This window comes from Actibacterium sp. 188UL27-1 (assembly GCF_016901225.1).
In the GTDB taxonomy this organism is placed as follows: domain Bacteria; phylum Pseudomonadota; class Alphaproteobacteria; order Rhodobacterales; family Rhodobacteraceae; genus 188UL27-1.
The window spans coordinates 285,194-342,288 of the sequence record NZ_JAFEUL010000002.1 but is presented as its reverse complement, the minus strand read 5'-3'; the positions used below and the strand labels follow the sequence as shown (position 1 = coordinate 342,288).

Here is a 57,095-nt window from a genome sequence, read left to right as displayed (position 1 = left end):
CCATCAATATTGTCAGTGACGGTGGTATAGCAGGCATGCGGAATTTCCGCCGCGGCTTCCTGGCTGGGGTTTTCCTCAACAGCAGCGCGCCCCCGGTTAACGGTGAACAACCGTCGCGCCTGAACTACACGACCGGCGTGATCACCAACCAGGATGCCAGCTTCACGCCAGGTGTGAACCAGACCTTCTTCATCGGGGACGGTGTGAACAACGATGGTACGACGCAAGACTTCTTTGTTCCCGATGGCGCCGACACCCTGGTCTTCGGCTTTCTGGACGGGGCAAACTTTGTCGGTATCCCGCAGAACTTCTTCGACAATCGCGGCAGCTTGACCGCAGAGTTCTCGATCACGTCGCCCGCCGTAGTGCCCCTGCCCGCCTCCCTGCCGCTTATGCTGGCTGGTGGTCTGGGCCTCGTCGCCTTGCGCCGCAAACGCCGATCCTAAATGATGGGGCGGTGCGGCCATGGTCGCACCGCGTCACTGGGGTGAGAAATGCCCCACATCCGGTTCAGCGCTGGTCAATCGCACATATCCCAAAACCCTGTTGTCGCGCTTTGGGTCCAATACCAGAATTTCGCCCTCGAACACTGTGAAATTCGTCAGCTCCTCGATATTGGTGAAATGGCTGATCATCAGCAGCGGCCCAGATCCGTCGCCGCCATCCCAGTTCGTGATCCGCTCTCGCATGCCCACCACATCAGGCGCCCCCTGCAGGGACAATAGCAGGTTCAGATCCGCATCCGTCTCAACCGGCAGCGCCGCCGTGCGCGCATTATCCGCCCGGGCAAAGCCCGCCTTCAGGTTCTCCACCGTCTGCTGGTTCCGGCACCATTCGCTGACGACGATCTGGCCCGGCCACACCCCGTTGCTGCCCAAAAGCAGGCCCAGGTTTTCCATCGCCGCCGCCCCCTCGGGGCCCATCACCCGCTGGTTGTCGCAATCGGTCGAGGCCACACCTTTGTCATCCAGCTTCGACCAATCCGTGGGCCCGTGCCGCATCAGGTAAACCACGTCCGAGCGGGTGAACATCTCGTCGATCATCTGCCACGGCTCAAACCGCACCGTCTCCAGAAATCCCCCGGCCGAGGCACTCTCGTCAGAGATCTCGGCATACATCTCCCCCATATGGGTTGACAGCTGCCGCATCTGCATGCCGTCCGGCACGCTCACCTCTTGCGCCATCGCGGCTCCGGTACCCAGCACCAAGGCCAAAACAAATCCGTATCTCATGGGGCGTCCTCGCATTCGATCCGGGCGCACAGCCCAACATAACTCCCAAGTAACCTGACCGGCCGAAACACCAATACCGCAAGCCGGTCCCGCCCCACACATCCCATCAAACCCCCGTGTCCGGCTCATCCACGGGGTCAGGATACTGCGCCGCCATCAACTCACGCTCCGCCAAATCGAGGCCAAACTCCCGACAAAACCGCTCCGCCTCCGCCCGCTTCCCCGCATCCCGCCGCCCCAAAACCAGCAGCGCCATCAACAGTCCCTTGACAGTGGCCAATATCACCGGGTGCAGGCCAGTTTCGACATAGACGGCTCGCCTGATCGCCAAGCTCTCCTCGAACAATCGTGCAGCCGACCTTGTCTCCCCTAAGTGCAAAGCTGCCCCAGCCGTATTACTCAGGCTGAAACCAATTCGAAAGTCGCCATCGGTCAACGGCAGTGGTCTGATGCATCTCAACGCCCCGACGTCCACTGGAACGTAACAGCGATCGGTCTTCTAATTCCTTGATTGCAACCAAGACTCTGGATTTTGACGCCGCAAGAATTTGATAAGGCTCAGGAATTTCAGGGATGTTTTCGCACCAACGGTCGCCATTTGGCGGGCCAATGATAAGGTCGGCAGTTAGTGCCTCGGGAGCCCACCAGGCGAATAGGTCGGCCACCAGTTTGGCGTCGTCTGAGAGCTTTTCATAACTCAACTGCACCGCGCCAAAGACCGTGTCAGGGTAGCTGCCATCCCTTGGCTTTCGCGTCACAACTCGTTGAATATCCACAGCGATCTCCGCCCAACTCTCCCCACTCCCCTTCGCAATCGCCCCGGCCACAACCAGAGCTAACGGCAAACCACCTAACGCTCTGCCGGGACATCTTCGTCAAACTCGGAGTGGGGGTATGCAGCGCATCGACCAACTCCCCTTGCGTCTCCGCATTTGCCCACAAGATAGCGTGGTAACAGTTCCCGCAGCGGTGGGGCATAGTACAGCGCCAGGGTGGTCTTTCCGACGCCGCCCTGGCCCGTCAACACCCGGCCTGGGCGGCCTACAATCGCCGCCTCACCCCATTCCAAACGTTGCCATGGAGGTTGCGCACCATGATGCCACGCCCCACCACATTGCTCCTTGGCTGAGGTAGAAAGTTCGGCAGCCGTGTCTTGTATTCATGGGGTGGCAGCTCGACCGGCTCGGGTGTGATTTGCGGTTTCTTCTACCGCCCCCGGATCCGGTCATAAAAGCTCAGAGCGAAGGACCCAACGCTCGACAATTGGTCACCGATCCCAAGCCATCCCAGCATGCAACGTCCTCACGCAAGTCAATTCGTTAACGACCAAAGGGGTCTGTTAACCCAATCGTAAGAATACCTCCCAGATAGAAAATCACGTGGTGCGGGTGTTCACAAAGGAAAACGGCGCCTTAAGGTACCGTTCGGATCGTATGCATGGTGTGTGCATAGGATGTGCATGGGTTGTGTATCGCCCATGCGCCGGGTTTTGGGTCAGGCTGAAAGCTGCTCCATCACCTCGTCCGAGACCTCGAAATTGGCCGTCACACGCTGCACGTCATCATCGTCTTCCAGCACGTCGATCAGCTTCATCAGCTTCGTGACACCGTCCAGATCCAGCTCTGTCGTGGTCTGGGGTTTCCAGATCAGCTTGGCCGTTTCGCTCTCTCCCAGTTCGGCTTCCAGCGCGTTCGAGACCTCGTTCAGATCGGTATCGGCGCAATAGATCGTGTGGCCTTCATCAGAATGCTCCACATCCTCTGCTCCGGCCTCAATCGCGGCCATCATGACCGTATCCTCGTCACCGGCATCGGGCTTGTAGATGATCTCGCCCTTACGCTCGAACATGAAACTGACCGAACCGGTTTCGCCTAAGTTCCCGCCATGTTTGCCAAAAGTCGACCGCACGGTGCTGGCCGTGCGGTTGCGATTATCCGTCATCGCCTCCACGATCACGGCCACGCCGCCGGGGCCGTACCCTTCATACCGGATCTCTTCGTAATCGTCGCCTTCGCCGCCCATGGACTTTTTAATGGCCCGGTCGATCACGTCTTTGGGCACAGACTGGCTTTTGGCTTCCTTCACCGCCAGGCGCAGACGCGGGTTCTTGTCAGGGTCAGGGTCGCCCATCTTGGCAGCCACGGTGATCTCCTTGGCCAGCTTGGAAAACAGTTTCGAGCGGGCCGCATCCTGCCGTCCCTTGCGGTGCTGGATGTTTGCCCATTTGGAATGGCCTGCCATGGGACCTCCTGCCATTGAAATACCGGCGGGTTATACGCCAACCCCGGCCCGCCCTGCAAGTCGGCCAGCAGATTTCGAATCGTTTCCACAGCAGCGTTTGATCACGTCCACCGACTGGACAATGGGGGCCAATCTGCCCAATTCCGCCGCTTTGCAGGACCAGTTCGGCAAGTTTTCGCCATATTTGGGGTGGCATCTTACCCGACCGTTTCGAACCCGGGACACTCTCACGTTTTGAGCAGTTTCCCCTCCGCAAGACGGCTAAACCAGCCTCACACCTACTTAGGAGTTACAACGATGCTACGTCTTTTGCTCGCTGTGACGGCGGCCCTCACGATATCTACCGGGGCGTCGCGCGCAGCAACAATGTTCGCAGATGATGGTACGAGTGCAAGTTTTTCGCTTGCCGGTTTGATGATGATCCAGCCACCGGTTCAGGCCGGTAGCCAGCTGTCCTTGGTCGGCGCGCCGATCCTGGCCGGCGGTACACAAGAGTTTGCGGCGCTTCAGCCGGGAACTGTTGGGGTCGACCCAAGCGGCGACGGTATGATCGACCTACTGATTGCCGGTGGTGACAGCAATGCCGGTCAAACCTTCACGATTGCCTATGACCGTACCGGTCTGGGCGGTAGCGAGACCGGCACACTGGAATTCGCCTTGGGTGAAACCGTAGCGGCCGAGGTCACAGCTCTGCCCCAGGGCGGGTTTGACCTGGTTTCGGTCAACGGTCTGCTTGATGTGAGCGATTCAAGCGGCTTCTACGACGACGCGACTGTCAGCTTTTCGTTCAGCGCTGTGACAGCACCGGGCGCGACAATCGGTACCTACACCTTTGCCGTGTCGACCATTGTCGAAGATGGCAATAGCGGTATTTCTCCTATCCCGCTGCCGGCTGGCCTGCCCCTCTTGGGCGCGGCTTTGATCGGTCTGGGCATGTTGGAGCGTCGTCGCAAGACCAGCGTCTGACCACGTAAAACAGGTTTGAGCGCGCCCATGGCGTGACCTGGACTGACACACAGATTAAGAAGGGCCATGACACAAGATCAGGCCCTTCTTTTTTTGTTATTCGGTATCGTCTTCGGTTTGTTGATTTGGGGCCGGTTTCGATACGATCTGGTGGCGTTTTCGGCGCTTTTGTCGGCGGTTGTGCTGGGATTGGTTCCAGCAAGCGACGCCTTTGCCGGTTTTGGACATCCGGCCACCTTGGTCGTCGCACTGGTCTTGATCGTCTCAGCCGGATTGGTGCGATCCGGTGCTGTGTTCCTGATCACCCGAACACTTGTTGACAGTTCCCGAACGCTTGGCCTGCATATTGCGCTCATGGGGGGCATCGGTGGCGTTCTGTCGGCCTTTATGAACAACGTGGCCGCCCTTGCCCTGTTGATGCCCGTGGACATCCAAACCGCGGCCAAGGCGGGGCGCAACCCCGGCCTCAGTCTGATGCCCCTGTCCTTTGCGACCATCCTCGGCGGCATGGCCACACTGATCGGGACACCCCCCAACATCATCATCGCGACCTTCCGGGAAGAGGCATTGGGCACCCCCTTCACCATGTTCGACTTTGCACCCGTGGGCGGGGTAACGGCCCTGGCTGGGCTCGCCTTTGTCGCCTTGATCGGATGGCGGTTGATCCCCGCCCCTGGCGATGCGGCGGGACAGGCCAAATCGACGGTACAGAACAATTACATCGCTGAACTGGCCGTCCCCGCTGACAGCAAGCAGATCGGTCAGACCATGGCACAACTGGATGAACTGGCAGAGAAAAGCGATGTCGCCTTACTGGGCCTGATCCGGGGCGACACCCGCCTGCCCGGCCCGCAACGCGCCACGGCGCTGCAGGTCGATGATGTTGTGGTGCTTGAGGCCCCACCAGACGCGCTGGACGAATTTCGCAGCGCCGCCAGCCTGCAATTTGCCGATGAACAGCGCCAGGAATTGCTGTCGGAAAATACCGAAGGTCTGGCCCTGATCGAGGTTGTGGTGCGGGATACCAGCCGCATCGCGGGCAAGACGGCGCAATCCATTGGCCTGTCATGGCGGCGGCGCACTGTGTTGATGGGTATCGCCCGGCAGGGTCGTCAGATCCGCAAGCAGGTGCGCAAGGCCGTGATCCAACCCGGGGACATTCTGCTGCTCCTCGCACCCGCTGACCAGGTGACAGAGGTCACAGATTGGCTGGGCTGCCTGCCCCTGGCCGATCGGGGGCTCAGCGTGACCAATGACAGCAAGACCTGGCTGGCCATCGGACTGTTCGGCGCGGCGGTCCTGGCGTCGGCCCTGGGGTTGCTCTACCTGCCCATCGCGCTGGGGCTGGTGGTTGTGGCCTATGTGCTGGGGCGGATCCTGCCCATTGCCGAGATCTATGACCATATCGAATGGCCCGTTGTGGTGCTGCTGGGCTCGATGATCCCGCTGGGCGCCGCCTTAGAAAGCTCTGGCGGGACAGAGTTGATTGCCGGGGGTCTGGTCAGCCTTACGGACGGTCTACCGGCCTGGGCCATCCTGACGGTACTGATGGTGGTAACAATGACCCTGTCGGACGTACTGAACAACACGGCCACCACCATCGTGGCAGCCCCCGTGGGGTTGCAGATGGCCAACAGCCTGAACGTCAATCCCGACCCGTTCCTGATGGCGGTTGCCATCGCCGCCTCTGCCGCCTTTCTCACCCCCATCGGGCACAAGAACAACACCCTGATCCTGGGCCCCGGTGGCTACAAATTCGGGGATTACTGGCGGATGGGCCTGCCCTTGGAATTGCTGGTCGTCGCGGTCTCGATCCCGGCCATTCTGGTTGTCTGGCCGCTTTGACCCGATGACCCAATTCTATCCATAGGCTAGACAACCTGCTTTTACCCCATCTCCGCGATAAAAATGTGGCAATCAAATAATTAACAAATGGTTAAAACTGCCAATACCCCAGTTAAGGTAATTCAAGGGGCCAAATGAATGGAATAAGAACGGCGGCTAGTAAACCGACGGAAATATTCAATGGCACGCCGACTTTCAAAAAGTCGGTAAATCGATACCCGCCCGGCCCATAAACCAGCATATTTGTTTGATACCCGATGGGCGTGGCAAAACTGGCCGAAGCTGCAACCATCACCGCCACCACGAACGGGCGCGGATCATACCCCAAAGCGGTGGCCAGCCCGATGGCGATGGGGGTAACCACGACGGCCACGGCGTTGTTGGACACAAGCTCTGTCAGCACGCTAGTCAGCAGGTAGACGGCCCAGATCGCCAGGAAAGGCGGCAGCATCCCCAATCCGGGCGCCACGGCCTGCACGATGATCGCCACCGCGCCCGAGGCATCCAGCGCCGCCCCGATGGCAAGCATCGAAAAGATCAACGCCAGCAGGCGACCATCGATAAAGCCGAACGCTTCTTCCGCGTCGATGCAGCGGGTGAGCAGCACCAGCGCCACGGCCAGGATCGCCAGCAAAAAGATCGGGGCGACGCCCAGCGCGGCCAAACCCACGATCCCGGCCAGTGCCGCCAGGGCCAAAGGGGCCTTGCGGCGCCGATAGGCGCGGGCCGATGGTTTGGCGATATCGACCAGCCCCATATCCGCCGCCAGTCGCTGAATATCCTCGGGCGCGCCTTCCAGCAGCAGCGTATCACCGACCCGCACGACCAGATCATCCAGCTGTCGCCCGATATTCTGGTTCCGCCGGTGCACGGCCAACGGGTATACGCCATACCGCCGCCTGAGCCGTAGCTCACCAAGGCTGCGCCCAACCATACGCGCCCCAGGGGAAATCAGGACCTCCACCGTCTCGGTCGCGACCGAGCTGAGCTTTTCGACCATGCGCACCTGCTTGTTTTCCTGCAGGCTCAGCAGTTCGGCAATCTCGGTCCGCAGCACCACGCGGTCGCCTTCCTGCAAGGTCACGGCCCGGAGGTCACGCCGGAGGGAGGCATCGCCGCGCAGCACGTCGATCAACCGCACGCCGTCCCGCTTGAAAAGATCGACCTCCAGCACATCCTGACCGGCCAGTTCGCTGCCTTCGGGCACCGCCACCTCGGTGAAAAACTTCATGCGGGATTTGTCCGACAGCAGCGTCGCCAAGCTGTCGCGCGCGGGCAGCAGATGCGGCGCAATATAGCGCAGATAGACCATGCCCCAGGCGACCAAGACGATGGCCAGTGGCGTGACCTCGAAAATGGTGAACGGTCGCAGCCCACCTTCGCGCGCCACACCATCGACCAACAGGTTGGTCGATGTCCCGATCAAGGTCAGCGTGCCGCCAAGGATCGCCGCGTAACTCAGCGGGATCAGCAGTTTTGAGGCCGGACACTCCAGCGACCGGCTCAACTGCACAAAGACCGGGATCATCACCACCACAACCGGCGTGTTCGACACAAAGGCAGAGGCGACAACGACAAACGCCATCAATGCCCCAACGGCAACACCGGGCCGCGTGGCCACCTGCCGCTCCGCGCTTTGGGTGAACCAGTCCAACGCGCCCGTGCGGACCAACGCCCCCATCACGATGAACATCGCAGCAATCGTCCAGGGCGCGGGATTCGACAATACGCCCAAGGCCGCGTCATAGGGCAACACGCCCGAGATCAGCAGGACGGCCACCCCACCAATGGCGACAACCTCGGTCGGAAAGACCTCGCGCAGGAACATCACGAACATGGCCAACACGACGCACATGGCCAGGATCGCGTCGGCGGGTGGGCTCAGGGCAAAGGGGTCCATCACGTTTCCCGTCCACGGCACCGGTCAGGCGCCAGATCAGCCCGCATCATGGCGCGTGCGGCCAGGCGGGACAAGCGCATTGGCCACGCGGCGGGGTTGCACCAGGAACAACCCGCCCAACATCAGGACCAGCGCCAACCAAAAGCCCGAGGCAAACCGCTCCCCCAGCAGAAGCATCGACCAGCCGATCCCAAAGATCGTGACAAAGTAGCTGACCTGCACGGCAAAGACCGATCCCGCCCGTCCGACCGGCCAGATATAGCCCGCATAGGCGATGACGCTGACGCAGGCCATGATCAGGATTGCACCCTCCGCCACGCCCCAGGGGACAGCGGTGACACCCAACTGCCTGTCGCCACGGCAAGCGGCACAGTCAGACAAGCACTGATGATAAAGGTGCCACACAGAGCCTGCACCAGATCCAGACCCGCCGTGCCGAACTTGGCCACATAATTGCCTTCAATTCCGTAACGGACCGAGGCCAAGGTGGCGATCGTCACCCAATATGCTGTGTGCCAGATGTCATGAGCCGCCGCTGGCCCGGTCGCGGCGGCATCGGGCCAGATCAACAATAAGATACCTGTCAGACCCGCACCCAGCCCGACCAACCGCAAGGCGGCGAACCGCTCCAACCGCAAGGCCAGCGCAATGGCAAAGGCAAACATCGGCACCAGCACAGACATCACGCCCGCCGGCAAATGCCGCGCCGCCTCGAAATAGGACAGGTTGGGGAGGATCGCGCCGATCAACGAGATCACGACATAGACCCGGATATCGGGCCATCCCAGGGGCAGGCCCACGCCCCGCATGACCAAAATCGCGCCCAGCAAGGCTGCACCGATTACCGCCTGCCAGACCATGATGCCGAAATGCCCGTAACCCGCCTCGACCGCGATCTTGGCCAGGGGCATGGTCAATCCCCAGGCAAGTCCCAGGACCAATAGCACAGCCATCAACCCAAACCGCCCGGGCGTCATCAATAAACCCGCGGCATCGAACGGTATTTTTCCCTCGGCGAAGGACCAATCACAACCCCGCGGCCTGCAACCGCCCCCCCTGCCGCACCATCTCGACCCGAATGGCCTTGCCGGTCTGGGGATCGGTCTCCACGTAAAGGCCTGACAGGGTGGCGGGCCCCGCTGCCGGGCTGAACCGCCCCTTGGCCATGCCAGTGACAAAGCGACGCAGAGGCTCGGCCGGGTCCATTCCGATGACCGAATTATAGTCGCCGCACATCCCCGCATCGGTCTGGAACGCCGTGCCCCCGGGCAGGATCTGCGCATCACCCGTAGGCACATGGGTATGTGTGCCCACCACCACGCTGACCTTGCCATCGCAGAAATGCCCCATCCCCATCTTCTCCGACGTCGCCTCGCAATGCATGTCAACCAATGCGGCTTGAACCGACCCACCCAGCGTCGTCGTCCGCATCACCGCCTCTATGGCGGAAAACGGGTCATCAAAGGGCCGCTTCATAAAGACCTGGCCCAGCACCTGCGCCACCAGGATCCGCGCGCCGCCAGGCACCTCGAACACCCGCGCCCCACGGCCCGGCGCGCCTTTGGCAAAGTTCAGCGGCCGCAGGATGCGCGGCTCGGTCTCGATGAATTGCAACATGTCCTTTTGGTCAAACGCGTGGTCACCCAGGGTGATGCAATCGGCCCCGGCCTCCAGCAGCGCCTTGGCATGGGCGCCCGACAGCCCCGCCCCGCTGGTTGCGTTCTCCCCATTGATCACAACGAAATCAAGGCCCCAATCGGCCTTGAGCCGTGGCAAATGCTCAGCCAGGGCAGACCGCCCGGCCCGGCCCATGACATCACCAAGAAAGAGAAGTTTCATGGCCAACAGCCCTAGGACGCCCCCGCGCGCGGAGCAAGGGAGCGGCGGGAGTTATTTCGTCGCGTATCCATCCGTCCCCCGCCCGATCAGGTGCCCGTCGGTCCCAAAGGGCGTCTCCCTCCCCCCACACTGGGGGAGGGATCAAGGGAGGGGGTCAGGCCGGTGCCACCCCTTGCGTCGCAGTGTAAACAGCGTAGAGCGATTGACTGGCCGCCATGAACAACCGGTTGCGCTTGGGCCCGCCAAAACACAGGTTGCCGCAGATCTCCGGCAGACGGATCCGGCCCAGCAACGCGCCCTCGGGCGACCAGCAGGTCACCCCGCTGTAACCAACATTGCGGCCCGCATTGCTGGACGACCAGACATTGCCGTAGACATCAATCGCCAACCCGTCCGGCCCACATTTCACGTCATCCACCATGCAATCGGTAAAGATGCGGCGGTTCGACAGCGTTCCATCCTCGGCCACGTCAAAGGCGATGATCTCGGCCTGTCCCCCCGGCCCGGTATCGCCGGGCCCCTTGCCGGTGCTGGCCACATAAAGCACCGACTGATCGGGCGAAAAGGCCAGCCCGTTCGGATCCGGCGCATCCGCTTCACTGGCCACGCGCGTCACCACGCCATCGGGGCCAAGGCGATAGGTGGCCGTCTCCATCTCCCGCTGGGCATCGCCAATCTCCGGTGGCTGGCCCAGTCGGTTGTTCACCAAACCATCGGGATTGGTCGGCCCACCCGCCGCATCCGGCGCCCCTTCATACAGCTGGCCGCCATAGGGCGGATCGGTAAACCAGTAGCTGCCATCGGGATGGGCCACGACGTCATTGGGGGAGTTGAACCGCTTCCCCTCAAAATTATCCGCCAGAATAGTGGTCGAGCCATCCAGCTCATACCGGACCACCCGTCGGGTCAGGTGCTCACATGAAAGCTGCCGTCCCTGATAATCAAAACTGTTGCCGTTCGAATTGTTCGATGGTGCCCGGAATGTGCTGACATGGCCATCCTCGCTCAAGTAACGAAGCTGGCGGTTATTGGGAATATCGCTCCAGATCAGATACTTGCCCACATTGTTCCAGGCTGGTCCCTCCGCCCACAGCGCCCCGGTCCAAAGCCGCTGGATCGGCGCATTGGGCTGCGCCAACCCATTAAAGGACGGATCCACCGCAATCACATCCGGGTCCCAGAAATACACGTTTGGGGCGGCATCGGGCGCAAAATTGCGCGGCGGCTGTGTCACCGTACTGGGCGGCGCAACCGGGCCCAGATCGTCCTGCGCGCGCGCAGTGCCCGCAACGGCCAGCCCGGCTGTGCCCGCACCAATGACCCGCAACGCCCTACGGCGCGACAGGCCCGGCGCCGCAAGGGGCCCAGAGTTTTTCTGTGACATGGTTCTCCTCCCAGAGCTTATGAATAAAGCTGACGCTAGGTCATCTCTGGGAGCTTGTCACGCATCCGGCGGTTGCAGGATACCGGCATCCGTCGCGATCGCATCCAGGGGTTGATCCGTGGGCTCCAACGGCAATGTCTCGACCAGCTGTGCGGCATAGGCAAAACCATAAGCCCGCACCGTATCCCGGGCACGCAAACCTTCAAGCGTCCGGTCATAGAAGCCTCCGCCATAGCCCAACCGGTAACAGCGCGCCTCGAACGCGACCAGCGGGACGATCAGCAGATCGGGCACCAACGGCCGGCCATCTTGCGGGATCTGCGCACCAAACGGACCCGCAATCATCTCGGCCCCCGGCATCCATTCGTGAAACACAAGCGCCTGGCCTGCCCCCTGGATCACCGGCACGGCAATCCTGTTTGTCAGCGACAGGGCCGCCATGGCAGGCAGCGGATCAATCTCTGTCCGGATGGGCATATAACCCGCGATCACCTTGCCCTGGACCGCACCGATCAGTTCCCGCAAATGCCCCGTGTGATCACCAAGCCGGTGCGCCGCCTTGCGCCTGATGAAGGCCGCCTTGCGGGCCGCGGACTTTTGCTCTGCCGTGGTCACAAAAGCAGCATCGCAGCCAGACCCAAAAAGGCGAAAAACCCGACGATATCTGTGACTGTCGTCACAAAAGCGCCAGAGGCCAGCGCGGGGTCGATCCCCAACTTGTCCAAGGCCACCGGGACGAGCAGCCCGGCCAATCCGGCCACCACAAGGTTCACGACCATGGCAGCGGCAATAATGACCCCCAACATCGGTGAGCTAAACCAGATCACGCCCACAACCCCCATCACGACGGCAAAGATCACACCATTAACCAGGCCCACCGCCAGTTCCCGCCACATCACGCGAAACAGGTTGGATCCGGTCAGGTCTTTGGTGGCCAGGGCGCGCACAGCCACAGTCAGGGTCTGCGTGCCAGCATTGCCACCCATCGAAGCCACGATGGGCATCAGCACAGCCAGTGCCACGACCTGCGCGATCACCGCCTCAAACTGCGCAATCACGAGGGAGGCGAGGATCGACGTGATCAGGTTGACCGCCAGCCAAGGGAACCTGCGGCGGGTCGTGTCGATGATCCTGTCACTGGGCCGCCCTTCACTGACACCGGCAAGGCGCAGGATGTCCTCCTCATGCTCTTCGTCCAGCACAGCCATCGCATCATCGATGGTGACAACACCGACCAGCCGGTCATCCTCATCAACCACTGGGACCGAAATCAGGTGATACTGGTTAAAAGCATAAGCCACCTCGCCCTCATCCTGGGTTACGGGGATGGTTCGAAAACTGTCCTCCGTGATGGATTTCAGTGGAGCATCGCGGGCGGTCGACAGCATCTTGCCCAGGGTCACATATCCAGTCGGATGCATGCCCGGATCAACCAGAACAACATGGTAGAATTGCTCGGGCAGATCATCGCCGTTGCGCCGCAGAAAATCGATGGTCTCGCCCACGGTCGCATGGTCAGGCATCCGCACCACTTCGCGCTGCATCAGGCGTCCGGCCGAGAATTCCGGATAAGACAGTGCCTGCTCAACTGCCGCCCGGTCAGCCGCAGGCAGGGCCTCAAGTATCAATTCCTGCTGCGGTTCTTCCAGATCTTCCAGCAAATCGACGACGTCGTCACTTTCCAGATCGCGAATAGCGTCTGATAGAACCTCTGCCGGAAGCGCGGTAATGACCTCTTCGCGCAACCCTTCATCCAGTTCCGACAGCACATCGCCATCGATCTCACACCCCCAAAGAAGGACAAGATCGCGCCGGGGTCGCTCGCCAAGCTGTTCCATCACATCGGCGATATCGGCGGGATGAAGGGGGTCTAGCAGAGCCGCCAAAGCCGCGCGATCCTCAGCTTCAATCGCGGCGCGGACCGAATGCATCAGGCTGTTTTCCAACGAATATCCGGGATCGTCGCTTAGGTCGCCATCTGCCATGCCCTAACCCCCAAATCTGCGGTCAATCTTGGCGCAACATAGGCCCAAAGACCCGCAACGCAACGCGATTGTCTGCCCGTAGCGCTCCCGCCCCTTTGGCCCGGCAAAGCCGGTCAAAAGCGTTGGGGGTAGCGCGCACGCCAGGTCACGCCGGTTGGACCCGTCCACTTGCGCGCGCCGTCAACCGGATCTCCCCCCAGCGACCGTCTACCCGAAGACAGAGTATTGACGCCAAGCGCATGAGCGCAGCGCAATCCCGTTCCATTATGTGTTCAAAAATATCCCCGCCGGAGGCACACAAACCTCAATACAACACAGCCCTTTACCGGGTTTTCTCCTCCCAAAACACGTCGTAAAATGTCCTGATGCAAACCGAAACACTCCTGCTGGGTCAAACCCTCCGGTTCACCCAAGATCCCTTCATTGACACTCCAACCAACGCCATTCGGCATGAGGCACAGGGGGCTGTCCTAATCCGCGGGGATACCATTGCCGAGGTTGGGAAAGCCTGCGACCTCATCCCCCGCGCGCGCCATGCCAACATGATCCGATACCCGGACGGTCTGATCCTACCGGGCTTTGTTGACGCCCATGCCCACTATCCCCAGACCGCCATCATCGCGAGTTGGGGCAAACGCCTCATCGACTGGCTGAATGACTACACCTTTCCGGAAGAAACACGTTTCAATGACCCCGCCTATGCCGGAACAATCGCCGATCGCTACCTCGACCTTGTCACAGCCCACGGCACCACCTCGGTTGCCAGTTTCTGCACCAGCCACCCCGCCAGTGTCGAAGCTCTCTTTCAGGCCGCTGCCAGCCGCGATATGGCCCTCGTCGCAGGCAAAACCTGCATGGATCGCAACGCCCCGTATGCCCTGCTTGATACCGCCCAATCCGCCTATGACGACAGCAAATCCCTCCTGACCCGCTGGCACGGAAACGGCCGCGCCCGTTACGCCATCACGCCCCGCTTCTCACCCACATCAACGCCAGATCAACTCCAGGCCCTCGGCGCGCTTTGGGGCGAACACCCAGACTGTCTGATGCAAACCCATATCAGCGAACAACAAGAGGAATGCGCCTGGATCGCCGACCTGTTCCCCAAGGCCCGCGACTACCTCGACACATACGAGGCTGCAGGTCTCATCGGTCCCAACGCGCTCTGGGGTCACGCGATCTGGCTGACCGACCGCGAACGCGCCCGCATCCGGGAAACCGGCGGCACCCTGGTCCATTGCCCCACCTCCAACACCTTCATCGGCTCGGGCCTTTTCAACGTGGCGGCCCGCCGTGCCGAAGGCCTGCCGCTTGCCCTTGCCACCGATACCGGCGGCGGCTCTAGCTTCTCCATGCTGCGCACCATGGCGGCGGCCTATGAGATCGGACAACTCACCGGCACCGCCCTCCACCCCGCGCAGCTCCTCTGGCTCGCGACCGAGGCTGGCGCCCACGCTCTCAATCTCCATCCCGAAATCGGCACACTCGAACCGGGGACCAAGGCGGACCTCACCATCCTCGACCTCGCCTCGACCCCCGTCATCGCCCAGCGCGCGAACCAGGCAGAGGATATCTGGCAAGCCCTCTTTCCCACCATCATGATGGGCGATGACCGCGCCATCGCAGCCACCTGGATCGCAGGCCAACAACAGCCCTGACCGCCGGGGACGGTGGGCGGGGCGCCTTGGCGCAGCCAACAGCGCCGCGCCCGTCCCGTGAAAACTCCGCAAAACACGGTTCCTGGCTCGGCAAAAGCCGCAAGGCCCATCAGAACACATCATGTAGCAGAAGAGTGACGCCGATGACCGACAAAGACTTCCCCCATATCGAAGACGGCCAGGTCCAAACCATCAGCGGCGCCACTGCAGCGATTGTCACCTTCATCGCAGCGGGCACCGCCTGGACCTCTGCCTACGTGATTTTCATCTCTGGCCCGGGCCGCGCCTGGATCTACGACCTGCTCCGCCGCCCCTGGGGTGCCCGCATCTATCGCCGCTATGCCTAGGCCGCCCATTGCTGGCTCTGGACCCGCCACTGTGACCCAATCGGCCAAACCACCAAGCCAGGCCCAACCTTTCGGGCCGCCCTCACCTGGCGCCTCTATGATCGCGCCATCGCCGTCTCCTACCCTCTGCTGCTGATCCTGGGCGGGTGGCTCCTTTTCAGCATCGGTCAGGCCGACCCCCTAACTGTGGTCACCCAGGCGCCTTTTTGGCCCGACGGCGTAATCGTGCTGACAGCCCTACTGTGCATGACCTTAAGCTTGCAGTCGCAGGCGCAGTCATATTCGGGATGATTTGGTTAGACAAACCCGGTCGCCGCAGACTGACACGGTGGATCGTGACGCTGTATGTCGGCATCACCGCATCAGTCCTCGCGAGATATATTGACTGGGATGCAATACCCGATGCTAAGAAGGGCTACTTCATCTTCCTCGGCGTCCTTCCACTGATCAACGCGCTCTTCAACACAGTCTCCTTTGCCGCGACCCTCACCTTTCTCCGCCTTGGTCTGCGCCAAGGGAACGCCATAGCCTGGGCCCTGGCCGATCTCGCAACAGCCCTGGCCCTGCACGTCGCGCTTTGCATCACCTTGGTGGTCGCCGTGGCAGGGCTGGATACGCTCAGTGGTCACCATTTGTTTGACCTGACCGGGATGTTCGCTGGGCTCCGCGACCCTGCGCCTGAACCCGGCCAAAACACCTGGCTCTACCTCATGCTCTTTTCAACGCTGCTGCCCACGGGCCTCCACCTGCTCCTCAGCCTGGCCGCCCTGCAAAACTGGGCCCCTCCGTCCCTGGCGCCACGCCCTGGCCGACTACCTGCAAAACGCCCACGCCAATCCCGCCCACCGGATCTGCGCGCCCGCCCTTCGGACAGCCCCTGCCCTGCTGCTCCCGATCCTGCTAACGGGTGGCCTCTGGTTCGGCAGCGACGCCGCACTCTGGATCGGCGCCCGCTACCTCGACGAGGTCGAGGCCGTCGCCAGATGGTCCGGTCTCCTCACGCCATAGCTCAAATGACGCCGCATCGCCCCCTTTCGTACTGGTTCAAATATCCCCGCCCGAAATTTAAAATTTTAAATCGCGAAACGGAACGACCATGCACCACGCCAGACTTGCGGCGGTTTCCACCCACCGCGCCTGCAATCCACATCATCGTATGCATGCTTTGTGCATAAGATGTGCATGGTTTGTGTATCGCGATTTGGCAGCTGTATCAGAAGCTTGAGGGGCTATTCCGCCGCCGGGGCCTCGGCGGTGTTGCGCGGATCACGGTCCGCGCGTTCGGCGGATTGGTAATGCCACAGATCGGCGTAACGTCCGCCTTGGGCCAGCAGGTCGGCGTGAGCCCCCTCCTCCACGACCGCGCCTGCCTCCAGCACGATGATCCGGTCGGCATCGGCAATGGTCGACAGGCGATGCGCGATGGTGATCACCGTGCGCCCCTGCCCCATCCGCGCCAGGGCGGCCTGAATATCGCGTTCGGTCTCCGTATCCAGGGCACTTGTCGCCTCGTCCAGCAGCAGGATCGGTGGGTCCTTCAGCATGGTGCGCGCAATGCCCACGCGCTGCTTCTCTCCACCCGAAAGTTTCAGTCCGCGTTCGCCCACTTGCGTGTCGTAACCCTTTGGCAAGCTCCCAATAAAATCGTGGATTTCGGCATCCCTGGCGGCCTGTTCCACCGCCTCGCGCGTGGCATCGGGCCGCCCATAGGCGATGTTGTAATAGATGCTGTCATTGAACAGAACCGTGTCCTGCGGCACGACGCCAATCGCGTGATGCAGGCTTTCTTGCGTCACCTCCCGGACATCCTGCCCATCGATCTTCAGGGCGCCACCGGCCACATCATAAAACCGAAACAGCAGCCGCCCGATGGTCGATTTGCCCGATCCCGTGGGGCCGACAATGGCTAGGGTCTCTCCCGCCGCCACATGCAGGCTCACACCCTTCAGGATCGGCCGGTCGGGATCATAGGCAAAGCGAACATCCTGAAACGTTACCTCTCCGCGTGACACAGCCAAGGGCGCAGCTCCTGATTTATCAACAACTTCAGAGGGTTGCTCAAGCAGTTGAAACATCTCACCCATATCGACCAGGGCCTGCCGGATCTCCCGATAGACGGTGCCCAGGAAGTTCAGCGGCAAGATGATCTGGATCATGTAGGCGTTGACCATGACGAAATCGCCGACCGTCAGATCACCCGACATCACGCCACGGGCCGCCATAACCATCACCACGACAAGGCCGCCATTGATGATCGTCGCTTGCCCCAGATTGATGAGGCCAAGCGAATATGCCGTCTTCAACGCGGCCACTTCATAGCCCGCCATGGCGGTGTCATACCGACCCGCCTCGCGCCGTTCCGCGCCGAAATACTTGACGGTTTCAAAGTTCAGCAGGCTGTCGATGGCGCGTTGGTTGGCCTCGTTATCCTGCTCGTTCATCTCGCGCCGGATCCGCACCCGCCATTCGGTGATCGCGAACGTGAACCAGATGTAAACGGCCATCGTCACCACCAGGACGGCCAGGTAACGCCAATCGAACAGGGTCACCAGCACGACACCGATCAGCACAAGTTCCAGCAGTAAAGGCCCGATAGAAAACAACAAAAACCGCAAAAGGAAGGCGACGCCCTTGACTCCACGCTCCATGATCCGGCTCAGCGCACCTGTCTTTCGGCTGATATGGTAACGCAGCGACAGGGCGTGAATATGCCGGAACGTGCGCAACGCCATCTGCCGCAAAGCGGTCTGGCCAACCTTGGCAAAGATCACATCGCGCAATTGCTGGAACAGAATGTTCAACAAGCGCACGCCGCCATAGGCGATGGTCAAACCGATGGCGCCCAAGGCCAAAAGACCGGCCCCCTCGCCGAACTCGCCCGCCAGATCGTCAACCGCCCCTTTGTAAAAAAACGGGGTCGCGACCGCCACAAGTTTGGCCAGAACCAAGGCGACCAACGCCGCAACGACACGCACCCTTAACCCGAACTGGCCCTCCGGCCATAGATACGGCACCACTTCGCGCAGAACGCGCCGTCCGCGCGCCCGCTCCTCCACCGTGATCTGGTCTTGCGCCATCATCTGCCTTAACTGTTCATCGACGCGCAAACTAGGCGGGCGCCCGGGGAAAGGCCACCCGAGCCGCACATTCAGGCGCCGATCACCTTCTTAAACCGGGGGCCGGGCGGGTTGGCTGTGTCAAAGCCCATGGCCGTGTAAGCCGCCTGAGCATCGGTATTACCAGGATCAGTGCCGACCGTCATGTAATGGCCACCCTGCCGCGCGCTTTCGGCCAAGGCAGCATCGACCAGGGCTCGTCCGATCCCCAGCCCACGATGCGGTTGCGCGACATAGAGGTGATGCAAATCCATGCCGCGTTGGCCAAAATGCAGCTTGACCAGGGGGCAGAGGGCCGCAAACCCCACTGGACTTTCCGCCAATGTAGCGACCAGAACGGTGATCCACGGATTGCTGCCGCCGGTCAGATCCGACAGTTGCTCAAGCGTCAGCGTCGCCGTGTCATCGTGATGGGCCGCCAAGGCATGGACCATGCCGTAGACGGCAACCCGGTCATCCAGGCGCATCTTTCGCACCACAGGTGCTTGTTTTATCACGGTTTCTATCATTTTCGATCTCCGGGATCAGGGCCACAGAGCCGAAACAAAAAGACCGCCTCTGCGGCGGTCAGATGTCAGAATAACTCCAGACCGCACCTATGAAGGAACGGTAAAATACCAAGGGCAGGTCAGGATCGGGCATGTCATAGATGTGGTGTGCCAAGGCCACGGCCCAAGGTCAAGCCGGACGATGCCCGCTCTCTCAATCAGGCAGATCGAAGACTTGCCCCGGATAGATCAGATCGGGGTTGCGGATCTGGTTTTTATTGGCCTCGAACACCTTCAGGTACGAAAAGCCGTCGCCGTAGCGCTGGGATGCGATGCTCCACAGCGTCACGCCGGGCTGCACCGTCACGACCGTGGCTGCCAACCGCTCCGGTCCTTCCAGCGCTTCGATCGTATCGGTGAACCGCGCGAGCGTTTCGGGATCTTCCCGCTTGAACGGTGTCTCAAACCGGGAGGTCACCTGCCCATCGCTGTCCAACCGATCCAAGCGAAGAGTGTAGACGCCAATCTCAACATCCGGCAATTCGATCTTGAAACTGCCATCATCGCCCACCGGGGCATCCAAAATCTGACGATTGTTGAGATAGATGCGCAAGATCTCTTCGGCGTCACCCTCTTGGGGACCCCGCCCCGTCAGCAAAACAGCCCCACTGTCGCTATAGGCGATGCTGTCCAAAACGACAGAGGCCACGCTAGGCGGGATCTCCGTCGGGTCACCTGCAGGCTGCAGAACACGGACACCATCATTGCCCGCCAGCAGAATTGCCGGGGCCTGTTCCGGGCGTTCAACCTGTGCGGGTGGCTGTATATCACCGTCTGATCTCGCAGTTTGCAGCGGCTGATCCGCTGTATCGTTCGCCAGATCCCCCTGGCTGTCTGCTACTATATCGGCAGGTAGGTCGCCCGTGATTTCCGAGGGCCCATCCCTGGGAGCATCGCGCGGCGCATCAGCCCCTGCTTCCTCTGCCGTTTCTGCCGGAACATCATCGGCATTCGAGCTATTATCGGGCGGGCTAGTCGGAATTTGCGGCGCGTCTGCCGACGGCGAAACCACAGCCACATCCTGATTCGGGATAGGTTCTACCGCTGTGGATGGCGTGTCGGGATCGGTCACTACGCTGGCATCCGGCAGTACAGGGACCGGGGCCGAATCCGGCATATCGGTCGCCAAATTACCGGCACCCGCGACGCCGGCGGGCTCCAATTGCGGAGCGAGGATCACACTGTCATCTGATCGAACCTCCTGACCCGGCGCACCATAGGCCACCAGAACCACGACCTGCGCCACATCCCGCGGGGCCACGTCAAACACCGCAGCAAAGGATCCATTACCGTCGGAAGAGGTCCGCGTCACCTCTGCCCCGTCGATTTCAATCGCAACGTCAAAGCGTGGCGGGGCGGTGCCAGCAATCAGCGCGCTGCCCCCCGCATCCACCCGGACGACATCAAATGTCGGCGCTGGCAGGTCCGGTTCAGCCTCAATCACATCCGGTGTTCCGGTATCGTCAACAACGGCGGGGTCCGCAGGTATCTCCGCCCGATCCGCGACCGCCGCAAGATCCTGCGTATCGTCCTTTATGGTCACGGCGGCCTCAAACAGATCGGGGCGCATGTTATACAGCACACCCCCACCCGCAGCAGCAAACACGGCCACCAAGGACACAGCTGGGACCAGCCATTTCCGATCTGTCTTCTTCTCTGCCATCACGTCTCCAACACCCCAGCATGCCTGATTGGGCGGCCTAGGCGGGTTGAGCGACAGTATCAACCCCGCTATCACCGGTCAAAGCGCGATCAGGTGAAAGCATAGTCATGTCGCATCAAAGGTTCAGCCTCTGTGTCTATTGCGGCTCGCGTGACGGTCTGAACCCGGCTTATCGTGCGGCTGCGGCCAATCTGGGCCAGGCGATTGCCAAGAATGACTGGCGGCTGGTTTTCGGCGCAGGTGATGTGGGTCTGATGGGAGCGGTTGCAACCGCAGCACAGGCCGGTGGCGCTGAAACACTCGGCGTGATCCCCACTCACCTGATGAGCCGCGAGATCAAGCAGACCGCACGGACCACCAGCATCATCACCGAAACCATGCATGAGCGTAAGAAGGTGATGTTCATGAATGCCGATGCGGTCGTTGTTCTACCGGGCGGCGCGGGCAGTCTGGACGAATTCTTTGAGGTACTGACCTGGCGCCAGCTTGGTCTGCATGCAAAGCCGCTGTTTTTATTGGATATCGCCGGATACTGGGCGCCATTGATCCATCTTTTGGACCATGTCGTGGCGCAGGGCTTTGCCGAGGCCACGATCCTCGACTATGCGCGGGTCGTCCCCACGGTCGCTGCATTGGAGGAAGCCTTGCGCCCCGACCAGATCGCCTGTCCCGAATAGATCGCCAGAGCGATCCAGATCATGGCAAAGGCCAGCGCATGCCACCGCGTAAACGGTTCCTGAAATACGACAACCGCACAGCCAAATTGCAGGGTCGGATTGAGGTATTGCACCAATCCGATCGTGGCCATTTGTACCCGCCGCGTCGCATAGGAAAACAGGATCAGGGGCCCCGCCGTCAACACGCCCGATAGCATCAAGACTCCGGTATCCTGGACCGAACGCCCGAATACCCCGCCGCCTTGACCGTGCAACACCGCCAGCCAAGCCATTGCTAACGGCAACAGCACTGCCACTTCGGCTGTAACCGATACGACCGGACCTGCCGATAACCGTTTCTTCAGTAGCCCGTAGATACCAAAGGTGATGGCCAGCGCGAGGGAGATCACGGGCACGACGGCGAGGCCCAGGATCAAAGTCAGAACGGCCGCGGCTGCCAGCCCAACCGCGATCCATTGCACGCGGCCCAATCGCTCCCCAAAGGCGCCGGCCCCCAGCACCACGGCAACCAACGGAAAGATATAGTAGCCCAAGCTGGCCTCGATCGTGCGTCCGACCTGAACAGACCAGATAAAGAGGAACCAGTTCACCGAGATCATGACCGCCGCCAGCACGATCAACCCCGCACCGTGGCGCAGCAGATTGGGAACCTCGCGCAACCGGCGCTGGATCAGCAGCACCGCGGCAAAGAATACCCCAGACCACAGGGTACGATGGGCCAGAACCTCGGTCGCGGGAACATGGTCGAGCAATTTGTAGTAAAGTGGGGATAAACCCCAGATCAGGCAGGCCCCAACCATGGCCAGCAAACCCTGCACGGCGGGGCGTGTCATCGGTATGGTCTACCGGTTTGGCATGTCAGGGCTGGTCTCATCCAGCCGACCAAACATCAGTCGGCGTCAGTCCGCAAGCACCGCCTCAAACTCGCGCCACTCTCCCTTGGACATGCCACTGGTTTCCTGGGTGACGGCTTCGCCTTTTAGCATCCGGCGCAGGCATTCTACCCCTTTGGCCGACAGGACTGCGCCGCCCAGCCGGTAATCCTCGAACGCGCTGTAGGCGGCGGGCACCCAGTTGGCGACCAGATTGCAAATAGTTTCGGCATAGACCCGGATCTCGTATTGCGCATGGGCATCGGCGCGCAGTCGCAGGAAGTGGAACAGATTATGCAGATCCACCTTCCAGTACCACTGTGTGTAGACATTGGCGGGCAGGTTCATGCGCGCCAATTCGCGTGCCAGGCCCTGTTGCCCTTCGGTGTTCAGCATCGCCTCGTAATGATCATAGGATCGGGTCGCATCGCCTTTCAGCATGTCCAGCACGCGCGCCGCTTCATCTCCGGTTAAGACCTCACCCCGGCCCTGATTGTTGACCGTCGATTGGGCCGCCAGTTGATCCGGCGCGGGAATGTAGAATTCCCGGTCCAGGATCGAATACCGCGCTGAATATTCATTCACATTGGCCGTCCGGTGCCGGATCCACTGCCGGGCGACAAAGACCGGCAACTTCACATGCAACTTGACCTCGCACATCTCGAACGGTGTCGAATGCCAATGACGCATTAGATACCGGATCAGACCCTGGTCGTTGCTCACATGTTTGGTGCCAGCGCCGTAGCTGACACGCGCGGCCTGAACGATGGCACTGTCATCGCCCATATAGTCGACGACGCGGACAAAACCGTGATCCAACACGGGATGCGCGGTGTACAGATGCGCCTCCATCCCCGGGCTGACGGCACGCAGGGTCGGCTGCGGCGCGGCGCGGGCGGTCTCTATCTCAGCAAACTGATCTGGGGATAGTGGCATCGGCGCTCCTTCCTGTGTCAAATGGCGAGTCGCCCACGCAATATATGGCTAATTGCAGGTCATTTTCCACTACATAACGGAGGTTCGTGGCAATTTTCATGGGGAACAGGGCTTTTGTTACGATCTCACCGGTTTCGCGGCGATGCCTGCTGCTGGAGAGGTGTCGGTGGGCGACGACGAACCCAAACGACACCCGGCGAAACCACAGACCATCGGCTTTTCATCTGCAGGGCGTTACGGCACAGTACCGCCATATCGCGCGCCGCGTCACCGCAAAAGGAGATGACCAGATGAAACTGAAATACCTGCACACGATGGTTCGGGTGAAGGACCTTGAGGCCTCCATCGCCTTTTACAAACTGCTTGGCATGGAAGAAACGCGGCGGATGGACAGCGAACAAGGCCGCTTCAGCCTTGTCTTCATGGCACCGCCCGGACAGTCGGACTGCCCGGTTGAACTGACCTATAACTGGGACGGGGATGAAGGGCTGCCATCGGATAGCCGCCATTTCGGTCACCTCGCCTACGGGGTCGAGAATATCTATGACATGTGCGCGCATCTGCAGGAGAACGGCGTGACCATAAACCGGCCGCCGCGGGATGGGCATATGGCCTTTGTCCGGTCGCCCGACAATATCTCGGTCGAGTTGTTGCAGATCGGTGACCGGCTGGATCCGGCTGAACCCTGGGCGAGCATGGAAAATACCGGGCATTGGTAAGCCCCACCCTGCCCCGACACGGCACCTTGCGCAGCTACATGTCACGGCATGGCAGCGCAGGGCCAGTTCGCAGGGCGACATGTCGGCGGCGGGTTTTCGGGGCACTGTGGATTGGCGTATTTCTGTCAGGAAGCATGGCACAAGCCGGGTGTCGTCAGGCGCTCGCCCTGGCGCTGGATGTCTCGTTCCGTCGATGGGCATGAATACCGGTTGCAACTTGATGGCGTTGCCAGGGCTTTACAGGCCGGCGCCGTGCAAGGCGCGCTCCTCACCTTTCCCGACCGTCCCGTTTCCATCGCCGTTTATGAATGGAGCGGTATCGACCACCAAGTCATCATTCAGGATTGGTGGGTGATCCGCAATTCGGTCGATATCGCGGCCATCGCTAGGCGCCTTCGATCTCATCGTCGGCAAACCGCGCCTGCAGAAACGGCGTTAGGGGCGGCACTGCTGTTCGGCCAAGCCCTCGTTGACACCGCACCGGGTTGCGCCCGCCGCACAATAGACATTTCCGGGGATGGCCAGAATAACATTGGCTTGCCACCCCAAAGCGATGCGGTGCACACTGCACTGGACGACCGTCAATGCTCTGGTCATCGGCAGCGACCATGCCGGGCAAGAAGATCTGCGCCAGGTCGATATCGCCGAGCTGACAGCTTATTTTCGTACCACGGTCATTCGTGGCCCCGGTACATTTCTGCAGGTGGCCATCGGGTACACGGACTATGAGGGAGCCATGGCTCGCAAGCCTTTGCGAGAGGTCGGGCTGGTTATTGTGGGACAGATCCAGCCTGTTGCGCGCGCCCTAACCCGATCAATTCCGCTGGCATCACCAGGTATTTCGGCTGTGCAAGGGGCAAGCACCGCACGTTGGACAGACCCTGGATGAACTGATGCTATTGGCCATCAGGGGTCAAAAGACACCAGCAATAGGATACCAATGGGAAGGCCGCTTGACGCGACCTCCTTTTGAATCAATAGATATAGCGGATTTGATCGCTCCAGTATCTTTCTACCCGACGCAACGAGATGGTGATATCCTCCAGACCGGCATGGCTCAGAATATCTTTGTCCTGAAGACCCTGGGCATGCCTCTCGAACAGTTCCGAGACGATGGTCCGGATGTTGCGACCCTTTTCAGTCAGGCGAACACGCACCGAGCGGCGGTCGATCTCGCAGCGCTGGTGATGCATGTAACCCAGTTCAACCAGCTTCTTCAGGTTATAGGACACGTTCGACCCCTGATAATATCCACGGGATTTCAACTCGCCCGCAGTTACTTCGTTGTCGCCAATATTGAACAACAACAAAGCCTGAACGGCATTGATCTCCAGGATGCCTACGCGCTCAAACTCGTCTTTGATGACATCAAGCAACAGCCGGTGAAGTCGTTCCACCAGTGCCAGACTCTCAAGATACGAGGTCACATAGGCGCCGCCGCCTGTAGGGATATTTTGATCATGAACACTCATTGTCGGCCTCCGCCCTAACTGCTCGCCAACAGCTTTAGGCAAAAACTCCGAACAAGAGGTTAAACCGTGAACAAAAGTAGTTTCTTATTTTAATTACAGAGCATTAGCATGATGCGCGATTAATGAGACCATATGTGCGAATCGATCAGGCGGCGTCTCTTGACCGGTCACCCAAGCGTAAAGCTCCTGGTCATTCTCGCTCAACAACGCGTCATACAAGATAATCTCGGTATCCGACAGGTCAGCCAATTGACGGTCCGCGAAACTACCAAGGATCAGGTCCATCTCCTTTATGCCCCGCCGCCAAGATCGCATACGCAACCGCCGCAACCGGTTTTCCGGGGTTTCGCTCATCCCTCGATCTCCGCCAGGACCCCGCGCAACCGCTTCTCAGTCCGGGCAAGTTTGTCTGTGGCGCGGTCCATCTCGGCCCGAATCTCGCGCAGTTCTCCCAACAAGGATTTCACATCAGCCCCTAACACCGCCTGGGTATCGGGCGCGTCCACGCCCTCCCCTTCACCGTTCAAAAGCCACATCAGCGACACGCCCAGCAAACCCGATAACATCTGCAGCTTGTTGGCACGCGGCTCGCTCAGGTCATCCTCCCAGCCGCGCACCGTCTTGACCTTGACGCCCAACTTGCGCGCAAGTTCGGTCTGGGTCAGGCCAACAGCTTCGCGCGCTCCGGCCACCCGGTCTCCAAAGGTCGCACGTTCTTCGCTGTACCAATCGGCGTGATCTTCCATGGGCTGCTCCTTGCGGCTGTCGCGGATCTGCCCTTGTCCTACCGTGCTTGGTGCCGGATCAACAACCCCGCCCCTGGGTGCCGCGCTCGGTTCCGCTTGAACCACAGCGAACCGCGCCATAGACAAGGTTAAATCCACAGCCTTGGAGGCCCCCATGTCCTTCCTTTCCGCCACGCTCGACCGTGTGAAGCCATCGCCAACGATTGCCGTCACGAACATGGCGCGCGAGTTGAAGGCGCAGGGCAAGGATGTCATCGGCCTCGGCGCAGGTGAGCCCGATTTCGACACGCCCCAGAACATCAAGGATGCGGCTGCGCAGGCCATCGCCGACGGTAAGACCAAATACACCGCCCCCGACGGCATTGCAGAATTGAAAGAGGCGATCTGCGCCAAGTTCAAACGCGATAACGGGTTGGACTATTCATCGGCCCAGGTTTCCGTCGGGACGGGCGGCAAGCAGATCCTGTATAATGCTCTGATGGCCACGCTGAACCCCGGTGATGAGGTCGTGATCCCGGCACCCTACTGGGTCAGTTACCCTGATATGGTGTTGCTGGCCGGCGGAGAGCCGGTGATTGCCGAAGCCTCCAGCCAGACTGGCTATAAACTGACACCCGACCAGCTTGAAGCTGCGATCACGCCCAAAACCAAGTGGTTCATCTTTAACTCTCCCTCCAACCCGACCGGCGCGGGCTACACGGCAGAGGAATTGAAGACGCTGACCGATGTTCTGATGCAACATCCCCATGTCTGGGTGATGACGGACGATATGTATGAACATCTGACCTATGGCGATTTCGAATTTGCCACCCCGGCCCAGGTTGAACCCGCACTCTATGATCGCACGCTCACCTGCAATGGCGTCAGCAAGGCCTATGCCATGACCGGCTGGCGCATCGGATACGCGGCAGGTCCGGAGAAACTGATTGCAGCCATGCGCAAGATCCAGAGCCAAAGCACGTCAAACCCCTGCTCCATCTCCCAATGGGCCGCGGTTGAGGCGCTGAACGGCCCGCAGGACTATATCGCCACCAACAATGCCACCTTCAAACGCCGTCGCGACCTGGTGGTCGAAATGCTAAATGCGGCCGAGGGTATCACCTGCCCCACGCCTGAAGGCGCCTTTTACGTCTACCCCCACATCGGCGGCTGCTTGGGCAAGACCAGCGCAAGCGGAACGCAGATTGCGGATGACGAGACATTCTCCAAGGCGCTGCTGGAAGAGAAAGGCGTCGCCGTCGTCTTTGGCGCAGCCTTTGGTCTATCACCATGTTTCCGGGTCAGCTACGCCACCTCCGATGAGGCGCTGAAAGAGGCATGCACCCGCATACAGGATTTCTGTGCCGAGTTGACCTGATCCGCCTCACTATAGGGTCGCGGTGGCTGCGGACGAGAATCTTCGCATTTGCCAACGATTTTGCGAATGGCACCGGTTAAATGAGACCCCAGGCGAGGTTAAATTGGCCGGTGTCACGCTTCGATCAAACGATATGTCGCATACCTGCCACCCAGGTCTGTTCCGGAATGTGTGCCTAACTGTTCCAGAAAGGTCAGGACATTGCCGAGCTTCATCTGTTTAAGTTCCGCAAATGGCAGTTCCCACCAAAGCGAAGCCAGCAGCGATTGCACGATGTGATCCGCAAACCTCGTCCGAACCTCCCGCGCAGGGCTTCCTACCACAATTGTATAGGGCGCAACGTCCCGCGTAACGACCGTATTGGCGCCGATCACCGCGCCATTCCCGATCCGCACCCCCGGCAAAACGATAGCCCCGTCGCCGATCCAGACGTCAGAGCCGATCTCCACCTGCACCGGCACCTCTGACATGTTGTGAAACGCCATCTCTGCCAATTGATCCGGTGTGTAGGCTTCCATCGCGATGCCACCGAATAGGCTGGGACTGGTCGAGACCCCCGTCAGGCTGTGATGTTCGGCACCGATGGTCACGCGCCGTCCGATGCTGACATATCGCCCGACAAAGACCCGACCTTTCACATAGCCACCGCCGTTCATGTAGCTGCGCGCGCCCCAGAATACGTCCCGCTGATTGGGAATCGTTGGGCAGTTCACATTCACCCGCTCCTCAAACAGCAGCCCCGGGAGATGCTTTCCGGAAGGGATGCCGATTGCCTCCAACTCCGCCCCTTTCACGTCTTCATCGGCGCTCAGCGTGCCGACCAAGAACGCCTGGCGCTTATCCTCCAGCAGCATCGGCCTCTCTCCTCGCTAATTTCGGCGGGAATAGGACCTTTATAAGCTTAACCGGCGGTTACCGGGCACTGATCGCTGAAAACTCCGCTCCTGAGATGACGGTCGCGCCCAAAACTGTCGTGTCAGCGGCCGAACACACCGAAAAATTGCCGTAGGGCTAAGGCACCCTAAGCAATATCACGCCAATTGACGACAGGAGGAACTGAGCCCAATCGAGGCTCGGCCAATCTCTGCCAATGTATACTTTTTGCAGACAACCTTGGCCCAGAGTTCTACGAAATCGTTTCAAATCAATTGGTTGATGTGAACCCCCAACTATTCATACCTGCACGCGCCCTGCGCGTGTGATGTGGATCAGCGACACAACCAGACCGGGTTGGTCGAATTCCGCCGAGTCTTCTTTACCCGCTATTAACTCACCCTGATTTTAGTGCGATGTAATTGAGGCTGAATAACTAACCAGAGGCGCTGACGTGGAGCTAGCCAACAAATTCAAAAATTGGGTTAGCAACACCCCGTCCGGTGATGCAAACGCGACGTCAAGCAAGAAAAGTATAGACCGAACGCGAAACAATTGTATTAACCCATATTTACCACAGTTTTTATTCAGGTTTTAACGATCAATTCATTAGTCAAGCGAATAATAACGGTAGTCGCTCTTGGTCTAGTATTGGCGTGTTCTGCCAACCCACTCATGACGCACACTCACGGATCACTTGGTGATCAGGAAGATACGACGATGAACAAAAACCTGGGGACTTCTTCTACCAAAGTGTTTGCTCCGTATTTGGAGTGGTCACTGGAAAACAAAAGCATCAGCGGCAATCCATATGATTTGGATGCCAGTGTTACATTCACCCACAAACAGACTGGTCAAACCATTGAAACCGGTATGTTTTACGATGGGTCAGATTATAATTTCCGCTTTACTGGAACCAAGTCTGGGCAGTGGACCTTCAAAACTAAGTCGAAAGATGGCGATCTGAACGGCTTTACCGGAACGGTCAATGTTGGGGCAGATTCCGATAATCGTGGCTTTGTTGTGGCGAAAAATGGAAAATTCGCACAGCAAATCAGTGATGGATCATTGGAAGCCATATTGCCGAATATGGCAATGATGAGCACCGATATCGAAGACTATTACAACAACCCTCGCGCAATTAAATCATTTGTCGACAACTTCATCGGCAAACATGGATTTACCGGGGTTCACATTCCCAACCTGGCGGCGCAGCTGTTTAATATAAATAGCAAGTCCGACACATACGGAACGGAAATAGATGGGCGCCAGGGCAACAATCCCGACCCACGTGCTTTTAAGGCGCTGGAGGATATTATCACAGCCGTCCACAAGGCCGGCGGTGTTGTTCATATCTGGCCGTGGGGGGATAGCGCCCGAGGTCAAACGCCCGATCAGTTGCCCGGCGGTGAAAATGGCGCAGTCCATGATCGCATCATCGAATACATGGCTGACCGCCTGGGCCCCTTGCCCGGTTGGACGCTGGGCTATGGCTTTGACAACTTTGAATGGACCACACCGCAACAGGCAGCCCAGGCTGCGCGCTATTTCGACCAGCAATCGGGCTATGAGCACCTGAGCGGTATCCGCGGCGGTGCATCTGTCCGGCGCGACACGGATCACTCCAAGGAAACCAAGTGGCACAAGGCCGGTCAGGACTTTGCCGATTACGAGCACCACGAGCCCGGCTATCAGGCCTATGTAAAGGCATTCCAGGCTTCAAACGGCCTGCCCGTCCAAAGCGGTGACCGGTTCCGGATCCGGGGCGAGGACGGCCCCGGCAAGGATTTCACCGCCGAGCAAACGATCGATACGCTCTGGATCTCAACGATGGCCGGGGGTGCTTCTGGCATCTACGGCAACCTCACCCGCTCCAACGGGAAGGAAATCAACAGCAATGAAGGCAGTCTGAGCTATTCGTCTGCCATTCAAGCACAGATCAAGACCTGGAATAAGTTCTTTATCGAGAATGATCGCTTCGAGCTGGATTCGACCCGTGCCAACCATCTCACAGGTGGCCCATCCAAGAAACAATATGCGCTTGAGTCGAAATCCAAGGACCATGTGGTCGTCTATGCCGAAGACACGAATGTCGTGACTTTGAACCTGGGCAAACTATCCGGTGACAAAGATTGGAAAGGCGGCGCCAAGGTTATCGCCGTCAATACCGAGGCAGGGTATCGAGAGATTGACCTGGGCAATGTCTCGCTCACGAACCAGACCGTGAAACTACCCAAGAAAGGCGATTGGGCTGTGTTCGTCGAAGCGCGCGATGGCGGTGGAAACAGCAGTGGCGGCAATGGCGGTGGTAACAATGGTGGAAACAACGGTGGCGGCCAGCAAGGCAACCGCGCGCCCGATGCCAACTACGATCGTGTCAACACGTTCGAGGGCAAGCGCTTCAAGATCGATGTGCTCAAGAATGACACGGATCCCGATGGAAATGTGCTCAAGGTCATATCAGTCGGGTCTCCGTCAAAGGGCAATGTCTGGATCAATGATACAGGCGATGTCGTCTATCGCGCTCCGAACGATTTCACAGGTCGCGATACCTTCACCTACACCATCAGCGATGGCAAAGGTGGCCGGGATACGGCTCGCGTCGATGTTCAGGTCAAGGAAAGCAGCAATTCCGGCGGCGGTGGCACCGGTGGCGGCAGCCAGCCCGGCAATCGCGCACCCGATGCGAGATATGACCGTGTCAGCATCGAGGAAGGCAAACGCTTCAAGGTTGATGTGCTCAAGAACGATCGTGACGCGGATGGCAACCCGCTGAAGATCACCGCGGTCAGTTCCGCAGCCGAAGGCAACGTCTACATCAACAACACCGGTGATATTGTCTATCGCGCACCGACCAAGTTCACCGGGCGTGACAGTTTCACCTACACCATCAGCGATGGCAAAGGCGGCAAGGATACCGCCCGTGTCGATGTCGACGTCAACAAGGCCAAAGGTGGCAGCAATAGCGGTGGCAACAACAACGGCGGCGGCTCCAACACCCCGCCCGCTCAATCGGAAGGGCCGGTTTATACCATGTCCCGCGCCTCCTTCGATGGCAAAAGCCGTGACATCAAGGACATCACCCTGTCAGACGATTTCACGATCATGGGCAGCGTCTGGTTCAAGAATGGCAAGCCGATCAACCAGCGCGATGCGCTGGCAGGTGATGGCTCCTACCGGGATGGCAATGACCTGAACTTCTATAACGGTAAGTTCCGGCTCTATTCCTCCGATGCGTCGCCCCGCGATGTTGTGGTGGCCGAAACCAAAGCGCGACCGGGGCAGGAAGCGCATTATGCCATCACCCGCAAGGACGGCATTACCAAGCTTTACGTGAATGGAGAGCTTGAAGATGTCTCGAACAAGAAGTGGACTGGTGATTTCGTCGTTGGCGAAATTGGCGGTGGCGTGCAGAGCACGGGCCTTGGCGGCAGAATCAGCGATTTCGCTGTCTATGAGCGCGCGCTGAGCTCCAAAGACGTATCCAAGGCGGCGGCCTTTTCCACCTCCACCTCCAAGGAAATCAAGGGCACCTCTTCCAACGCCCAGGCCAAGATCGCAGAGCCACAAGAGCAGCCCGCGAAGGAGGACAAAGTCGATAACGCACCAGCGCCATCAAAGGCTGGTGCGATCAATGCTGATGCGGCTTACACCCTGTCGGGTGAGACCGAGGTTAGTGTAAAATCTTCGGTCGTGTCCGTTGCGCCGAATGCGGATCTGACGCTGGATGAAGCCACGATCTCCCTCTTCTTTGAGGCGGACACGGTGTCTGGCGTTCGCGGGATCCTGTCAAAGGATGCCAATGGTCTTGACGGCGGCGATCACCTGCGCGCCCGGATCGAGAATGGCGATCTCGTCGTTCGCTTCCAGAACGAACAAGGAGACGATGTCGACCTGGTCGTCGATGATATCGAAGCCGACCAACTCTACCATCTCGCGTTGAGCTTTGGGGATGACGGGGCGCAGGTCTACCTTGATGGTGAACTGGTTGCATCCGATGCCGGGATGGACATGGATTGGATCGACAACGCCCAATACCTGCATCTGGGCGGCGATGGTTCGGCGCAGTCCTCTGGCAGCAAAGCAGTCAGCAATGTCTTTGACGGAACACTTTCGGATATCGCGATTTATGACCAGCAATTGAACGCCAATCAGATCGCGCAGATCATGGAAGGCGCCTGATCCGCAAAACCGACCCGTGCTCCAGCCGCACCGCGCTGTGGCCGGACCAACAGGCTGACAAAGACTTGACGAAAGGCGGGATAGTTCCTGCCTTTCGTCATTGATCGGTTCTGTCACGGATCCGTCAATTCACATCAGTTGCAGCGAAGAAGCATGTTTCGTCGGCTTCGTGCTAACAACCTTTTAGCCCGCTCGATATCGTTCTATGTGGGGTTACTTCTCGCCGTGCCGTTCGGCGAAACCCAATTCTTGCCAGGCCCGAAACAGCCGTTCGGATGGGCTGACGCTGAAGTCACGCAACTCCCGCAAGACGCCCGAATATTTCGGCTGCAGTTCGAACCGTGCCCCATAGCGCAGATCCAGCTTGACGAAATCCCAGACCTGCGCCTGCGTCGCACAACCATAATGCTCGGCCCGGTCGACGGCATCAACGATGCGGGCGTCATTCTCATCGCGCGGGCCAGACATCTCGGCCGAGAATTCCAAACAGGCGCGTCGCCGCATCGCCGCACCATAGGCCGCCGACAGACGCCCATATTGTGGACGCGACAACCGCAACCGACCAAAGGGAACCGGGGCATCCGGCTTGGGATTGGCGGCATGCATGATCTGATCATGGCTTGGCGGTTCCGCCACCACGGCCAAGGCGCCACCAAAGAAGCGTGCGCGCTGCACGGGGGCAAGGATCTGCAACAAGGCTGCCACCACCTCTGCATCGGCATGGCGGAACAGAACGGGCTCGGACCCGCCGATCCCCTGGCCATCGGTTTGGCGGGCAGAGACACCGGCCACCTCTGTATTCACGTCCCACGGCACGTCGATCAGGTTCAACCGACGCAAATGGCGGTAGATCCGCGCCTCGGAATCGGCCCCGGTATCTGGCCAGGCCCACCAAACCACAGTTGGCGCACCGGCCGCGACATCGCGCACCTGCTCCACCGACCAGCCACTGCGACATACGACCAGGTGCGGCCCGGAGGACAGCTGCGGCGCATCAATCTCGTCGACGTAAAGCGGGAAATACTCCAGACCCACGGCACGCAGGCGGCCAGGCAGATCATCGAACTGCGCCCCGTCCATCACCGCAAACAAGCGGCCGGGCAAACGGCGAAGGATATGTCCAAGTTCGTCTTGAGGACCGGGTAGGGTCATCGGTACTTTTATCTCTTTTGGGGCGCATGGCGACACACCACGCCTAATATCGGGGACCTTATCACCGGTTTTTAGGCTTTGTCAGGGCAAAAGCGGACAAGTCAGGAATTCCGTCTGTTCAGGCCGGTGCCACCCGTGACCAGGACGGTCGCATCCAGAAGCGCCACATCAACAGTGCAGCCGCCAGGGCCAACCCGATGACCAGGCCCAACCAGACCCCGACCCCGCCCCAACCCAAGGTGAACCCCAGATAATAGCTGGCGGGCATGCCACAGCCCCAATAGCTGACCCCGGCCATGATCATGGGCGCGCGCGTGTCTTGCACCCCGCGCAACAGGCCCAACGCCAAGACCTGCAAACCGTCAGCCAGTTGAAACAGGGCCGCCATGGCCAAAAGCGAAACACCGATGGCAAGAAGCTGGGGGCGCGCCTCGGCATCTGGGCTCAAAAACAGGCCAATCCACAATTCCGGCCAGGTCAGGAACGCAAATATCGTGAGGGCGGAAAACACCATCGACATCGCGATCACCACCACCCCACCGCGGCGTAGGTGGTCGGGGTCCATCCGGCCATGGGCCCGCCCCGCCCGCACGGTTGCGGCATTGGCCAATCCAAGGTGGATCATGAACGTGAGCGACGCGATCTGCAGGGCAATGCCATGGGCCGCCAGGGGCAGCGTGCCCAGCCAACCCATCATGATTGCCGTCGCGATGAACAACCCGCTTTCGGCAAGACTGGTCAGCCCGATAGGCCATCCCAGTTGAAACACCGATCTGAACGCCTCCCAATCCGGGCGCCACAACCGCACAAACAGCGCGTGTTCAGGAAACACCGCCCGGGCATAGACGATTATCACGATAACCGACAGGCCATGCATGGCGAGCGAGGCAATGGCGGCCCCGCGCACACCAAGTTCCGGCGCGCCGAAATTGCCAAAGATCAGCACGTAGTTCAGCGCCGCATTCAGAATGGCCGCCGCGAGGGTCATCCACAGCACAATCCGGGTTCGCTCCAATGCGGCAAGGTAGCTTTTCAAGACCATCACGCCGATTGCCGGGATCATCCCCCAGCCCAGGATCGACAGGTAGGATTGCGCGTCAGCCGCCAAGGCTGGCTCCTGACCCAGAAACACCAAAACGGGGCCGGAAAAAAGCATCAGCGGAATGGCCGCCATCGCAAACAGAAGCGACAGCCACAAACCCATGCGTGTTATGCGGCGGATTTGCACCGTGTCATCAGCCTCAGCTGCCGCGGCGACCATGGGCATGACTGCCCACGCAAAACCCGCGCCGACGATGAACAGGATGAAGAAATAGGAACTGGCCAGCACGACAGCCGCCAAAGCCTCAACCCCATACCATCCCAGCATCACGGTGTCGGTGATCTGGATAGCGACCTGGCCCAGATGACCCCCGATCAACGGCAGACCAAGTGTCAAAACCGCCTTGCCATGGGCAGCATATGTCATGTGTTGGGCCATGGAATGCCCTTACGGCAGGGATGCCAACGCGACAAGACTTGACCTCGCCCTATCCTCTATTTGCAACAAACAACGAGGTGCTGAATGTCTGACACGTTCGATCAGTTGGTCCCCGATGCGACCGCGTTCTTCACCGATCTGAAGGCAAACAACAGCCGCGACTGGTTTCAGGAAAACAAGGCACGCTATGACGGTCTGATCAAGAAACCAGCCACCTTGCTGACAGAAGTCATCGGATCCGATCTGGCCAAGATCACTGGTGTGCCGATGTCTTCCAAGCTCTTTCGGGTCAATCGAGATGTGCGGTTCTCCAAGGATAAGAGCCCCTACAACAACCATCTGCATATGATCTGGGTGCCCGAGGGTCACAAGCAGGGCGAGGTCAGTGGCTACTTCCTTGGCATCGCCCCGGATTATGTCATCACCGGTGCCGGGCGGATGGGCTTTGAAAAAGCGGCGCTCGACACCTACCGCACGGCTGTTGCCGGTCCAGATGGTGCCGGACTGGCAAGCGCTTTGGCAAAGGTCACGGCACAGGGCGCGCGCCTGGATGATCCACACCTCAAGCGCGTGCCAGCCGCGTTCGACAAGGATCACCCGCGCGGTGACTTGCTGCGTCGCAGGGGGCTGGTGATCTGGTTTGATGCCGCGGCAGAGGCCCGTACCACCGGCCTCGTCACCGCGGCGCTCAACAGTTTCGAGATTGCACAGCCTGTGGCCCGCTGGCTTGATTCGATTTAACGACCCCTCGGGCCTGCTGCCCCCGCCCCGGGATCACACCGGTGCAGAGATCGCCGCAAGACCAACCACCAATAGCATCGACACGGCCATGGCGATATTGATGGCACGCTGCGCGCCCGACGTCAGGTTCAAACGGCGCAAGCTGATCCCAGCCCAAAGCCAAAGCAGATGGATCGGCACCCAAATCGCATTCACGATCAGTAGCTTCACAAACATTTCAATCCCCGGCGCTTCGGGCAGGAAGGCAAAGCCGGAAAATAGGGTTGCATTCACGACATAGGCCTTTGGATTGATCGGTTGCAGGGCCACCCCACCGATCACCCCGGGCGATGTGTCCCGCCCGATAAAGGCGAGCTTCGTACCGGCAAATGCGATGCGGGCCGCCAAATACAACAGATAGGTGACCGATGCGCCATACAAAACCAGTCGGATCCGAGGGTCGGCCAGGACCAAGGCCGCCATGCCTGTGACGACGGCAACGATCACCAGGTTATTCCCAAGAAACAGCCCCAACACATATCGCGCACCGTCCCGCCCTCCAAAGGCCGCGCCGACGCCTGCGGTCGATAATACGCCAGGGCCTGGCGTGATGATCAGGAAAAAGACGGCCAAGGCAAAAACAACCATGGTTCGGGCCTAGGCCAAGTCATCGATACCCGCAATCCCGCCGGCAGGTTTCGCCAAGGTCGCAAACCTGATCTGATACCACCGGGAGGATCAGCCATGAAAACCGAAACACGCATGCTGAACGGGCAGAAATTTTTCATCCGGTCTTGGGGGGATCCCGGTTTGCCATCGCTTTTGATGCTCCACGGATTTCCTGAATATGGTGGCGCCTGGGCGGATCTTGCGCCGCTCTTGGCGCAAGACTTCCACTGCATCGCCCCCGATCAGCGCGGCTATGGTCAAAGCTGGTCGCCGCCCGAGGTTGGTGATTATGCAGCCTCTGCACTTGTTGACGATATGGCTGCGCTCATCGGCCAGATCGGTGGGCCGTTGACGGTGCTTGGCCATGATTGGGGCGCATCCATTGCATATGGTCTTGCGATCTTCCGGCCTGACCTCGTGACCCGCCTAATCATCATGAACGGCGTCCATCCCATCCCCTTCCAACGGGAGATTGCAGCGGGCGGCGCCCAGTCCGAAGCATCACAATACATCCATGCCTTGCGGACCGAAGGATCCGAAGATCGACTTGCGGCGAACAATTTCACCGGTCTCCTGGCGGCCTTCTCCGCCAAAATGGACATGTCCTGGCTGACCGCGGACAAACAGGCGGAATACCTCGCCGAATGGGCCCGGCCGGGACGGCTCAAATCCATGATCCATTGGTATCGGGCCTCGCCTTTGCAAGTCGCCACCCCCGGGAAACCACTGACCAACCCACCCACATTCCCGCTTGAACAAATGCAGGTCCGATGTCCCCATCTGCTGATCTGGGGCAACGGTGATACGGCACTCCTCCCGGCCTCGACCAAGAACCTCGAAGATGTCGCGCCCGACCTCACCCGCATCACAATCGCCGATGCCGATCACTGGCTCCACCACCAAAAACCTGCACAGGTCGCCCAGGCCATCCTCAATTGGCAGCCCTGATGACGCTTGTCACCCGGCAAGAACATCCCAGAGCGCACGGACGCGCCTGGCATCCTGCGTGGTAACGCAAAAGCTTCAAATGCGCCGCAGGCGCTCCGTGTCACAGACCCCAAAACCTTGTCCCATCCCGATCACGCTGCCATAACAGGTCAAACAACGAAAAGAGCAGCGCCATGGCCGACGACCTCCTGTCCGGAGATGATCCAGCTCCGTCAACCTATAATGCCGCCTCCATTCAGATGTTGGAGGATGTGGAACATGTGCGTCTCCGCCCCGGCATGTATATCGGCGGCACCGATGACCGTGCGCTCCACCACATGGTGGCTGAGATCATCGACAATGCCATGGATGAAGCCGTCGCGGGCCATGCCAACTGGATCGAAGTTGAACTCCACGAGACAGGACATGTCACGATCCGCGATAATGGCCGCGGTATCCCCGTCGATCCTCACCCAAAGGACCCATCAAAATCCGCCTTGGAGATCATTTTCTGTACCCTCAATGCGGGCGGCAAATTTTCTGGCGACAGTTACGAGACATCTGGCGGCCTCCACGGCGTCGGTTCCTCGGTCGTCAATTTTCTCTCCGACCACCTGCGCGTAGAGGTCGCCCGAAACCGGGAACTTTACGCCATGGAGTTTGCCCAGGGCTTGCCCCAGGGTACACTGGCCAAGATCGGAGCGGCCCCCAATCGGCGTGGCACTGCTGTTACCTTCCACCCCGATCCCGAAATCTTTGGTGCCCTCAAGTTCAAACCCGCCCGCCTTTTTCGGATGGCCCGCTCCAAGGCGTACCTGTTCTCGGGCGTCGAGATACGCTGGAAATCCGCGCTCCCGGATGGGGACATGCCGCTTGAGGCAACGTTCAAATTCCCTGGTGGCCTGGCCGATTACCTTAGTGAAACGCTCGAAGGTGCCACCACCTACGCAGACAAACCCTTTGCCGGTAAGGTCAGCTTCGCCGACAAGTTCCAGGTTCCCGGCTCCGTGGAATGGGCCATCAACTGGACCCCCAGTCGCGATGGATTTATCCAGTCCTATTGCAACACCGTTCCAACCACCGAAGGCGGCACGCATGAAACCGGCTTCTGGGCCGCCATCCTCAAGGGCATCCGCGCCTATGGGGAACGGGTCAGCAACCGCAAGGCTGCCCAGATCACGCGTGAAGATCTCACCACTGGCGGCGCGGCCCTTGTCAGTTGTTTCATCCGAGAGCCCAAATTCGTCGGCCAGACCAAGGACCGCCTGGCCACTGAAGAAGCCGCGCGTATGGTCGAAAACTCCGTCCGCGATCATTTCGATACCTGGCTCGCAGGCGATACGAAATCGGCTGGCGCAATCCTTGATTTCCTGATCCTGCGCGCCGAGGAGCGCTTGCGCCGCAAACAGGAAAAGGAGACCGCCCGCAAGACCGCCACCAAGAAGCTGCGCCTGCCCGGCAAGCTGACCGACTGCACCCGCCAAAGCCGCGACGGGACCGAGATTTTCATCGTCGAAGGCGACAGCGCCGGCGGCTCGGGCAAAGGCGCAAGGGACCGCGAAACCCAAGCGCTCCTCCCGCTCAAGGGTAAGATCCTGAACGTGCTGGGGGCCGCCTCCTCCAAGCTGACGACGAATGCGGAGATCAGCGATCTATGTCAGGCGCTCGGCACCGGCATGGGCACGCGATTCAACCTCGACGACCTGCGCTATGACAAGGTCATCATCATGACCGACGCCGATGTCGACGGCGCCCATATCGCCGCGCTCCTGATGACATTTTTCTTCGCCCAGATGCGGCCCATGATCGATGCAGGCCATTTGTACCTCGCCTGCCCGCCGCTCTACCGCCTGACCCAGGGCGCGCGCCGCAAATACGTGGCCAGCGACGCCGAGAAAGAGGACTGGCTCGCCCGAGGCCTCGGCGGCAACGGCAAAATCGACGTCCAACGCTTCAAAGGCCTGGGCGAAATGGATGCCAAGGACCTGAAAGAAACGACCATGAACCCGGCCACCAGAACGCTCATCCGCGTCAGCATCGACGAAGATCAACCCGGCGAAACCGGAGACCTCGTCGAGCGCCTCATGGGCAAAAAACCCGAACTCCGCTTCCAATACATCCAAGAAAACGCGCGCTTCGTGGAGGAGTTGGATGTGTGATCAAGAAAATCGATAAATTGTGGCTCGCAAACCCTTGAACACTGGATATGGCGTCACCAATTATAGGATACCCGAATAAGTTCGGGAGAAATGCAGCCTTACTTTGAAGGCTGTTTTCTTTCTCCCTGACTTGAAGCGATAGGATCGCAGTCTTATCGAAGCGCCCATCGGGTTTACGGGTAAGGAGTAAAAGATGCCTCTGAGCTGCGACTTGGAAGTCCAGAATAGGTGTAGTTGCCCTGAGGGATCTGGCTCAAACCCAGAAAACTTGGAGTGGCGACTTGGATTCACCTTCCCTTGGATAAGCTCTGAGGCGTCTCGTCTGGGCGTTTGTGGTTGTTAAAGTGCATCAGGAGATGCACGAGTGATGGGTCCGGCAGTGCCGGGCAGCCCTGATCGCTTCCACCGGAAAGAGATGAGACGCCAGGCCCACTAGAGTTTGCTATGCGCCGGTGGATTATAGTACTTTAAACAATAAAACGAACTTCCCGAATAATGCGAGCGGCGCTTACGATTCCTGTCGCGTTCGAGCGGCGCGACCCGCATCAAGGCCGACGAGAAACGACTGAGCGATTGCGCCTTGTATCTCCGATTGCGAGGTGCTGCTCGGTTCCGGTTTCGATTTGGTTTGCAATGACGCACATCCCAAAAGGACCAGGCCAAGACCTAGATAAGCTGCCGCGATAATCAGAGCCACTTGGTAGACCAGCAATACAGCGCTCAAACCAAACCAGGCCGCGACCGTTAAAAAGGCCGCCCCGACAGTCAAGCACACCAAGGCGCCCGTGGATAAGACGACGGCACGAGCGGTGCGCCGTGCCGTCTGTTTGGCCGATTGAAACATATCAGCGGCGGCTCGATAAAAGACCGATCAGAAAGCCGACCCCCGCGGCAATTCCCACAGCCATCGCCGGTTTTTGGCGAATGACGTCATTGGTCTGGGCAGCAAGGCGTTCGGCTTCATTCGCCACCATCTCGGCCGTGTCCTTCCCGCGGCGGGCCATCGCATCAATCTCGGCTGAGGCACGCCCCTTCGCCGCCTCACCCTGGGTTTGGATCAGGTTGCTCAAGGCCGCAGTCAGGCTGGCCATATCGTCCTTCAGGGCAGAAATTTGCTTGGCCACATCATCCGTAGATCCCGTGCGCGATGTCATGTCTTTCACAGTTGCCATTATGATCTCCTTTTCCAGATCACTAACGTGATGCAGCCACAGTTGTTCCGAGGATTGCCGAGAATTTATTTGACCCACTTTTGGAACCGCTCGGCACCCTGCCCCGTTGGTTCGATGTAACAACGCAGGAGGACTACCATGCTTGGTTGGGCATTGACCTTTCTTATTGTCGCGCTGATCGCGGGCGCTTTGGGTTTTGGCGGCATCGCTGGCGCCTCTGCCGGGATCGCACAGATCCTGTTCGTGCTGTTCCTCGTTCTGTTCGTCGTCGCGATGATTGCACGGGCAGTGCGCGGGCGCGCGCCGTACTGATCATCACATCACTCAGGGGGCGGTCATCAGACCGCCTCTTGTGATCATGGCTTTATAATCCGCATCGATTTGAACCGCCGGCCCCACGTGATGGCCGGCTTTTTCATATGATTTTCCGGCATGCCCGGTACCGGGCATCGCGGATAGATTTACATCGCCACCATACCCGCGACGATCCCCCAAAGGATCATCAAGGATACGAAACCGGCAACAGTCGGTAGAATAACTTGGGCCATGTCAGGCGCTCCTTTCCTGGCGCCCGATCCGGGGCGCGGTGTATGCCGCGGAAGATCCGCGACTGACCCTAAGGTAAGGATGGAGCGGGAATGCCGTGAGACATGGGGCAGTCACATTCCGTCACACTTGCAATCAAAAGCCGTGAATCGGCGTTATTCCTGGATGCTTTCGAGCCAGACCAGCAGATCCGCCAAGGGTTGGCTGACCATCATGGGCTGACCTGTGGGAACCTTTATCGGAACGTCGGTGCCTTCGAAAAAACTACCGAATATTGGCATCGGCAACCCATGGGATGGGATCAGGTCGCGCCCATCGATCCGGCGGGCCACCCACAGAACCGGAAATTCGCCATCGTGCATCGCCGCAAGCTGCGTCAGGTCGGGCGGATTAATGACCATCATTTCCGCAGTGGGGCCGTCCCCCCGGGCTTGGTTGCCATGGCAGGTGGCACAGTAGGTTTGAAACAGGGCCTGGCCCTCGGCAACGTCCCCCGACTGCGCGGTGGCTGGACCGGCGAAGAAAAGCGCCAGTGACAGCAAAACCAATTGGATCGAATGGTGCATGAATCCTCCAATATCGATGTCATCTGGATGTGCCACGGACCGCTGCAGGACGCTTTGATATCGATCAAGGGGATGCCGCCGTTCCCCTCTGGACAGCGCCTTTCATCCTGTGTCAACGTCGATCGGCATAAGTCCTTTGTCAAAACAGGACATGCACCAACATTTGTCTGGGAGGACACCATGCCCACCACATTCCTGCGCGCGCTTTCCGCGGGCGTCCTGTTGACCGCCACGGCCAATGCCAGCTTTGCCGCCGAATGCATTGCCCCCGCCAATCCGGGTGGCGGATGGGATTTCACCTGCCGTCAGATCGGCAAAATAATGTACGATATCGGCGCGGTCGAAAAACCTGTGCAAGTCACAAACATGGCCGGCGGCGGTGGCGGTTTGGCCTATGCCCATGTTGTCAATGAACGCAGCAGCGATGAAGAACTGATCATCGCCGCGTCCTCTGCAACCTCGACCCGTCTGGCACAGAATGCCTATGCCGGGCTGACGGCGGATCAGGTTCGGTTTGTGGGTGCCATCGGTGCCGATCCCGGTGTGATCGTGGTTGGTAAGGACAGCCCGTTCCAATCCCTGGGAGATATGGTTGAGGCGATTAAAGCCGATCCCGGCTCGGTCGCATTTGCCGGTGGGTCGGCCACGGGCGGTTTCGACCATCTGAAAGTGCTGATGATCCTGCAGCGGGCCGGTTTCACCGATATCACTAAGGTTAAGTATATCGGCGTTGATGGCGGGGCGGATGCCATCACCCAGACCGTTGGCGGGTTTACCCAAGGGATGACCGGCGACATGTCGGAGGTCGTGGGCTTTGTAAAAGCCGGTGATGTCCGCATCCTGGCCACGCTAACCGAAGAACGGGTGCCGGGATTTGACGACATCCCAACCGCCAAGGAGCAAGGTTTTGACGTCGTCGCGGTAAACTGGCGTGGGCTTTACGTGCCCAAGGATGTCAGCGACGACACCTTCAACCTGTGGGCTGATAAACTGCAGCAAGTCGCCGATTCCGACGAATGGAAAGCCGCGATGGAGGCCAATGGCCTGGCGCCTTTCACCAAGGTTGGTGGTGATTTCCAGTCATATGTCGATGGTGTCGTGGCTGAAATCCGCGACCTGTCCAAGGAGATCGGGGTCATCCAGTGACCCGAATAAGCGACCGGATCTTTGGTCTGGTCGTCCTGATCTCGGCGCTCGCGTATGTTGCGAGCGCCACCCAGATCCAATCTAGCTTTCTGTCAGATCCGGTCGGCCCTCGCGCCTTTCCCATGGGTATCGGTGTGGTTGCGGCCATCTGCGGCGCGGTGATGATGTGGAAGCCCGACGCAGACCCGACATGGCCGACCCTTGGCACGTTGGGCGCGCTGGCGTTTAGCGTGGTGGTGTTGGTCGTCTATGCGCTTACCTTGAAACCGCTCGGCTTCCTGTTGCCCACCGCACTTGCCGCAGGTGTGCTGAGTTATCAGATCTCGCCCCGCCCCATCTTTGCGGTGGTGACCGGCATTGGCCTATCTATCGGCCTGTTCCTCATCTTCAAATACGCGCTGGATCTGGGCCTTGTTCCCTTTCCCAAAGGATTGCTTGGCTGACATGGAACTTCTTTCCAACCTCGCCATCGGATTTTCCGTCGCCTTATCGCCGTTCACTCTGATGCTCGCCGTGATCGGCTGTTTTCTGGGGACGATCATTGGCGCATTGCCGGGTCTTGGTCCGTCGAATGGCGTGGCGATCCTGATCCCACTGACCTTTTCAATCGGATTGGACGCAACCTCGGCCCTGGTTCTGATGACGTCCGTTTACTATGGCGCGATGTATGGCGGACGGATCAGTTCGATCCTGCTGAACATCCCCGGCGATGAGCCTGCGTTGATGACCACGCTCGACGGTTATCCGATGGCCAAGGCAGGCCGCGCCGGCGACGCATTGGTTCTGTCCGGCGTCGCCTCCTTCATCGGCGCGTTCCTCGCCACCATAGGCCTGATGTTGCTCGCCCCATGGTTGACGCAAGTCGCCTATCTTTTTGGCCCCGCCGAGTATTTCGCGCTCTACCTTCTGGCCTTCTGCACCCTCGGTGGCATCGCGTCGAACAATCAGGCCAAGGCAGCGGTGGCCTCTTGCATCGGCCTCGCCATCGCCATGATCGGTGTCGACAACACATCCGGCATGCCGCGCTTGACAGGGGGCAACCTGCACCTGGCCGATGGGGTGGATTTCCTTGTGGCCATCGTCGGCCTGTTCGCTGTGGCCGAGGTGTTTTTCTTCATCGAAAGCCACGGCAAGAACACTTCAATCGGGGTGAAGCTGGAAAAGGTCACGATCCCGGTCAAAGATATCGTCAATACCACCGGAACCGCGTTGCGCAGTTCTGTCATCGGGTTTTTCGCAGGTGTCCTGCCCGGCGCGGGCGCATCCTTGGGCAGTTTCATGGCCTACATGGCAGAGAAATCCTATGCCGGTGAAAAAGGTGGATTGGGCACCGGTGTCGCCCGGGGTGTCGTGGCCCCGGAGGCTGGCAACAACGCCGCGGCAGGTGGTGCTCTGGTCCCGATGCTGACCCTAGGTGTGCCCGGATCCGGCACCACGGCCGTTTTGCTGGCCCTGCTGATGACGCTCAACATCACGCCTGGCCCAACGCTGTTCACCGACCGGCCAGAGGTCGTCTGGGGCCTCATCGCGTCGCTCCTGATTGCCAATATCGTTTTGCTGTTGATGAACGTGCCCATGGTCAAAGTCTTTGTGCGCATCCTGCAAGTGCCGCCGCAGATCCTGTTGCCGGGGGTCACAATGATCTCATTCGTCGGCATATTCTCGTTGTCGGGCAGCTATTTCGACCTGCTCTTGATGATCGGCTTCGGCGTGCTGGGCTATGTGCTGCGCAAACTTGATGTGCCAACAGTGCCAATCATACTCGGTATCCTGCTGGGCGGTCACATGGAGGATGCTTTGCGCCGCGCCATGGTCCTGTCGTCCGGTGACTGGACGTTCCTTTTCTCCTCCGGCATCGCCAGCGGTCTGTGGATCGCTGCCATCGGCGGGTTCATCGCGCCGATGTTCCTGCGCAAGGCTTTGACCAAACCGCAACGCGTGTCTGACTGATGGTTCGGGTGCTGGTTCCCTCTGGCGCCCTGGGTCTGGACTATGACAAGGGCGCCTTGGCCCGCGGCGTTACCATGCAGCCAGACCTGATCGCCATCGACGGCGGCTCTACCGATAGCGGACCATCCTATCTGGGACGCGGGGTGTCAAAGTATTCGCGCGCCTCGACCAAGATCGAATGGCAGGGCTTGATCGCGGCGCGCGCCACTGCCGGATGCCCCCTGGTTATCGGGACCGCTGGCACTTGCGGGGCGGACCAAGCGGTCGATTGGCTGGTGGACCTCACGAAAGAGATCTTGGCGGAACTCGGCCAAACCGCCAAAATCGCCATTCTGAAAAGCGGCCAACCGCCAGAGGGTATCGTACAGGCCCTCTCAAACGGACGGGTGACCCCACTCGCTGGCGCGCCTGTCGTGGACGCTGAAACCATTGCCGCCTGCACCAATATCGTGGCCCTGGCCGGAGCGGAGCAGATCCAAGCCGCATTGAACACCGGCGCCGATATCATCATTGCCGGGCGCTGTACCGATACCGCCTTGATCGCAGCACTGCCCTTGATGCGTGGCTGCCATCCCGGCGCCGCCTGGCATGGTGCCAAAATTGGCGAATGCGGTGCGCTTTGTGCAACCAGGCCCCAGACCGGCGTCATCCTACTGGATTTCGATGATACCGGCTTCACCGTCCAACCCCTGGCAGAGGGCGCCAAAGCCACGCCGCACACCGTATCTGCCCATATGCTCTATGAAAACAGCGACCCGTTCATCCTTCACGAACCCGGCGGTCATCTTGACGTGCATGGCGCAGAATACGTCCAACTCCGCGATGGCGCGGTTCGCGTGACAGGGGCCAGATGGGTCCCCAGTCAAACCTATACCGTCAAGCTAGAAGGCGCGCGTCTGTCGGGCTACCAAACCGTCGCACTTACCCTCATTCGCGATGCGCAATACGTGACCCAAGCCGATCAATGGTGCGCCGATATCATTGCCCGCTGCACCGCCAAGGCGCTGGACCGGCTCGATATCGCAGCGGATGATTTTACAATTGAGCTGCGCCAAATTGGTCGCAACGCCACCCTGGGCCCACTGGAACATCGCGACCACCTCCCGATCGAACTGGGGGTCCTTGCCATGGTCACGGCGCCAACAGCCGCCTTGGCAGAGGAGATCGCCAAAATGCTCAACCCCTATCTGCTACACCACCCGCTAACCGAAGAGGAAGAAGTGCCCACCTTCGCCTTCCCCTTCTCCCCGGCCGAGATCTCGCGCGGCGCCGTCTACGAATTCTGCCTGCACCACGTAATGACACTGGATGACCCTATGTCCGCCTTCCGGTTGAACGTTCTGGAGATGGCCGATGCCGAAGCTGGGTGAGGTCGCCGAAAAGGTCCGCTCAAAGAATGCGGGCCCCTTTTGGGTGACCATCGATATCTTCTGCGGCACATCAGAAGCGTACGATCAGGTGACCACGCAACTGACCGATGCCCATGTCGCCCAGATCTTGCAGACCGAACGCCAACTCTTGAAACGCTTCGAGATCCCGAGCCTGAATGTCGTCAAATTCAGTCTCCCCCGGCCACAGATCCAGGGCCATATTGCTGACAGAGATATGCACGGTGCTGCCCTCGGGGCGCTCATGGCCGAGATCGCGCTTTCTTAGATTAGTGCCTCCGGCGGGGATATTTTCAAACACATAAATGAGGGGCGATTTACCCGTCTCGTCTCATCATGTGTCTTCGACCATCCCCGCCGGAGGCCGGAAGATCCTGTCGAAACTGGCCCGCCAGATCACGCCGCTTGAGCTATCAGCGCCCCGTCTTCACAGGTGAACTTCATCGTCGCACCGGTTTTGGGATGTGGTGCCCAATAGCTTTCGATCAGATCGAACCAGGGGTTCAACTCAGCTCCGCTGGAAGATGTGATGAACGGCACCCAAACCCGCGGATCATAAAACCGGAACAGAGCCACCTGACTATCGGGCAGACGGGCCTGCATGTTCTTGCGCAACTCCCTGCGAACATTCACCATCTTGGCCGGCGCATAGCAGGTGATCCCCCAATGGTTCACCCAGCCATATTCTTCGAGCGCGCGCCGAAACGGGGAGGCCGGATCGAGCCGCAGAATGTAAGGCACAACATCCTGCATATGCGGGTCGATCCGCCCGCCGAACAGGCTCTGAACCTGCTTTTCGCCCTGCAGCATCGGATAGATCTTAGGATCGCGGGCGGCATCGATCAGCGCAAAGTGGGGCATCGCCTCAATCGTCCGAGGCCTGGTCAGCCTCGGCAAGCGCTTCTTCCCATGCGGCATCGGCAGCCGCCATCGCAGCCGCCGCCTGGGCACAGGCCTCGCAATAGGGTGTGCCGTCCTTGGCCGCGTTGATCAAGGCGTCGCGCTGCGCCTGGGCTTCGGGTGCAGTGGCTTCGCCTGTGGAAATCGCGCCTGAATGGTTTTTCATCGGTCCGCCCGGTTCGCCACGTGTATCCGACAGCTTCGTCGCGCCATCCGCCGACCCGCTCCCGCCAACGCCCATCCCCGCCCGAACTGAGCCTGGTCCACCGCCTGCACCGCCGCCACCTGCCCCGAACATGCCAATCAGTACCGTCGGCAAACCAGTCGTAATCGTGCCGCCATGGGCCGTCATATCGCCAATCCGCGCAGCAGGCATGCCGCAAACCAAGACCGTTGGCGATCCCATCACGATGACATCGGGCACGGGAGACGCACATACACATGTATCGGTCACGCGGGCCTGCGGTATCATACCGGTCAACACGGTCGGCGCACCGGTCACAACTGGCCCACCCACATGCGGTGTCGGAATAGGCGATGGCGGGATCGGTAGAACCAGCGGGCAGATGTGCATATCCGTAATACGGGCCGCAGGCATCGACATGACAAACCTTTCTATGCGCATAATGAGACGCATCCAAAATCAATGCCCGGATCGTAGCCGTCCTGCGTCGATCCGGCAAGCGCGGCCGTTCAGATAAACTGGCTGACCACGTTCTCCAACTTCTCTTGCCGGCCTGATCGGGGCTGCGGATTGATATCGTCACGCAGCACACATTCGGCGATGGTCTCCAACGTTCCTTCCTGCAACAGCGCTGGAGCATCACCCCTAGACCACCCGACATATCGCGCAGCCCGCGCCTGTTCCAACGCTCCGTCCTCCCACATTGCAGCGGCAGCCTTGAACCCCCGCGCGCAGACATCCATCGCGCCGATATGGGCCGCGACCAGGTCCTCGGCATCCAGGCTCTGGCGGCGCAGTTTGGCATCGAAGTTGGTGCCGCCGGTCGTGAACCCACCCGCCCGGATCACCTCATAATATGCCAGCGCCACCTCCCGCGGATTGTCGGGAAACTGATCCGTATCCCAACCCGATTGGTAGTCATTGCGGTTCATATCGATCGAACCAAAAATCGCCATGGATGCCGCCATCGCCAATTCATGCTCAAAACTATGCCCGGCCAAAATAGCATGGCCTTGTTCAATATTGACCTTGACCTCGCCCTCCAGCCCAAACTCCTTGAGGAACCCGTAAACCGTGGCAACATCATAGTCATATTGATGCTTAGAGGGTTCCTGTGGTTTGGGCTCAATCAGGATCGTGCCGTTAAACCCGATCTTCTTGGCATAGTCCACGACCATGGTCAGGAACCGCCCAGCCTGCTGCCGCTCCTTGCCCAGATCGGTGTTCAAAAGGGTCTCATAGCCCTCGCGCCCACCCCATAGCACGTAGTTCTCGCCACCCAGTTTCAGCGTCGCATCCAAGCAGGTCTTCACCGTTGCCGCGGCAAAGGCAAAGACATCCGGGTCGGGGTTCGTCGCCGCCCCCGACATGTAACGGCGGTGGGAAAACAGGTTGGCCGTGCCCCAAAGCAGCTTTGGCCCGCCCGTCTCCATCTTGGCCGCGATATAGTCGACGATCTCTTCCAGATTGCGGGTATTCTCAGCGAAATTCGCCCCTTCAGGCCGGATATCGGCATCATGGAAGCAGAAATAGGGCTGGCCCAGGATGGCGAACAGATCGAATGCCGCATCCGCTTTGGCCCGCGCCAGATCCATCGTGTCACCAAACCAGGGCCGTTCAAATGTCTGCCCCCCGAACGGATCGGTGCCGGGCCAGGCAAAACTGTGCCACCAGGCCACGGCGAAGCGCAGATGCTCTTCCATGGTTTTGCCCATCACAACCTCCGCCGGGTCATAATGGCGATAGGCCAGCGGGTCGGTGCTGTCCGGCCCTTGGAATGTGGCGGGGGCGATGCCGTCGAAATAGCTCATGAAAGATCCTTTAAGGCTGTATATGCAGAATCGTAGCGGGCATGGGCATCGGCAAAAGCGGCCCCCAGATTAGGGTCAGGGTCAAAACTGCGGGCAATCTCAGGGGCGGTCGCGATCTCGGCCCCCGCACCAGTGGCAGCCATCTGACCCAGCCGGGCAGCGCCGAACGCGGCTCCGAAATCGCCTCCGACGGGGCGGTCGATTGGCAAATCCAAGGTCGTGGCCAAGGCGCCCAACCAGTAATCCGACATGCTGCCACCGCCGACCGCCAATAGTCGCGGCACCTCCGTCCCGGTCGCCGTCAATGCATCAAGGCTGTCCTTCAAGGCAAAGCATACCCCTTCCAAGACCGCCCGTGTCCCTGCCAACCGGTCAGTCGCATGGTCCAACCCGATCATGGCCGCCCGGACCCTCGCATCATTATGCGGTGTCCGCTCTCCCCCTAGATACGGCAGCACCATGGCCCGCCCCGGTGCTCTCGCCCGGTCGCCCAGTTCCGCTGTCAGATCCGTTGCCTTGGCACCCACCAACCCGGCATACCAGTTCAGCATGTCCGTGGCTGACAGGATCACCCCCATTTGGTGCCAGACACCCGGCAAGGCATGGCAAAAGCTGTGCACTGCTGTGGCCGGAGCCGGGCGAAATGCCTCGGTCGCCGCAAAAACCACTCCGGACGTTCCCAGGGAGACAAAGCCTTGCCCCAGTGACACGGCTCCAACACCGATGGCGGATGCCGCGTTGTCGCCGGCCCCGCCTGCCACAGCCACAGGCCCCATGCCCCACCGGCCCGCCAAATCACGGCGCAAATCACCAGATCGCGCCGATCCCTCCACCAGCCCGGGCATCACGTCCCGCGACAAACCGGTCGCAGCCAACAGATCCTCTGACCAATCGCGCATGCTGACATCCAGCCAACTGGTGCCCGCCGCGTCTGACATCTCTGACACAGCCTCACCGGTCAACCAGAGCCGCAGGTAATCCTTCGGCAACAAAACCCGCGCCAACCGGTCAAAGAGATCCGCTTCGTGGGCCTTCATCCAAGCCAGCTTTGGCGCGGTAAAGCCCGGGAACACGATATTGCCCGAAACCTTACGCCAGATCGGATCGGAATCCATGGCCGCTGCTTCCGCATGGGCCCGGGTGTCATTCCACAGGATTGCCGGCCGCAACACGGCATCTGCGGCATCCAACACCACCGCCCCATGCATCTGACCCGAAAGGCCAATCCCGGCAACGCCGCTCAGATCCGCCTGCGCTGCCAAACCATCGAACACAGCTTCGGTCGCGGCAATCCAATCCGCTGGATCCTGCTCCGACCAACCAGGCTTGGGCCGCGCCATGTCCAACGGCGCCACAACCCCCGCCACCACATGTTGAGCGTCATCCACCAACAGCGCTTTGACCCCGGTCGTGCCAAGGTCGATCCCAATATACATTGCTGTCCTCCCGGAAATACACAGTACCAACCAACTCCCGGCGCACAAGTCCTGCAACCGCCGCAACCATATCCTTTCTTATTGGCAAAAATATCTCCGGGGGAGCAGCCAAAGGCTGTGGGGGCAGCGCCCCCCAAAGCATGTCGTGCCGGGCCATGCGCCCCGGGGCCGCTGGATCACCGCCAAAGCACCTGTGGTTGAGCCGCCCGCAACCTTCCCCTACACCCGAACGCAACAAACCAAGGGAGGCAACCCATGCCAGACGATCAGCATTCCGGCCCCAGCTACGGCTTTGACACGCTCCAGATCCATGCCGGCGCCCGGCCGGATCCGGCCACGGGGGCGCGCCAAACTCCGATCTACCAGACAACGGCCTATGTCTTTCGCGATGCGGACCATGCCGCCGCCCTCTTCAACCTGCAGGAAGTGGGTTACATCTATTCGCGCTTGACCAACCCCACCGTTGCCGTCCTGCAGGAACGCGTCGCCACACTCGAAGGCGGCGTGGGGGCTGTCTGCTGCTCTTCAGGCCATGCCGCGCAAATCATGGCGCTCTTCCCGCTGATGGAGCCTGGGCGCAACATCGTCGTCTCCACCCGTCTTTACGGCGGTACGGTCACCCAATTCAGCCAAACAATTAAACGCTTCGGCTGGTCCGCAACATTCGTGGATTTTGATGATCTGGATGCCGTCAAGGCCGCGATTAATGACGATACAAGGGCGGTCTTCTGCGAGGCCATCGCCAATCCCGGTGGCTATATCACCGATCTCGATGCCATCGCAGCCATTGCCGACGCCGCCCAGCTGCCGCTCATCGTCGACAATACCTCGGCCACACCCTATTTGTGCCGCCCAATCGAACATGGCGCCACGCTCGTCGTCCATTCCACCACAAAATACCTGACAGGTAACGGCACGGTCACCGGCGGCGTCGTTGTCGACAGCGGCGCGTTCGACTGGTCGGCCAGCGGAAAATTCCCATCGCTCAGCGAACCGGAACAGGCCTATCACGGCCTGAAATTCCACGAGACCTTTGGGCCCCTGGCCTTCACCTTCCACGGCATCGCCATCGGCTTGCGCGACCTCGGCATGACCATGAACCCCCAAGCGGCGCATTACACGCTCATGGGGATTGAGACGCTCAGCCTCCGGATGGAGCGCCATGTCCACAACGCCAAGCGGCTCGCCGAATGGCTGGAAAAGGATCCCCGCATCGACGCCGTCACCTATGCCGGCCTGCCCTCCTCGCCCTACTATGAGCGTGTTGAAAAGATCTGCCCGCGCGGCGCTGGCGCCCTTTTCACGGTCGCAGTCAAAGGCGGCTACGAGGCTTGCGTGAAACTGGTCGATAGCCTTGAGATCTTCAGCCATGTCGCCAATCTAGGCGACGCCCGATCACTGATCATCCACTCCGCCTCCACCACCCACCGCCAGCTCTCTGCCGAACAGCAGGAAGCCGCGGGTGCGGGCCCCGGCGTCGTGCGCCTTTCTATCGGGATCGAAGATGCCGACGACCTGATCGCCGATCTGGACCAGGGCCTGTCCAAGTCCGCGCATTAACGCACGGAGCCAAACCTAACCGTCGCTTTCGACCGAAGGCGGCGGCAATGGCTGACCCGTCTCAAAGATAATCCGCGCCTGCCTGCGCCATTCTGCACGCTGGGCGATCATCGGATCGATGGTAGCCTCCGCCAAATCGGAGGCAGCCTGCGCTCCATCGGCTTTCAGCTCTTGCCCCGGAACGAGGGAGGTCAAAGCCGCCGATGCCAACGCCGCCAATGATGGCGTCGACGCCTGCTCCACCGGCTCACCGCGCGCCGCGGCGATGCTGATCTCATAGGGCGTCAGGGTGCGATCATAATCGGCGGTGGCATTCAACTGCGCCGCAGTTTCATCCCGCTCCGCCTTGATCTGCGCCGCCGAATTGCGCGCGGTTTGCCGGGCCGACACGGGCTGTGATCGCGCGCCATTGGGCGCAAAGGCCCCACCACGGAACGATGGCCGCGATCCATCGGCAGCAGATCGTCCACCGGTTGCCACTTGCTGCGATGATGCCGCCACAGGCTCGACCGAAGAGAGCCAGGACAGGGTAAATTGCCCGTCCAGCATATCGCTGCGTGGTGAACTGCTGACGGTTTTGATGGCGCAATTGCCGAATTGGGCGCGGATCTCGTTGCAGGCCGTCAAGGCCCCGCTGTAAAGCAACGCCTGGGCAGCATCCTGGGCGGCCTGATCCTGGCTGTTTGTGAGGTCGCTGTCAAAATCAAACCGTCGTTCGGTCAGGATCAACTGATCCGACTCAGGAACAGGCCCGACCGGCACGCGGCTGATGAACCGCATATCAACACTGACACGGTAGATATTGCCTTCGATCGCGCGCGAGCGAAAGCTGTTGGCCGTGCAGGTAGAGGCTATTTTCTCTCGCAGGATCGCGCATTCACGTTCGGCCAGCCGGGCCAGGCGCGCTTCCACGAACAGGTCTAGGAAGTCGGGTTCGGGCAATGTCTCCCCGTCGCCCAGCAATTCCCTGATATCGATGAGACGGGTCGCGGACACTTCTCGGCGATCAGAGAATTCGCCAGGTGCCATATGGGCGCCGATATCCCAAGACTGCGCGGGTTTGCCATTTGGTGACAACACGGTAATCGACCGATTATCGGCAGTCTGAAAGCCGCCGGTCGGGTTGGTCTGCTCCTCGACCATGGCCATCGCCTCCATGATCGGATTGACCCGGTTGGAGATCGTTCCCATCACCAGCAGCGTGGGGCCGAAATTGATCGCGGCCCAAAAGAGCCCGCCCAGAATGACCCCGACAATCAAAAGCCCGTTGGCGCCCCGTCCCATACCTAATTCCCTCCAACCCTGATCGAATCCAGATTGCCGCCCGCGATCTGTTCCGCCAACGCACGAACCTTGCCCCGCAGGTTATCCCGAAAGTCCGATGCCGATCCGGTCAAGACGTTCTGGGTCGTCGCCATGCGCACCGTTTTCTGATCCAGCGCAGTATAGGGCACTAGTTCGGTCTCGTCCGTAGGCAGTGGACCCACCAGAATGACATTGCCGTTCTCATATCCTATCCGCGTGGTGGTTGACGGGATCCCGAACTGACCCTTGAACCAGCGATCATAGCCCTGCTCGATATCGCGCCACTGGGCGATCTTCACCTCGGCCTCGGCCTTGCTGATGACACCGATCTCGACCGAGCTGAGAAAGACCGGGTTCACCAGCGGCTGCGTGACGGGACTGATGCCGCATTTCGCCAGCTGCGGGTTCAGCAACGCCTCTACCGGTGTGCCGCTGGGCAAACCTGCAATTGCGGCGGCGTCGCCACCGATGATCGTCACTCCGGTGATTTGCGTATCCGACTGGTGATGCACATGCCACAGGGTTGCCCGCCCGGTATGCAAAACCAGATGCACTGGAAATTCCGTTTCAGACACCGCCACGTCCAGGCCCGACATTTCGAACTTGCTGGGATAAACCGCGATCTGGGCGCTGCCTTTCTCTCGATAATTTTTCAAGAAACCTTCGGTCCGACTGCGCACCATCTCATCGGAATAAAGGTAGGTGTGGGTGTCAAGATTGCTGGACCGGGCCACCAGATTGACGACGCGACTGCCCGCGGCGGGCCGGGTAAAACTGCAGCGATCCTGCGGCTCAAATGGAATTACGGCGACGGGTGGCGCACTGGCACCGCCACGGCGATGCCCGTCCAGCACTTTGCCAATGAACTGCGCCGTCAGATGCTCTGTGGCTGCGACAGGTCCATTAGCCCGCATCGTTCCGGCCTTTTCGGTGACATAGGAATTTGGGTCTGACCGATCCCCCTGAACCTGACCGGACAATCCGCCCATGGGAACCATTTGGCCCCCTGTGGCCAACGGAATATCGGGCAGGATAACGGATCGCCCGCCCAAAAACAGAACGGCACCGACAAGACCGGCAAACGCCACAAGCAGCACGCGTCCATCCATGCAACAGCCTCTACACGCCATGATTGTTCACCGGTCCGCAATGATCGCGAAAGGTGGCAAGGATTAGGCGACGATTGGGTAATGTCGCGCCCGGCATGCAGGTCTTGCGACGTCAAAAGGTGACTAATTTGTTAAGGGCGGCAATTTCGTGCTATAGATGAGCCTTACACGACAAGGGGGCTCTGCCCCGGGGCTAGGAATCGGTAAACCATAGAAATGATTGTTCGTTTTGCCCTGAACCTCACCCATGAGGCGATTGCACTGTTGCACGATAACGGCAACGGCTGGTGGAGCCTTGGCAAGGCCCGTTTTGATGATCCTGATTTTGCACAGGCCCTTGCGGGTTTGCGTGATCTGGGTCACCGGATTGCCGGGCCTGATTTCGCGACCAAGCTGGTCCTGCCGAACTCCCAGATCTTTTACACCACGGCGACAGCCACCGCCAATGATTCAACCGATGCCGACCGGGTCAATGCCGCCTTGGAGGGCGCGACGCCCTATCCCGTCGCGGATCTGATCAAGGATTGGGTCGCGCAAGACGACCAGCTTCAAATCGCTGTCGTGGCGCGCCAAACACTTGACGAGGCAGAGAGTTTTGCAGCGCAACACGGGTTTAATCCCGTTGCCTTCGTCGGCATCCCCGAAGCACCGGATCATCCGGTCGAACCGTTCTTTGGCGCAACCAACCAGGCGGCCGGGTTGGGGGATCTACCAAACCGGGCTGACGCGCCGATTGCAATTGCCGGTATTCTGTCTGACGCCGATATCGACGCGCTCGTATCGGATCGCCCGGAAACGGCAACCGCCGATGCGCAAGTCGCAACTAACAATGACGATACAGATGTCGCGGCTTCAGACATAGCTGAAGACGACCTTACCGACGCCGAACCAGATTTCGAAATGCCCGAGAAGGCAGCAACCGAACAGCCCAGCGCCGATGAGGAATCGACCCACGAGGTCGCTGACCCAGAGCCGGAGGATATGCCGGTTGAAATTGCATCACCGCCAGATACCGACCAGAAAGAAGAAGCTGGCCCTCCCGCCCAAACGGAAGCGGATGCAGAACCAGAGACCGATGAGCCAAACCTCGACACGCTGATCGCATTCTCCTCCATGCGCCGCAAGGCTCTCGCAGATGAGGACAGTGCGACCCCTGCCCTTGAGGATCCCGCACCCGCGACATCGGATGTGCCGCCAACCGCCCGGCTCGGCGGGGCCACCCGCGAGGTTCCACCAGCGGACCTCACGGCAGACCTGGATCCACCGGCGCAACCCGCCCGCATTCCTGTTCCAGCATCCCTGAAACAGGCCTTGGCCGACCGCGCGGCCCGCACGGATAATGCACCCGCCGCGGTCGAAGAACTTGCACCAATTGATGCCGATCCACGTCCCTCTTTCGCGGCTCAACTGGCGCAGCGGGTCGGCAGCCGTCGCGCACCCACGCCCAAAATGGACGAGCCGGATCTGGGCGTGTTTTCCGCACGGGCCGATAACGGGTCATTCAGTGGCCCGCGTATCGGGCTGATGCTCACCCTCGGCCTTTTGGGCATCATGGCGGGCGTTGGTGTCTGGTCCAGTCTGTTCTTGGTGGGGGATGACGATATTGCGGGCAGAGCCTCCACGCCACCTGCTGCCGAAACGACCCTGGTAGACCAGGCGCCCGATGTGGCCACCGCCATACAGGGCCCCCTGGCAGATCAAGATGAGGCAAACGAGAATCTGGGTCTGCAGGTCGCCAGTCTGGCCGATGAACCACAATCCGCCGTCCCGGATGCTCCCAAAGACCTGACCGAGCCCCTGTTGACCGACGATGGCCAAACGGCCGATGGCGCAGAACCTCCCGAAGATACCGCGCTGATCACGCCGGAACCCGACGCATCCATCACCGATGACGTGGCCCTGAGCGATGAAGAACCCGTCATTCCGAACCAAGACGAGGTTCGCAAGGCCCATGCCGCCACCGGGATCTGGCAACAAATTTCGCCGCGCCGCTACATGCCCGGCGAAGGCGACCTTGATCAACTTTACATCGCCTCAATCGATCCGACCATCCGCAGCCAGGATGCCATCGCGCTGCCAAACGGGGGGGAACAGGATACGGACCGACCGGTCGCACGTGTGCCGAACCCCGCACCCACGGACGCCCCTGTTGCACAAGGTGCCGATGGGTTGGTCACCCCAACCCCCGGCGGCACGCTGGCACCCGAAGGATACACCGTGTTTGCGGGCAGACCGTGGATCGTGCCGCCATCCCGCCCCGACGGAACCGGAGCACCGGTGACCGAACCAGAGGCCGAAGCTGGTACCGGCCTTGCCGGGTTCAAGCCGCGTCCCCGTCCCGCCAACCTGCTGCAGGA

The 57,095-nt window shown here is 60.0% G+C and carries 54 protein-coding genes and 2 pseudogenes (2 of these 56 running past the window's edge); 23 read left to right on the top strand and 33 right to left on the bottom strand.

The features are described 5' to 3' along the window. Positions 1–446, top strand: the 3' portion of a protein-coding gene (locus IU397_RS04760; protein ID WP_204411259.1) for a VPLPA-CTERM sorting domain-containing protein. Its footprint begins 277 nt before the window's first position; 446 of the gene's 723 nt are visible here — the last part of the coding sequence; its start codon lies beyond the left edge, outside the window; it ends in the stop codon at positions 444–446. Between the two features lie 33 nt (positions 447–479). Here IU397_RS04760 and IU397_RS04755 read toward each other — a convergent pair whose 3' ends face one another. The 4 genes from IU397_RS04755 to IU397_RS04740 all read right to left on the bottom strand — a co-directional run bounded on the left by IU397_RS04755 (position 480) and on the right by IU397_RS04740 (position 3,473). Then, the gene (locus IU397_RS04755; protein WP_204411258.1) at positions 480–1,232 is read right to left on the bottom strand and encodes a hypothetical protein; all 753 of its coding nucleotides are present in this window, start codon (positions 1,230–1,232) and stop codon (positions 480–482) included. Between the two features lie 106 nt (positions 1,233–1,338). Next, positions 1,339–1,563 carry a hypothetical protein gene (locus IU397_RS04750; protein WP_204411256.1) on the bottom strand — a complete coding sequence of 75 codons (225 nt, stop codon included), beginning with the start codon at positions 1,561–1,563 and terminating at the stop codon, positions 1,339–1,341. A gap of 64 nt (positions 1,564–1,627) precedes the next feature. Next, positions 1,628–2,008 (bottom strand): hypothetical protein, encoded by a 381-nt coding sequence (locus IU397_RS04745; RefSeq protein ID WP_204411254.1) that lies wholly within the window; start codon positions 2,006–2,008, stop codon positions 1,628–1,630. A gap of 718 nt (positions 2,009–2,726) precedes the next feature. Continuing rightward, positions 2,727–3,473 (bottom strand): YebC/PmpR family DNA-binding transcriptional regulator, encoded by a 747-nt coding sequence (locus IU397_RS04740; protein ID WP_204411252.1) that lies wholly within the window; start codon positions 3,471–3,473, stop codon positions 2,727–2,729. 297 nt (positions 3,474–3,770) lie between these two features. Between IU397_RS04740 and IU397_RS04735 the strand changes: the two genes are divergently transcribed. Next, on the top strand, positions 3,771–4,439 hold the full coding sequence (locus IU397_RS04735; protein WP_204411250.1) for a VPLPA-CTERM sorting domain-containing protein: 669 nt from the start codon (positions 3,771–3,773) through the stop codon (positions 4,437–4,439). A 66-nt stretch (positions 4,440–4,505) separates the two neighbouring features. Further along, positions 4,506–6,284 carry an SLC13 family permease gene (locus IU397_RS04730; protein ID WP_204411248.1) on the top strand — a complete coding sequence of 593 codons (1,779 nt, stop codon included), beginning with the start codon at positions 4,506–4,508 and terminating at the stop codon, positions 6,282–6,284. Between the two features lie 112 nt (positions 6,285–6,396). Here the strand turns inward: IU397_RS04730 and IU397_RS04725 are convergent, their stop codons facing one another. The 7 genes from IU397_RS04725 to mgtE all read right to left on the bottom strand — a co-directional run bounded on the left by IU397_RS04725 (position 6,397) and on the right by mgtE (position 13,392). Next, positions 6,397–8,184, bottom strand: a complete 1,788-nt coding sequence (locus IU397_RS04725; protein WP_204411247.1) for an SLC13 family permease — start codon at positions 8,182–8,184, stop codon at positions 6,397–6,399. Between the two features lie 36 nt (positions 8,185–8,220). Continuing rightward, on the bottom strand, positions 8,221–8,478 hold the full coding sequence (locus IU397_RS04720; RefSeq protein WP_204411245.1) for a hypothetical protein: 258 nt from the start codon (positions 8,476–8,478) through the stop codon (positions 8,221–8,223). Between the two features lie 2 nt (positions 8,479–8,480). After that, complete coding sequence (locus IU397_RS04715) at positions 8,481–9,137, bottom strand: DMT family transporter (protein WP_204411243.1); 657 nt, start codon at positions 9,135–9,137, stop codon at positions 8,481–8,483. A gap of 73 nt (positions 9,138–9,210) precedes the next feature. After that, entirely contained in the window at positions 9,211–10,023 is an 813-nt protein-coding gene (locus IU397_RS04710; protein WP_204411241.1) for a TIGR00282 family metallophosphoesterase, read from the bottom strand. Between the two features lie 154 nt (positions 10,024–10,177). Continuing rightward, on the bottom strand, positions 10,178–11,407 hold the full coding sequence (locus IU397_RS04705) for an SMP-30/gluconolactonase/LRE family protein (RefSeq protein WP_204411239.1): 1,230 nt from the start codon (positions 11,405–11,407) through the stop codon (positions 10,178–10,180). 57 nt (positions 11,408–11,464) lie between these two features. After that, positions 11,465–12,022 (bottom strand): 5-formyltetrahydrofolate cyclo-ligase, encoded by a 558-nt coding sequence (locus IU397_RS04700; RefSeq protein WP_204411237.1) that lies wholly within the window; start codon positions 12,020–12,022, stop codon positions 11,465–11,467. After that, entirely contained in the window at positions 12,019–13,392 is a 1,374-nt protein-coding gene (gene mgtE / locus IU397_RS04695) for a magnesium transporter (protein WP_204411235.1), read from the bottom strand. The genes IU397_RS04700 and mgtE overlap by 4 nt, the downstream gene beginning before the upstream one ends. Before the next feature lie 365 nt (positions 13,393–13,757). Here mgtE and guaD point away from each other — a divergent pair, with 365 nt between their 5' ends. Together guaD and IU397_RS04685 are read left to right on the top strand one after the other, a co-directional pair. Beyond that, a complete protein-coding gene (gene guaD, locus IU397_RS04690) occupies positions 13,758–15,050 on the top strand; it encodes a guanine deaminase (protein WP_204411233.1) in 1,293 nt (430 codons plus the stop codon). Positions 15,051–15,193: 143 nt separating this feature from the next. Then, entirely contained in the window at positions 15,194–15,397 is a 204-nt protein-coding gene (locus IU397_RS04685; protein WP_204411232.1) for a hypothetical protein, read from the top strand. A gap of 362 nt (positions 15,398–15,759) precedes the next feature. Here the strand turns inward: IU397_RS04685 and IU397_RS04680 are convergent, their stop codons facing one another. From IU397_RS04680 to IU397_RS04665, 4 genes are all read right to left on the bottom strand, one after another. Next, positions 15,760–16,029, bottom strand: a complete 270-nt coding sequence (locus IU397_RS04680) for a hypothetical protein (RefSeq protein ID WP_204411230.1) — start codon at positions 16,027–16,029, stop codon at positions 15,760–15,762. A 597-nt stretch (positions 16,030–16,626) separates the two neighbouring features. Next, complete coding sequence (locus IU397_RS04675; RefSeq protein ID WP_304519689.1) at positions 16,627–18,477, bottom strand: ABC transporter ATP-binding protein/permease; 1,851 nt, start codon at positions 18,475–18,477, stop codon at positions 16,627–16,629. 68 nt (positions 18,478–18,545) lie between these two features. After that, a complete protein-coding gene (locus IU397_RS04670) occupies positions 18,546–19,022 on the bottom strand; it encodes a GNAT family N-acetyltransferase (protein WP_204411228.1) in 477 nt (158 codons plus the stop codon). Between the two features lie 193 nt (positions 19,023–19,215). After that, positions 19,216–20,724, bottom strand: a complete 1,509-nt coding sequence (locus tag IU397_RS04665) for a LysM peptidoglycan-binding domain-containing protein (RefSeq protein ID WP_204411226.1) — start codon at positions 20,722–20,724, stop codon at positions 19,216–19,218. Between the two features lie 107 nt (positions 20,725–20,831). Here IU397_RS04665 and IU397_RS04660 point away from each other — a divergent pair, with 107 nt between their 5' ends. Next, on the top strand, positions 20,832–21,401 hold the full coding sequence (locus tag IU397_RS04660; protein WP_204411224.1) for a TIGR00730 family Rossman fold protein: 570 nt from the start codon (positions 20,832–20,834) through the stop codon (positions 21,399–21,401). Here IU397_RS04660 and rarD read toward each other — a convergent pair. Then, positions 21,326–22,234: an EamA family transporter RarD gene (gene rarD / locus IU397_RS04655; RefSeq protein ID WP_204411223.1), complete on the bottom strand. Its 909-nt coding sequence runs from the start codon at positions 22,232–22,234 to the stop codon at positions 21,326–21,328. The genes IU397_RS04660 and rarD overlap by 76 nt on opposite strands. Positions 22,235–22,300: 66 nt before the next feature. Beyond that, positions 22,301–23,209, bottom strand: coding sequence for an FAD-dependent thymidylate synthase (gene thyX / locus IU397_RS04650; RefSeq protein ID WP_204411221.1), 909 nt, complete (start codon positions 23,207–23,209; stop codon positions 22,301–22,303). A 290-nt stretch (positions 23,210–23,499) separates the two neighbouring features. Here thyX and IU397_RS04645 point away from each other — a divergent pair, with 290 nt between their 5' ends. The 3 genes and pseudogenes from IU397_RS04645 to IU397_RS23210 all read left to right on the top strand — a co-directional run bounded on the left by IU397_RS04645 (position 23,500) and on the right by IU397_RS23210 (position 24,817). Then, positions 23,500–23,928, top strand: coding sequence for a VOC family protein (locus IU397_RS04645; protein ID WP_204411220.1), 429 nt, complete (start codon positions 23,500–23,502; stop codon positions 23,926–23,928). 48 nt (positions 23,929–23,976) lie between these two features. Further along, positions 23,977–24,438 (top strand): annotated as a pseudogene (locus tag IU397_RS23805) (DUF1194 domain-containing protein); the annotation flags it as partial. A gap of 7 nt (positions 24,439–24,445) precedes the next feature. Then, positions 24,446–24,817 (top strand): DUF1194 domain-containing protein, encoded by a 372-nt coding sequence (locus IU397_RS23210; protein WP_239479591.1) that lies wholly within the window; start codon positions 24,446–24,448, stop codon positions 24,815–24,817. Positions 24,818–24,902: 85 nt separating this feature from the next. Here IU397_RS23210 and IU397_RS04635 read toward each other — a convergent pair whose 3' ends face one another. The 3 genes from IU397_RS04635 to IU397_RS04625 form a co-directional block, all read right to left on the bottom strand. Then, positions 24,903–25,400: a MarR family winged helix-turn-helix transcriptional regulator gene (locus tag IU397_RS04635; protein WP_204411217.1), complete on the bottom strand. Its 498-nt coding sequence runs from the start codon at positions 25,398–25,400 to the stop codon at positions 24,903–24,905. 93 nt (positions 25,401–25,493) lie between these two features. Beyond that, complete coding sequence (locus tag IU397_RS04630; RefSeq protein ID WP_204411215.1) at positions 25,494–25,754, bottom strand: succinate dehydrogenase assembly factor 2; 261 nt, start codon at positions 25,752–25,754, stop codon at positions 25,494–25,496. Continuing rightward, positions 25,751–26,146, bottom strand: a complete 396-nt coding sequence (locus IU397_RS04625; RefSeq protein ID WP_204411213.1) for a helix-turn-helix domain-containing protein — start codon at positions 26,144–26,146, stop codon at positions 25,751–25,753. The genes IU397_RS04630 and IU397_RS04625 overlap by 4 nt, the downstream gene beginning before the upstream one ends. Before the next feature lie 154 nt (positions 26,147–26,300). Here IU397_RS04625 and IU397_RS04620 point away from each other — a divergent pair, with 154 nt between their 5' ends. After that, entirely contained in the window at positions 26,301–27,503 is a 1,203-nt protein-coding gene (locus IU397_RS04620) for a pyridoxal phosphate-dependent aminotransferase (protein ID WP_204411211.1), read from the top strand. Positions 27,504–27,616: 113 nt separating this feature from the next. Here IU397_RS04620 and IU397_RS23705 read toward each other — a convergent pair whose 3' ends face one another. Beyond that, positions 27,617–28,357: a CatB-related O-acetyltransferase gene (locus IU397_RS23705; RefSeq protein WP_304519688.1), complete on the bottom strand. Its 741-nt coding sequence runs from the start codon at positions 28,355–28,357 to the stop codon at positions 27,617–27,619. A gap of 694 nt (positions 28,358–29,051) precedes the next feature. Here IU397_RS23705 and IU397_RS23800 point away from each other — a divergent pair. Together IU397_RS23800 and IU397_RS04610 are read left to right on the top strand one after the other, a co-directional pair. Then, positions 29,052–29,318: pseudogene (locus tag IU397_RS23800) on the top strand (DUF5060 domain-containing protein); the annotation flags it as partial. Positions 29,319–29,465: 147 nt separating this feature from the next. Then, positions 29,466–32,558, top strand: coding sequence for an Ig-like domain-containing protein (locus IU397_RS04610; RefSeq protein WP_239479617.1), 3,093 nt, complete (start codon positions 29,466–29,468; stop codon positions 32,556–32,558). Between the two features lie 213 nt (positions 32,559–32,771). Here the strand turns inward: IU397_RS04610 and IU397_RS04605 are convergent, their stop codons facing one another. Together IU397_RS04605 and IU397_RS04600 are read right to left on the bottom strand one after the other, a co-directional pair. Then, positions 32,772–33,710, bottom strand: a complete 939-nt coding sequence (locus IU397_RS04605; protein ID WP_204411208.1) for a DUF4123 domain-containing protein — start codon at positions 33,708–33,710, stop codon at positions 32,772–32,774. A gap of 118 nt (positions 33,711–33,828) precedes the next feature. Continuing rightward, positions 33,829–35,190, bottom strand: coding sequence for an MATE family efflux transporter (locus tag IU397_RS04600; RefSeq protein WP_204411206.1), 1,362 nt, complete (start codon positions 35,188–35,190; stop codon positions 33,829–33,831). 84 nt (positions 35,191–35,274) lie between these two features. Between IU397_RS04600 and IU397_RS04595 the strand changes: the two genes are divergently transcribed. After that, positions 35,275–35,931, top strand: coding sequence for a TIGR02453 family protein (locus tag IU397_RS04595; RefSeq protein WP_204411204.1), 657 nt, complete (start codon positions 35,275–35,277; stop codon positions 35,929–35,931). 33 nt (positions 35,932–35,964) lie between these two features. On the opposite strand, the gene IU397_RS04590 is transcribed toward IU397_RS04595, so the two are convergent. Next, the gene (locus tag IU397_RS04590) at positions 35,965–36,558 is read right to left on the bottom strand and encodes a LysE family translocator (protein WP_204411202.1); all 594 of its coding nucleotides are present in this window, start codon (positions 36,556–36,558) and stop codon (positions 35,965–35,967) included. Positions 36,559–36,654: 96 nt separating this feature from the next. Between IU397_RS04590 and IU397_RS04585 the strand changes: the two genes are divergently transcribed. Next, complete coding sequence (locus tag IU397_RS04585; RefSeq protein WP_204411200.1) at positions 36,655–37,527, top strand: alpha/beta fold hydrolase; 873 nt, start codon at positions 36,655–36,657, stop codon at positions 37,525–37,527. 173 nt (positions 37,528–37,700) lie between these two features. Then, positions 37,701–39,665, top strand: coding sequence for a type IIA DNA topoisomerase subunit B (locus IU397_RS04580; RefSeq protein WP_204411198.1), 1,965 nt, complete (start codon positions 37,701–37,703; stop codon positions 39,663–39,665). 508 nt (positions 39,666–40,173) lie between these two features. On the opposite strand, the gene IU397_RS23795 is transcribed toward IU397_RS04580, so the two are convergent. Beyond that, complete coding sequence (locus tag IU397_RS23795; protein ID WP_204411196.1) at positions 40,174–40,509, bottom strand: phage holin family protein; 336 nt, start codon at positions 40,507–40,509, stop codon at positions 40,174–40,176. A 1-nt stretch (position 40,510) separates the two neighbouring features. Next, positions 40,511–40,837, bottom strand: coding sequence for a YqjD family protein (locus tag IU397_RS04570; protein WP_204411194.1), 327 nt, complete (start codon positions 40,835–40,837; stop codon positions 40,511–40,513). A 138-nt stretch (positions 40,838–40,975) separates the two neighbouring features. Here IU397_RS04570 and IU397_RS04565 point away from each other — a divergent pair, with 138 nt between their 5' ends. Then, the gene (locus IU397_RS04565; RefSeq protein WP_204411192.1) at positions 40,976–41,149 is read left to right on the top strand and encodes a DUF1328 domain-containing protein; all 174 of its coding nucleotides are present in this window, start codon (positions 40,976–40,978) and stop codon (positions 41,147–41,149) included. Positions 41,150–41,538: 389 nt separating this feature from the next. On the opposite strand, the gene IU397_RS04560 is transcribed toward IU397_RS04565, so the two are convergent. Continuing rightward, positions 41,539–41,949 (bottom strand): cytochrome c, encoded by a 411-nt coding sequence (locus IU397_RS04560; RefSeq protein WP_204411190.1) that lies wholly within the window; start codon positions 41,947–41,949, stop codon positions 41,539–41,541. A gap of 180 nt (positions 41,950–42,129) precedes the next feature. On the opposite strand from IU397_RS04560, the gene IU397_RS04555 reads away from it, so the two are divergent. The 5 genes from IU397_RS04555 to IU397_RS04535 are packed head-to-tail and all read left to right on the top strand — an operon-like array spanning position 42,130 to position 46,701. Then, positions 42,130–43,095, top strand: coding sequence for a tripartite tricarboxylate transporter substrate binding protein (locus tag IU397_RS04555; RefSeq protein ID WP_204411188.1), 966 nt, complete (start codon positions 42,130–42,132; stop codon positions 43,093–43,095). Continuing rightward, entirely contained in the window at positions 43,092–43,538 is a 447-nt protein-coding gene (locus IU397_RS04550; RefSeq protein WP_204411186.1) for a tripartite tricarboxylate transporter TctB family protein, read from the top strand. Before IU397_RS04555 ends, IU397_RS04550 begins: the two co-directional genes overlap by 4 nt. A gap of 1 nt (position 43,539) precedes the next feature. After that, positions 43,540–45,045 (top strand): tripartite tricarboxylate transporter permease, encoded by a 1,506-nt coding sequence (locus IU397_RS04545; RefSeq protein WP_204411184.1) that lies wholly within the window; start codon positions 43,540–43,542, stop codon positions 45,043–45,045. After that, the gene (locus IU397_RS04540; RefSeq protein WP_239479590.1) at positions 45,045–46,415 is read left to right on the top strand and encodes an acyclic terpene utilization AtuA family protein; all 1,371 of its coding nucleotides are present in this window, start codon (positions 45,045–45,047) and stop codon (positions 46,413–46,415) included. The genes IU397_RS04545 and IU397_RS04540 overlap by 1 nt, the downstream gene beginning before the upstream one ends. Then, the gene (locus tag IU397_RS04535; RefSeq protein ID WP_204411182.1) at positions 46,399–46,701 is read left to right on the top strand and encodes a DUF4387 family protein; all 303 of its coding nucleotides are present in this window, start codon (positions 46,399–46,401) and stop codon (positions 46,699–46,701) included. Before IU397_RS04540 ends, IU397_RS04535 begins: the two co-directional genes overlap by 17 nt. A gap of 128 nt (positions 46,702–46,829) precedes the next feature. Here the strand turns inward: IU397_RS04535 and IU397_RS04530 are convergent, their stop codons facing one another. From IU397_RS04530 to xylB, 4 genes are all read right to left on the bottom strand, one after another. Beyond that, positions 46,830–47,294, bottom strand: coding sequence for a DUF4123 domain-containing protein (locus IU397_RS04530; RefSeq protein ID WP_204411180.1), 465 nt, complete (start codon positions 47,292–47,294; stop codon positions 46,830–46,832). Positions 47,295–47,298: 4 nt separating this feature from the next. Further along, on the bottom strand, positions 47,299–47,937 hold the full coding sequence (locus tag IU397_RS04525) for a PAAR domain-containing protein (RefSeq protein ID WP_204411178.1): 639 nt from the start codon (positions 47,935–47,937) through the stop codon (positions 47,299–47,301). An 89-nt stretch (positions 47,938–48,026) separates the two neighbouring features. After that, positions 48,027–49,328: a xylose isomerase gene (xylA, locus tag IU397_RS04520; RefSeq protein WP_204411176.1), complete on the bottom strand. Its 1,302-nt coding sequence runs from the start codon at positions 49,326–49,328 to the stop codon at positions 48,027–48,029. Further along, positions 49,325–50,764 (bottom strand): xylulokinase, encoded by a 1,440-nt coding sequence (xylB, locus tag IU397_RS04515; protein WP_204411174.1) that lies wholly within the window; start codon positions 50,762–50,764, stop codon positions 49,325–49,327. The genes xylA and xylB overlap by 4 nt, the downstream gene beginning before the upstream one ends. A 255-nt stretch (positions 50,765–51,019) precedes the next feature. Between xylB and IU397_RS04510 the strand changes: the two genes are divergently transcribed. Continuing rightward, entirely contained in the window at positions 51,020–52,324 is a 1,305-nt protein-coding gene (locus tag IU397_RS04510; protein WP_204411172.1) for an O-acetylhomoserine aminocarboxypropyltransferase/cysteine synthase family protein, read from the top strand. Between the two features lie 15 nt (positions 52,325–52,339). On the opposite strand, the gene IU397_RS04505 is transcribed toward IU397_RS04510, so the two are convergent. Together IU397_RS04505 and IU397_RS04500 are read right to left on the bottom strand one after the other, a co-directional pair. Further along, positions 52,340–53,608, bottom strand: a complete 1,269-nt coding sequence (locus IU397_RS04505) for a hypothetical protein (RefSeq protein ID WP_204411170.1) — start codon at positions 53,606–53,608, stop codon at positions 52,340–52,342. Between the two features lie 2 nt (positions 53,609–53,610). Beyond that, positions 53,611–54,738 (bottom strand): hypothetical protein, encoded by a 1,128-nt coding sequence (locus IU397_RS04500; RefSeq protein WP_204411168.1) that lies wholly within the window; start codon positions 54,736–54,738, stop codon positions 53,611–53,613. A 216-nt stretch (positions 54,739–54,954) separates the two neighbouring features. Here IU397_RS04500 and IU397_RS04495 point away from each other — a divergent pair, with 216 nt between their 5' ends. After that, positions 54,955–57,095: the 5' portion of a hypothetical protein gene (locus IU397_RS04495; protein ID WP_204411166.1), read on the top strand. It continues 634 nt past the right edge of the window; only the first 2,141 of its 2,775 coding nucleotides appear in the window; the start codon lies at positions 54,955–54,957; its stop codon lies beyond the right edge, outside the window.

Excerpts from the sequence above, each read along its gene's own strand:
- IU397_RS04755 (WP_204411258.1), bottom strand. The coding sequence starts at position 1,232 with ATGAGATACGGATTTGTTTTGGCCTTGGTGCTGGGTACCGGAGCCGCG.
- IU397_RS04740 (WP_204411252.1), bottom strand. The coding sequence starts at position 3,473 with ATGGCAGGCCATTCCAAATGGGCAAACATCCAGCACCGCAAGGGACGG.
- IU397_RS04735 (WP_204411250.1), top strand. The coding sequence starts at position 3,771 with ATGCTACGTCTTTTGCTCGCTGTGACGGCGGCCCTCACGATATCTACC.
- IU397_RS04730 (WP_204411248.1), top strand. The coding sequence starts at position 4,506 with ATGACACAAGATCAGGCCCTTCTTTTTTTGTTATTCGGTATCGTCTTC.
- IU397_RS04725 (WP_204411247.1), bottom strand. The coding sequence starts at position 8,184 with ATGGACCCCTTTGCCCTGAGCCCACCCGCCGACGCGATCCTGGCCATG.
- IU397_RS04720 (WP_204411245.1), bottom strand. The coding sequence starts at position 8,478 with ATGGCCTGCGTCAGCGTCATCGCCTATGCGGGCTATATCTGGCCGGTC.
- IU397_RS04715 (WP_204411243.1), bottom strand. The coding sequence starts at position 9,137 with ATGGCTGTGCTATTGGTCCTGGGACTTGCCTGGGGATTGACCATGCCC.
- IU397_RS04710 (WP_204411241.1), bottom strand. The coding sequence starts at position 10,023 with ATGAAACTTCTCTTTCTTGGTGATGTCATGGGCCGGGCCGGGCGGTCT.
- IU397_RS04705 (WP_204411239.1), bottom strand. The coding sequence starts at position 11,407 with ATGTCACAGAAAAACTCTGGGCCCCTTGCGGCGCCGGGCCTGTCGCGC.
- mgtE (WP_204411235.1), bottom strand. The coding sequence starts at position 13,392 with ATGGCAGATGGCGACCTAAGCGACGATCCCGGATATTCGTTGGAAAAC.
- guaD (WP_204411233.1), top strand. The coding sequence starts at position 13,758 with ATGCAAACCGAAACACTCCTGCTGGGTCAAACCCTCCGGTTCACCCAA.
- IU397_RS04685 (WP_204411232.1), top strand. The coding sequence starts at position 15,194 with ATGACCGACAAAGACTTCCCCCATATCGAAGACGGCCAGGTCCAAACC.
- IU397_RS04680 (WP_204411230.1), bottom strand. The coding sequence starts at position 16,029 with ATGGTGACCACTGAGCGTATCCAGCCCTGCCACGGCGACCACCAAGGT.
- IU397_RS04675 (WP_304519689.1), bottom strand. The coding sequence starts at position 18,477 with ATGATGGCGCAAGACCAGATCACGGTGGAGGAGCGGGCGCGCGGACGG.
- IU397_RS04670 (WP_204411228.1), bottom strand. The coding sequence starts at position 19,022 with ATGATAGAAACCGTGATAAAACAAGCACCTGTGGTGCGAAAGATGCGC.
- IU397_RS04665 (WP_204411226.1), bottom strand. The coding sequence starts at position 20,724 with ATGGCAGAGAAGAAGACAGATCGGAAATGGCTGGTCCCAGCTGTGTCC.
- IU397_RS04660 (WP_204411224.1), top strand. The coding sequence starts at position 20,832 with ATGTCGCATCAAAGGTTCAGCCTCTGTGTCTATTGCGGCTCGCGTGAC.
- rarD (WP_204411223.1), bottom strand. The coding sequence starts at position 22,234 with ATGACACGCCCCGCCGTGCAGGGTTTGCTGGCCATGGTTGGGGCCTGC.
- thyX (WP_204411221.1), bottom strand. The coding sequence starts at position 23,209 with ATGCCACTATCCCCAGATCAGTTTGCTGAGATAGAGACCGCCCGCGCC.
- IU397_RS04645 (WP_204411220.1), top strand. The coding sequence starts at position 23,500 with ATGAAACTGAAATACCTGCACACGATGGTTCGGGTGAAGGACCTTGAG.
- IU397_RS23210 (WP_239479591.1), top strand. The coding sequence starts at position 24,446 with ATGGCCAGAATAACATTGGCTTGCCACCCCAAAGCGATGCGGTGCACA.
- IU397_RS04635 (WP_204411217.1), bottom strand. The coding sequence starts at position 25,400 with ATGAGTGTTCATGATCAAAATATCCCTACAGGCGGCGGCGCCTATGTG.
- IU397_RS04630 (WP_204411215.1), bottom strand. The coding sequence starts at position 25,754 with ATGAGCGAAACCCCGGAAAACCGGTTGCGGCGGTTGCGTATGCGATCT.
- IU397_RS04625 (WP_204411213.1), bottom strand. The coding sequence starts at position 26,146 with ATGGAAGATCACGCCGATTGGTACAGCGAAGAACGTGCGACCTTTGGA.
- IU397_RS04620 (WP_204411211.1), top strand. The coding sequence starts at position 26,301 with ATGTCCTTCCTTTCCGCCACGCTCGACCGTGTGAAGCCATCGCCAACG.
- IU397_RS23705 (WP_304519688.1), bottom strand. The coding sequence starts at position 28,357 with ATGCTGCTGGAGGATAAGCGCCAGGCGTTCTTGGTCGGCACGCTGAGC.
- IU397_RS04610 (WP_239479617.1), top strand. The coding sequence starts at position 29,466 with ATGGCAATGATGAGCACCGATATCGAAGACTATTACAACAACCCTCGC.
- IU397_RS04605 (WP_204411208.1), bottom strand. The coding sequence starts at position 33,710 with ATGACCCTACCCGGTCCTCAAGACGAACTTGGACATATCCTTCGCCGT.
- IU397_RS04600 (WP_204411206.1), bottom strand. The coding sequence starts at position 35,190 with ATGGCCCAACACATGACATATGCTGCCCATGGCAAGGCGGTTTTGACA.
- IU397_RS04595 (WP_204411204.1), top strand. The coding sequence starts at position 35,275 with ATGTCTGACACGTTCGATCAGTTGGTCCCCGATGCGACCGCGTTCTTC.
- IU397_RS04590 (WP_204411202.1), bottom strand. The coding sequence starts at position 36,558 with ATGGTTGTTTTTGCCTTGGCCGTCTTTTTCCTGATCATCACGCCAGGC.
- IU397_RS04585 (WP_204411200.1), top strand. The coding sequence starts at position 36,655 with ATGAAAACCGAAACACGCATGCTGAACGGGCAGAAATTTTTCATCCGG.
- IU397_RS04580 (WP_204411198.1), top strand. The coding sequence starts at position 37,701 with ATGGCCGACGACCTCCTGTCCGGAGATGATCCAGCTCCGTCAACCTAT.
- IU397_RS23795 (WP_204411196.1), bottom strand. The coding sequence starts at position 40,509 with ATGTTTCAATCGGCCAAACAGACGGCACGGCGCACCGCTCGTGCCGTC.
- IU397_RS04570 (WP_204411194.1), bottom strand. The coding sequence starts at position 40,837 with ATGGCAACTGTGAAAGACATGACATCGCGCACGGGATCTACGGATGAT.
- IU397_RS04565 (WP_204411192.1), top strand. The coding sequence starts at position 40,976 with ATGCTTGGTTGGGCATTGACCTTTCTTATTGTCGCGCTGATCGCGGGC.
- IU397_RS04560 (WP_204411190.1), bottom strand. The coding sequence starts at position 41,949 with ATGCACCATTCGATCCAATTGGTTTTGCTGTCACTGGCGCTTTTCTTC.
- IU397_RS04555 (WP_204411188.1), top strand. The coding sequence starts at position 42,130 with ATGCCCACCACATTCCTGCGCGCGCTTTCCGCGGGCGTCCTGTTGACC.
- IU397_RS04545 (WP_204411184.1), top strand. The coding sequence starts at position 43,540 with ATGGAACTTCTTTCCAACCTCGCCATCGGATTTTCCGTCGCCTTATCG.
- IU397_RS04540 (WP_239479590.1), top strand. The coding sequence starts at position 45,045 with ATGGTTCGGGTGCTGGTTCCCTCTGGCGCCCTGGGTCTGGACTATGAC.
- IU397_RS04535 (WP_204411182.1), top strand. The coding sequence starts at position 46,399 with ATGCCGAAGCTGGGTGAGGTCGCCGAAAAGGTCCGCTCAAAGAATGCG.
- IU397_RS04530 (WP_204411180.1), bottom strand. The coding sequence starts at position 47,294 with ATGCCCCACTTTGCGCTGATCGATGCCGCCCGCGATCCTAAGATCTAT.
- IU397_RS04525 (WP_204411178.1), bottom strand. The coding sequence starts at position 47,937 with ATGTCGATGCCTGCGGCCCGTATTACGGATATGCACATCTGCCCGCTG.
- xylA (WP_204411176.1), bottom strand. The coding sequence starts at position 49,328 with ATGAGCTATTTCGACGGCATCGCCCCCGCCACATTCCAAGGGCCGGAC.
- xylB (WP_204411174.1), bottom strand. The coding sequence starts at position 50,764 with ATGTATATTGGGATCGACCTTGGCACGACCGGGGTCAAAGCGCTGTTG.
- IU397_RS04510 (WP_204411172.1), top strand. The coding sequence starts at position 51,020 with ATGCCAGACGATCAGCATTCCGGCCCCAGCTACGGCTTTGACACGCTC.
- IU397_RS04505 (WP_204411170.1), bottom strand. The coding sequence starts at position 53,608 with ATGGGACGGGGCGCCAACGGGCTTTTGATTGTCGGGGTCATTCTGGGC.
- IU397_RS04500 (WP_204411168.1), bottom strand. The coding sequence starts at position 54,738 with ATGGATGGACGCGTGCTGCTTGTGGCGTTTGCCGGTCTTGTCGGTGCC.